This window comes from Brachybacterium sp. AOP24-D1-21 (assembly GCF_052378665.1).
Classification (GTDB): domain Bacteria; phylum Actinomycetota; class Actinomycetes; order Actinomycetales; family Dermabacteraceae; genus Brachybacterium.
On record NZ_JBQSXX010000003.1, the window covers coordinates 1 to 42,081 of the forward strand.

38 protein-coding genes, 5 pseudogenes and 1 other annotated feature are annotated in these 42,081 nt (G+C 66.5%); of the genes and pseudogenes, 13 read left to right on the forward strand and 30 right to left on the reverse strand.

The window, feature by feature from the left end; genetic code table 11:
• Positions 1 to 821: ISL3 family transposase (locus tag ACT3UF_RS19575; RefSeq protein WP_444608472.1), on the forward strand; the 821-nt coding region annotated here is incomplete at its 5' end.
• A gap of 4 nt (positions 822 to 825) precedes the next feature.
• On the opposite strand, the pseudogene ACT3UF_RS19580 reads toward ACT3UF_RS19575, so the two are convergent.
• From ACT3UF_RS19580 to ACT3UF_RS19605, 6 genes and pseudogenes are all read right to left on the reverse strand, one after another.
• Positions 826 to 1,128 (reverse strand): annotated as a pseudogene (locus ACT3UF_RS19580) (transposase family protein); the annotation flags it as partial.
• Positions 1,129 to 1,266: 138 nt separating this feature from the next.
• Positions 1,267 to 1,842, reverse strand: coding sequence for an NADPH-dependent FMN reductase (locus ACT3UF_RS19585; RefSeq protein WP_443386448.1), 576 nt, complete (start codon positions 1,840 to 1,842; stop codon positions 1,267 to 1,269).
• A 47-nt stretch (positions 1,843 to 1,889) separates the two neighbouring features.
• On the reverse strand, positions 1,890 to 2,915 hold the full coding sequence (nrdF, locus tag ACT3UF_RS19590) for a class 1b ribonucleoside-diphosphate reductase subunit beta (RefSeq protein WP_443386450.1): 1,026 nt from the start codon (positions 2,913 to 2,915) through the stop codon (positions 1,890 to 1,892).
• 32 nt (positions 2,916 to 2,947) lie between these two features.
• Entirely contained in the window at positions 2,948 to 5,104 is a 2,157-nt protein-coding gene (gene nrdE / locus ACT3UF_RS19595) for a class 1b ribonucleoside-diphosphate reductase subunit alpha (RefSeq protein ID WP_443386452.1), read from the reverse strand.
• The gene (nrdI, locus tag ACT3UF_RS19600; protein ID WP_443386453.1) at positions 5,101 to 5,604 is read right to left on the reverse strand and encodes a class Ib ribonucleoside-diphosphate reductase assembly flavoprotein NrdI; all 504 of its coding nucleotides are present in this window, start codon (positions 5,602 to 5,604) and stop codon (positions 5,101 to 5,103) included. The genes nrdE and nrdI overlap by 4 nt, the downstream gene beginning before the upstream one ends.
• Before the next feature lie 218 nt (positions 5,605 to 5,822).
• The gene (locus ACT3UF_RS19605; RefSeq protein WP_006822416.1) at positions 5,823 to 7,109 is read right to left on the reverse strand and encodes an ISL3 family transposase; all 1,287 of its coding nucleotides are present in this window, start codon (positions 7,107 to 7,109) and stop codon (positions 5,823 to 5,825) included.
• A 548-nt stretch (positions 7,110 to 7,657) separates the two neighbouring features.
• Here ACT3UF_RS19605 and ACT3UF_RS19610 point away from each other — a divergent pair.
• A complete protein-coding gene (locus tag ACT3UF_RS19610) occupies positions 7,658 to 8,044 on the forward strand; it encodes a hypothetical protein (protein ID WP_444502803.1) in 387 nt (128 codons plus the stop codon).
• Positions 8,045 to 8,101: 57 nt separating this feature from the next.
• On the opposite strand, the gene ACT3UF_RS19615 is transcribed toward ACT3UF_RS19610, so the two are convergent.
• Positions 8,102 to 8,911 carry a relaxase/mobilization nuclease domain-containing protein gene (locus ACT3UF_RS19615; protein ID WP_444502802.1) on the reverse strand — a complete coding sequence of 270 codons (810 nt, stop codon included), beginning with the start codon at positions 8,909 to 8,911 and terminating at the stop codon, positions 8,102 to 8,104.
• On the reverse strand, positions 8,908 to 9,459 hold the full coding sequence (mobC, locus tag ACT3UF_RS19620) for a plasmid mobilization relaxosome protein MobC (protein WP_444502801.1): 552 nt from the start codon (positions 9,457 to 9,459) through the stop codon (positions 8,908 to 8,910). Before mobC ends, ACT3UF_RS19615 begins: the two co-directional genes overlap by 4 nt.
• 376 nt (positions 9,460 to 9,835) lie before the next feature.
• On the opposite strand from mobC, the gene ACT3UF_RS19625 reads away from it, so the two are divergent.
• Positions 9,836 to 10,123, forward strand: coding sequence for a ribbon-helix-helix protein, CopG family (locus ACT3UF_RS19625; protein ID WP_443418573.1), 288 nt, complete (start codon positions 9,836 to 9,838; stop codon positions 10,121 to 10,123).
• A 117-nt stretch (positions 10,124 to 10,240) separates the two neighbouring features.
• On the opposite strand, the gene ACT3UF_RS19630 is transcribed toward ACT3UF_RS19625, so the two are convergent.
• Positions 10,241 to 10,594 carry a hypothetical protein gene (locus ACT3UF_RS19630; protein ID WP_443416251.1) on the reverse strand — a complete coding sequence of 118 codons (354 nt, stop codon included), beginning with the start codon at positions 10,592 to 10,594 and terminating at the stop codon, positions 10,241 to 10,243.
• Between the two features lie 107 nt (positions 10,595 to 10,701).
• On the opposite strand from ACT3UF_RS19630, the gene ACT3UF_RS19635 reads away from it, so the two are divergent.
• Both ACT3UF_RS19635 and ACT3UF_RS19640 read left to right on the forward strand, forming a co-directional pair.
• Positions 10,702 to 11,052: a transcriptional regulator gene (locus ACT3UF_RS19635; protein ID WP_443416252.1), complete on the forward strand. Its 351-nt coding sequence runs from the start codon at positions 10,702 to 10,704 to the stop codon at positions 11,050 to 11,052.
• On the forward strand, positions 11,033 to 11,854 hold the full coding sequence (locus ACT3UF_RS19640; RefSeq protein WP_443416253.1) for a nucleotidyl transferase AbiEii/AbiGii toxin family protein: 822 nt from the start codon (positions 11,033 to 11,035) through the stop codon (positions 11,852 to 11,854). The genes ACT3UF_RS19635 and ACT3UF_RS19640 overlap by 20 nt, the downstream gene beginning before the upstream one ends.
• Positions 11,855 to 12,092: 238 nt before the next feature.
• Here the strand turns inward: ACT3UF_RS19640 and ACT3UF_RS19645 are convergent, their stop codons facing one another.
• From ACT3UF_RS19645 to ACT3UF_RS19670, 6 genes are all read right to left on the reverse strand, one after another.
• Entirely contained in the window at positions 12,093 to 12,482 is a 390-nt protein-coding gene (locus ACT3UF_RS19645; protein WP_443416254.1) for a ParB family protein, read from the reverse strand.
• Entirely contained in the window at positions 12,479 to 13,273 is a 795-nt protein-coding gene (locus tag ACT3UF_RS19650) for a ParA family protein (RefSeq protein ID WP_443365948.1), read from the reverse strand. The genes ACT3UF_RS19645 and ACT3UF_RS19650 overlap by 4 nt, the downstream gene beginning before the upstream one ends.
• A gap of 251 nt (positions 13,274 to 13,524) precedes the next feature.
• On the reverse strand, positions 13,525 to 15,402 hold the full coding sequence (locus ACT3UF_RS19655) for a hypothetical protein (protein WP_444502799.1): 1,878 nt from the start codon (positions 15,400 to 15,402) through the stop codon (positions 13,525 to 13,527).
• A gap of 107 nt (positions 15,403 to 15,509) precedes the next feature.
• The gene (locus tag ACT3UF_RS19660) at positions 15,510 to 15,752 is read right to left on the reverse strand and encodes a hypothetical protein (RefSeq protein ID WP_443365951.1); all 243 of its coding nucleotides are present in this window, start codon (positions 15,750 to 15,752) and stop codon (positions 15,510 to 15,512) included.
• A 956-nt stretch (positions 15,753 to 16,708) separates the two neighbouring features.
• Entirely contained in the window at positions 16,709 to 17,326 is a 618-nt protein-coding gene (locus tag ACT3UF_RS19665; RefSeq protein WP_147271504.1) for a hypothetical protein, read from the reverse strand.
• Between the two features lie 822 nt (positions 17,327 to 18,148).
• Positions 18,149 to 18,838: an Abi family protein gene (locus ACT3UF_RS19670; RefSeq protein WP_114311872.1), complete on the reverse strand. Its 690-nt coding sequence runs from the start codon at positions 18,836 to 18,838 to the stop codon at positions 18,149 to 18,151.
• A gap of 507 nt (positions 18,839 to 19,345) precedes the next feature.
• Here ACT3UF_RS19670 and ACT3UF_RS19675 point away from each other — a divergent pair.
• Positions 19,346 to 19,963 (forward strand): recombinase family protein, encoded by a 618-nt coding sequence (locus ACT3UF_RS19675; protein WP_444502883.1) that lies wholly within the window; start codon positions 19,346 to 19,348, stop codon positions 19,961 to 19,963.
• 126 nt (positions 19,964 to 20,089) lie between these two features.
• Here ACT3UF_RS19675 and ACT3UF_RS19680 read toward each other — a convergent pair whose 3' ends face one another.
• Complete coding sequence (locus tag ACT3UF_RS19680) at positions 20,090 to 21,376, reverse strand: ISL3 family transposase (RefSeq protein WP_444608473.1); 1,287 nt, start codon at positions 21,374 to 21,376, stop codon at positions 20,090 to 20,092.
• A 156-nt stretch (positions 21,377 to 21,532) separates the two neighbouring features.
• Between ACT3UF_RS19680 and ACT3UF_RS19685 the strand changes: the two are divergent.
• Together ACT3UF_RS19685 and ACT3UF_RS19690 are read left to right on the forward strand one after the other, a co-directional pair.
• Positions 21,533 to 22,129: pseudogene (locus ACT3UF_RS19685) on the forward strand (DUF4158 domain-containing protein); the annotation flags it as partial.
• A gap of 59 nt (positions 22,130 to 22,188) precedes the next feature.
• Positions 22,189 to 22,643 (forward strand): annotated as a pseudogene (locus ACT3UF_RS19690) (transposase); the annotation flags it as partial.
• Positions 22,488 to 22,637: a sequence feature (AL1L pseudoknot), on the forward strand. Its footprint overlaps the pseudogene before it by 150 nt.
• Here ACT3UF_RS19690 and ACT3UF_RS19695 read toward each other — a convergent pair.
• The 7 genes from ACT3UF_RS19695 to ACT3UF_RS19725 all read right to left on the reverse strand — a co-directional run bounded on the left by ACT3UF_RS19695 (position 22,613) and on the right by ACT3UF_RS19725 (position 29,003).
• Positions 22,613 to 22,972: a TSUP family transporter gene (locus tag ACT3UF_RS19695; protein ID WP_444608474.1), complete on the reverse strand. Its 360-nt coding sequence runs from the start codon at positions 22,970 to 22,972 to the stop codon at positions 22,613 to 22,615. The pseudogene ACT3UF_RS19690 and the gene ACT3UF_RS19695 sit on opposite strands and share 31 nt — an antisense overlap.
• Positions 22,973 to 23,007: 35 nt before the next feature.
• Positions 23,008 to 24,093 carry a FecCD family ABC transporter permease gene (locus ACT3UF_RS19700; RefSeq protein ID WP_444608475.1) on the reverse strand — a complete coding sequence of 362 codons (1,086 nt, stop codon included), beginning with the start codon at positions 24,091 to 24,093 and terminating at the stop codon, positions 23,008 to 23,010.
• Positions 24,090 to 25,202, reverse strand: coding sequence for a FecCD family ABC transporter permease (locus ACT3UF_RS19705; RefSeq protein WP_444608476.1), 1,113 nt, complete (start codon positions 25,200 to 25,202; stop codon positions 24,090 to 24,092). The genes ACT3UF_RS19700 and ACT3UF_RS19705 overlap by 4 nt, the downstream gene beginning before the upstream one ends.
• Positions 25,174 to 26,088, reverse strand: a complete 915-nt coding sequence (locus ACT3UF_RS19710) for a siderophore-interacting protein (RefSeq protein ID WP_444608477.1) — start codon at positions 26,086 to 26,088, stop codon at positions 25,174 to 25,176. Before ACT3UF_RS19710 ends, ACT3UF_RS19705 begins: the two co-directional genes overlap by 29 nt.
• Positions 26,085 to 27,065 carry an ABC transporter substrate-binding protein gene (locus ACT3UF_RS19715; protein ID WP_444608478.1) on the reverse strand — a complete coding sequence of 327 codons (981 nt, stop codon included), beginning with the start codon at positions 27,063 to 27,065 and terminating at the stop codon, positions 26,085 to 26,087. Before ACT3UF_RS19715 ends, ACT3UF_RS19710 begins: the two co-directional genes overlap by 4 nt.
• Positions 27,066 to 27,294: 229 nt before the next feature.
• Positions 27,295 to 28,155: an AraC family transcriptional regulator gene (locus ACT3UF_RS19720; protein WP_444608479.1), complete on the reverse strand. Its 861-nt coding sequence runs from the start codon at positions 28,153 to 28,155 to the stop codon at positions 27,295 to 27,297.
• A 29-nt stretch (positions 28,156 to 28,184) separates the two neighbouring features.
• Positions 28,185 to 29,003 carry an ABC transporter ATP-binding protein gene (locus ACT3UF_RS19725; RefSeq protein ID WP_444608480.1) on the reverse strand — a complete coding sequence of 273 codons (819 nt, stop codon included), beginning with the start codon at positions 29,001 to 29,003 and terminating at the stop codon, positions 28,185 to 28,187.
• Positions 29,004 to 29,162: 159 nt separating this feature from the next.
• On the opposite strand from ACT3UF_RS19725, the gene ACT3UF_RS19730 reads away from it, so the two are divergent.
• Both ACT3UF_RS19730 and ACT3UF_RS19735 read left to right on the forward strand, forming a co-directional pair.
• Positions 29,163 to 30,830: an ABC transporter transmembrane domain-containing protein gene (locus ACT3UF_RS19730; RefSeq protein WP_444608481.1), complete on the forward strand. Its 1,668-nt coding sequence runs from the start codon at positions 29,163 to 29,165 to the stop codon at positions 30,828 to 30,830.
• On the forward strand, positions 30,817 to 32,613 hold the full coding sequence (locus ACT3UF_RS19735) for an ABC transporter ATP-binding protein (RefSeq protein WP_444608482.1): 1,797 nt from the start codon (positions 30,817 to 30,819) through the stop codon (positions 32,611 to 32,613). Before ACT3UF_RS19730 ends, ACT3UF_RS19735 begins: the two co-directional genes overlap by 14 nt.
• A gap of 286 nt (positions 32,614 to 32,899) precedes the next feature.
• On the opposite strand, the gene ACT3UF_RS19740 is transcribed toward ACT3UF_RS19735, so the two are convergent.
• The 6 genes from ACT3UF_RS19740 to ACT3UF_RS19765 form a co-directional block, all read right to left on the reverse strand.
• Positions 32,900 to 34,186, reverse strand: coding sequence for an ISL3 family transposase (locus ACT3UF_RS19740; RefSeq protein WP_073884858.1), 1,287 nt, complete (start codon positions 34,184 to 34,186; stop codon positions 32,900 to 32,902).
• A 66-nt stretch (positions 34,187 to 34,252) separates the two neighbouring features.
• Positions 34,253 to 34,432 carry a hypothetical protein gene (locus ACT3UF_RS19745; protein WP_444608484.1) on the reverse strand — a complete coding sequence of 60 codons (180 nt, stop codon included), beginning with the start codon at positions 34,430 to 34,432 and terminating at the stop codon, positions 34,253 to 34,255.
• A gap of 218 nt (positions 34,433 to 34,650) precedes the next feature.
• Entirely contained in the window at positions 34,651 to 35,337 is a 687-nt protein-coding gene (locus ACT3UF_RS19750; protein WP_025388378.1) for an energy-coupling factor transporter transmembrane component T, read from the reverse strand.
• Positions 35,334 to 36,794 (reverse strand): ATP-binding cassette domain-containing protein, encoded by a 1,461-nt coding sequence (locus tag ACT3UF_RS19755; RefSeq protein WP_006821247.1) that lies wholly within the window; start codon positions 36,792 to 36,794, stop codon positions 35,334 to 35,336. Before ACT3UF_RS19755 ends, ACT3UF_RS19750 begins: the two co-directional genes overlap by 4 nt.
• A complete protein-coding gene (locus tag ACT3UF_RS19760) occupies positions 36,791 to 37,381 on the reverse strand; it encodes a hypothetical protein (protein WP_006821246.1) in 591 nt (196 codons plus the stop codon). The genes ACT3UF_RS19755 and ACT3UF_RS19760 overlap by 4 nt, the downstream gene beginning before the upstream one ends.
• Positions 37,378 to 38,268 (reverse strand): siderophore-interacting protein, encoded by an 891-nt coding sequence (locus tag ACT3UF_RS19765; RefSeq protein WP_006821245.1) that lies wholly within the window; start codon positions 38,266 to 38,268, stop codon positions 37,378 to 37,380. The genes ACT3UF_RS19760 and ACT3UF_RS19765 overlap by 4 nt, the downstream gene beginning before the upstream one ends.
• 198 nt (positions 38,269 to 38,466) lie before the next feature.
• Here ACT3UF_RS19765 and ACT3UF_RS19770 point away from each other — a divergent pair, with 198 nt between their 5' ends.
• Entirely contained in the window at positions 38,467 to 39,774 is a 1,308-nt protein-coding gene (locus ACT3UF_RS19770; RefSeq protein WP_029154009.1) for an ISL3 family transposase, read from the forward strand.
• A gap of 18 nt (positions 39,775 to 39,792) precedes the next feature.
• Positions 39,793 to 40,530: pseudogene (locus tag ACT3UF_RS19775) on the forward strand (transposase); the annotation flags it as partial.
• Here the strand turns inward: ACT3UF_RS19775 and ACT3UF_RS19780 are convergent.
• A pseudogene (locus ACT3UF_RS19780) lies at positions 40,482 to 41,471 on the reverse strand (ISL3 family transposase); the annotation flags it as partial. The pseudogenes ACT3UF_RS19775 and ACT3UF_RS19780 sit on opposite strands and share 49 nt — an antisense overlap.
• A 120-nt stretch (positions 41,472 to 41,591) precedes the next feature.
• Between ACT3UF_RS19780 and ACT3UF_RS19785 the strand changes: the two are divergent.
• Positions 41,592 to 42,081: transposase family protein (locus tag ACT3UF_RS19785; protein ID WP_444608483.1), on the forward strand; the 490-nt coding region annotated here is incomplete at its 3' end.

The window sequence follows — 42,081 nt, forward strand, 5'->3', positions numbered from 1 at the left end:
TCGGTGTTGACGAGCACGTCTGGCGCCACACCCGGCGCGGCGACAAGTACGTCACCGTGATCATCGACCTCACCCCAGCCAGGGACAAGACCGGCCCGGCGAGGCTGCTGGACATGATCCCCGGCCGCTCCAAAGCAGCGTTCAAGGCCTGGCTCGAGGCCCGCCCCAAGGCATGGAAGGACCGCATCGAGGTAGTGGCGATGGACGGGTTCACCGGATACAAGACCGCCGCCGGCGAGGCCCTCCCAGGCGCGGTCGCGGTCATGGATCCCTTCCACGTCGTCCGCCTCGCCGGAGACGCACTGGACGACTGCCGACGACGCGTCCAGCAGCAGCTCCACAAGCGCAGGGGCCGCAAGGACGACCCCCTCTACAAGACTCGCCGCACCCTCCACACCGGCACCAAGCTGCTGACCGACCGCCAATGCCAGCGCCTCAGCAGCCTGTTCGAGCGAGAGAAGCACGTTGCGGTCGAGGTGACCTGGGAGATCTACCAGGCGATGGTCGCCGCCTACCGAGAACCCGACCGGGCGAAAGCCAAAGCGAAGATGGAGAAGCTCATCACCGCGCTGAGCAAGCGCGTCCCGGACGCCTTGCCCGAGCTGGCCAAGCTCGGCCGAACACTGACGAAACGCGCAACCGACGTGCTGGCCTTCTTCGACCGACCGGGCACCAGCAACGGTCCGACAGAGGCGATCAACGGCCGGCTCGAACACCTCCGCGGCTCCGCCCTCGGATTCCGCAACCTCACCCACTACATCGCCCGCAGCCTCCTCGAAGCAGGAGGCTTCAGACCCCACCTACACCCTCAAATGCGATGAGCCGGATCTGCTCGGTGGCCTCAGCGAACGTGCCCCGAGCACAGGCCGGCTCCAGGCAGAACCAGCGCCGCTTGGCCCACACCACCACCGCCGCGCCGGCGACGGGAACGTCCCTGACTTGCTGTGACCGTCGGGAGTGGACCTTCGTTGCGAGCACCCCGCAGGACGGACAGCCCGGCGGGACGGTCGAGGCGATCACCACCCGCCGGCCACCATCGGGCAGGTCGACGGCATCGATGACGCGGTAATTGGGCAAGTTGAAGATCGTGCTCGCAGCATCACGCTGCGAACCAGTACTCTCGTGCACAGGCTCGTGGTCCTCTGGAATGTGGATGTCTTGACAACACCCATCACAGCAGGACCACGAGCCGTTCTACGCCAACGACGCGACGCTCCCCATCACCACGAACCGGGAAGAGCCGCTTTCGGGGATGCTGGCATCGCATCAACGCGCCGGGTTTTGGCCTTCGATGAGTCGAGCGAAGCGGAGGATGTAGTCCTGAACGAACTGCACGGTCGATTCTTGCGAGATGTTCCCGTCCTCATCGAGAAGCGTGGGTGATTGAGAGAGGAAGACCTCGGGCTGTCCGGGGGTGGGCATGTCGAAGTATGAGAGTGCGAGCCGGAGGTTCTTCTGCGAGCTGTACCCGCCCATGCGGCCAACGGAGTGGCTGATGATCCCGGCAGGCAGGTTCTTCCAGGCGACATCGCTGTTGGGTTTGGAGCCGATGTCGATGGCGTTCTTCAGGCAGGCGGGGATGGTGCGGTTGTTCTCTGGTGTGACGAACAGGACACCGTCGGAGGCTTGGATGATCTCCCGGAACTGCGTGTACTCCGGCGGGGTGGGTTTGTCGGTGATGTCGGGGTCGTCGTAGTCGAAGTCGTAGAGAGGAAGGTCGCGGATCTCAACGATGCGTGCGTCGTAGCCGTCGGGAAAGTATCCGATGGTGTTGTGGGCGATCTTGCGCGCGTAGGAGCCGCGGCGCAGACTGCCGACAAGGACGGAGATGCTCTTACTCAAGGTGTGGTTCTCTTTCTCTGAGGCGTAAGTGTGGGAATGATGGTCGGTTAGAAGTCCCAGTCGTCGTCGCTGGTGTCGACGGCTTTGCCGATGATGTAGGAGGACCCGGATCCGGAGAAGAAGTCATGGTTCTCGTCTGCTCCGGGTGCGAGGGCGGCGAGGATCTCCGGGTTGACTTCCGCTTCTTCCGGGGTGAATCTGGCGGGGTAGCCGAGGTTCATGAGTGCTTTGTTCGCGTTGTAGCGGACGAAGACGGCGACGTCGTCCATGAGGCCGAGCGGTTCGTAGAGCTCACCGGAGTAGGCCAGTTCGAGCTCGTAGAGCTCGTCGAGGAGCGCATAGGTGAACTCGCGCATGTGTTCCTGCTCGGCGAGGGTGTGGGTTTCGAGGCCGCGCTGGTACTTGTAGCCGGAGTAGTAGCCGTGCACGGCCTTGTCGCGCAGGATGAGCCGGATCATGTCCGCGGTGTTCGTGAGGGTCGCGTGGACGGAGAAGTGCAGCGGCAGGTAGAAGCCCGCATACAGCAGCAGGGACGAGAGCAGCGTGGAGGAGACCTTGCGCTTGAGCGGGTCATCTCCGTAGTAGTGCGCGAGCACCTTCTTGCAGCGCTCTTGGAGCAGGTCGTTCGCGATGGCCCACCGGTAGGCGTCGTCGATCTCGGGTGTCGAGGTGAGGGTGGAGAACACGCTGGAGTAGGAGCGTGCGTGTACGGACTGCATGAAGGCGATGTTGGTGTAGACGGCCTCTTCGTGTTCGGTGCGGGCGTCTTGGATCTGGCAGATCTCTCCGACGGTGGCTTGTACGGTGTCGAGCATGGTGAGCCCGGTGAACACGCGCATGGTCAGCGTGCGCTCTTCCTGGGTGAGTTTCTGCCAGGCGGGGAGGTCGTTGGAGAGGGGCACTTTCTCGGGGAGCCAGAAGTTCGCGGTGAGGCGGTTCCATACCTCGAGGTCTTTGTCGTCTCCGACGCGGTTCCAGTTGATGGGACGCAGTCGGGCTGCTGGGTCGTGCCGGTAGCCGGGTGGGGTGACGGAGATCTCGGTGATCGGGCGCGTGGTGTCGGTGAGGGTCATGGGTGTTCCTTCGGGAAGATCGGATGATGTGGTCAGAGGGCGCAGGAGACGCAGCCTTCGATTTCGGTGCCTTCGAGTGCGGGCTGGCGGAGGCGGATGTAGTAGAGGGTCTTGATCCCGGCGCGCCAGGCGTGGATCTGTGCCTTGTTGATGTCGCGGGTGGTCGCGGTGTCGCGGAAGAACAGCGTCAGGGAGAGGCCTTGGTCGACGTGGCGGGTGGCGGCGGCGTAGGTGTCGATGATCTTCTCGTAGCCGATCTCGTACGCGTCCTCGAAGAACTCGAGGTTGTCGTCGGTCATGTGCGGGGCGGGGTAGTAGACGCGGCCGAGCTTGCCTTCTTTGCGGATCTCGATCTTCGCCGCGATCGGGTGGATCGACGCGGTCGCGTTGTTCACGTACGAGATTGATCCGGTCGGCGGGATGGCCTGCAGGTAGGCGTTGTAGATGCCGTGCTGCCGCACCGATTCCCGCAGCTGCGCCCAGTCGCCGCGGGTGGGGATCGCGACGCCTGCCTCGGCGAAGAGGGCGCGGACGCGTTCGGTGGCGGGCTGCCACTCGCGCTCGGTGTACTTATCGAAGTAGGTGCCGTCGGCGTAGGCGGAGGTCTCGAAGCCGGCGAAGGCCGTGCCGCGTTCGATGGCGATCCGGTTGGAAGCGCGCAGGGCATGGTAGGTGACGGTGAGGAAGTAGATGTCGGTGAAGTCGATGCCCTCCTCACTGCCGTAGCGGATGCGCTGTGAGGCGAGGAACCCGTGCAGGTTCATCTGCCCGAGACCGATCGCGTGCGACGCGTCGTTCCCGGCCGCGATCGAGGGGACCGCGTCGATGTCGGTCTGATCGGACACGCTCGTGAGTGCCCGCACCGCGGTCTCCACGGTCGCGCCGAAGTCCGGTGAGGCGAAGGCCTGCGCGATGTTGAGGGAGCCAAGGTTGCAGGAGATGTCCCGGCCGACCTGCTCGTACCCGATCGCGGCGTCGTAACGGGACGGGGTGTTGACCTGGAGGATCTCGCTGCAGAGGTTGGACATGTTGATCCACCCCTGCAGCGGGTTCGCGCGGTTGACGGTGTCCTCGAACAGCACATAGGGGTATCCGGATTCGAACTGCAGCTCGGCGAGGGTCTTGAAGAACTCCCGTGCGCTGATCGTCGTCTTCCGCACCCGCGGGTTCGCGACCAGCTCGTCGTAGTGGTCGTTCACCGACAGATCCGACAGCGGCTTCCCGTACTCGCGCTCGACGTCGTAGGGGCTGAACAGGTGCATGTCCCGGTTCTCCTTCGCGAGCTGGAAGGTGACGTCGGGGATCACGACGCCGAGGGAGAGCGTCTTGATGCGGATCTTCTCGTCCGCGTTCTCCCGCTTCGTGTCGAGGAAGCGCAGGATGTCGGGGTGGTGCGCGTGGAGATACACGGCTCCGGCTCCTTGCCGGGCACCGAGCTGGTTGGCGTAGCTGAAGCTGTCTTCGAGGATCTTCATCACCGGCACCACCCCGGAAGCCTGGTTCTCGATCTGCTTGATCGGCGCCCCGGTCTCACGCAGGTTCGTCAGCAACAACGCCACCCCGCCCCCACGCTTGGACAGCTGCAGCGCGGAGTTGACGCTGCGTCCAATGGATTCGAGGTTGTCCTCCAGGCGGAGCAGGAAGCAGGAGACGAGCTCGCCGCGCTGCGCTTTCCCCGCGTTCAGGAACGTCGGTGTCGCAGGCTGGAAGCGGCCGGAGAGCATCTCGTCGACGAGCCGGGTCGCGAGGGCTTCGTCGCCCTGCCCGAGGAAGAGCGCGGTGGCGACGACGCGCTCTTCGAATCCTTCCAAGTAGGTGGTGCCGTCGAACGTCTTCAGGGCGTAGGAGGTGAAGAACTTGAACGCCCCGAGGAAGGTCTGGAAACGGTGCCCGGCCCGGCGGGCACGGTCGTGCAGGTTGGTGAGGAACTCCGGACGGTACGCGTCGAGGAATGCCCGCTCGTAGTAGTCGTTCGCGACCAGCCACTCCAGGCGCTCGGCCACGCTCGGGAAGGCTCTCGTGTTCGGGGCGACGTGCTGGCGCAGGTATTCGTCTGCGGCTTCCCGATCCTTGTGGAACTGGATCGACCCGTCCGAGGCGAACAGGTTCAGCTGTGCGTTGAGGGCGTGGTAGTCCTTCCGCGCGCCGATCCCGGTGCGGGCGGGGGCTTCTGGGGAGATGACGGTCATGCGGTCTTCCTCTCAATGGATGTCAGATTGTCGGAGGCCTGCTCCCAGAAGCGGGTCAGGCCGTTGTTCACGTGTTCGATATCGCGCTGCGTGCCGAGCAGCTCGAAGCGGTACAGCTCCGGGACCTGGCATTTCGCAGAGATGACGGGACCGGCGAGGCAGTAGTGCTCGCCGAAGTTCGTGTTCCCCGCCGTGATCACACCCCGGATGAGTTCCCGGTTCGCGGGGTCGTTGAGGAACGCGATCACTTGCTTCGGCACAGCCCCGGCGCGTTCCCCTCCGCCGTACGTGGGGACCACGAGCACAAAGGGCCGCGTAACCCGGATCAGCCCCTCCACCCGGGGCCGCAGCTGGATACGGACCGCGGGCCGGTCGAGACGTTCGACGAAGCGGCGGGTGTTCTCCGACACGCTCGAGAAGAACACGAGATCAGGCGACTCGGCGGGCTCGAGCTCGCGCACAGAGGGCGCGGCGCGCCGGGACTCGGGTGGGGCTGGCATAGCGATCCTCCTCGCTCTCTGGCTGTGACGCGCCACGCCACCAACCACTACATGTTGTGCCTCACCGATGTTTGGAGCGGCGTATCTAGTAATAACATCGATGTGGTTCACTTGTCTACGCCATGCCCATGTTTGGAACTACGGCATGCCGAACACTATGCTGTGGGGTATGGGGGCTCTTCGCGGTTCGTGGTGAATGACCCTGCTGGGACGGGTGTTCACGCTACGGTTCTCGCGGCGCTGGTCAGCAGGATACGCATCCGGTAGTTCTCCGGGTTTCGGAATCCGCGGCCGGTGCGTTTGATGTTCTTGATGCCGGTGTTGCCCGCTTCGACCTTCGCGGTGGTCGCGCCGGTGACGATGAGGACCTCGATCGCGTCCCACCAGGTCACGACGGTGTCATAGAGCTTCGTCGTCTCGGGCATGTTCGCGATCTGGGCGAAGTAGCCCATCCGCATTCGCTCCTGCCAGGCCTGGGCGAGGGTGTCGGTGGACAGGAGGCGGCGGAGCTGCTCTTTGATGCCCCAGGCAGCGGAGAGCTCGTCGGTGGGGTCATCGGTGCGGAACACGTCCTCGAGCCGCTCCCAGGCCCTCGGGGTCAGGGTGTCGCCGCCGCGTAGTAGCAGCATTCGGTGCGCCCAGGCCGGATCCTCCTTGCGACCTCGACGGCCGCGATGGGCGCGGGCCAGGCGCTGCCTGACGGTGGTGACCATGTCGTTTCCGAGCTTGACGAGGTGGAACTTGTCGACCGAGACCGCAGCCCGGGGCAGGTAGGTCCGCAGCGCCTTGCGGAACGCGGCCGAGGGATCGATCGCGACGATCTCGATCCGCTCCCGCCAGGCCTCGGAGCGCTGGGCAAGCCAGTCCCCGACGGCCCTGGAGTCGCGGCCGTCGACGATGCCGAGGACCTGCCCGGTGCCCAGGTCCACCAGCGTCGTCATCCACGGCTCGAACCGTCTCCAGGCCCCCTGATCCGTGCGGAACCAGCGCACCGACCGGTACCGGTGCTCATCGACCCCCAGACGCCTCACCCGCACGTCGTCGACGTCAGGCAGGACCACCGCAGCGGCGCTGAGGGCGGCCTGGACCAGCCACCACGAGACCCCGTGGGCCCGGGCCACCTCGGAAGCTGCACGGCCCGAGGTGATCACGGCCGAGACGACCTGGTCCCGCAGCCTGGTCGTCGAGCGGGCGTAACGGGGGATCTGCTCGGTGGCCTCAGCGAACGTGCCCCGAGCACAGGCCGGCTCCAGGCAGAACCAGCGCCGCTTGGCCCACACCACCACCGCCGCGCCGGCGACGGGAACGTCCCTGACTTGCTGTGACCGTCGGGAGTGGACCTTCGTTGCGAGCACCCCGCAGGACGGACAGCCCGGCGGGACGGTCGAGGCGATCACCACCCGCCGGCCACCATCGGGCAGGTCGACGGCATCGATGACGCGGTAATTGGGCAAGTTGAAGATCGTGCTCGCAGCATCCCGCTGCGAACCAGTATTCTCGTGCACAGGCTCGTGGTCCTCTGGAATGTGGATGTCTTGACAACACCCATCACAGCAGGACCACGAGCCGTTCTACGCCAACGACGCGACGCTCCCCATCACCACGAACCGGGAAGAGCCGTGTTGCCGGTGGCAAGCTGGTCAATGCCAGAACGGTCAGCCTGCGCCAGAAACTGGTCAATATTCCCGCCCGGATTGCGCATCGGGCTCGCAAACTGATCCTGCATTTACCTACGCACTGGAAATGGGCCACCGCCTTTGACCGGCTATGGCACAACACGCTGAGCCCACCACAGCTGGCCACACCGTGACCACCCAGCCCGAAAAGGGGCGCCCGGCCGAGCAGCAGAAAGGAATGCTCGGAAACCCATCAGTGGACACAACCGGTGCCAGGCCGGGAGACATCAACGACCCCAAAACGCTCAACCGCGCACCATCGATTCCTCAGCGTCGCAACTGCACATCGCTTATCTAATCGGTGGATCCAGGCTAAGGACGCCCCGACCATCGAACTCGAGGACGTCACGGCGGTGCGGCGCGAGAGCATCGGGCAGATGATCCGCGACGTTCACCAGCCCGCACTGCGAGATCTCAGCCCGGGGAAGCTGGCGTATCTCGAGGCGATGCTCGATGACGACGGCCCCACACGAGTGGCTGATATCGAGCAGCGGCTCGGTAAAAGTCCGGGGTACCAAAGCGTCTACCGTGACCGGTTGATCAACGACGAGATGATCCGCCCCACCCAACGTGGATACGTCGAGCTGGCAATGCCCTACCTACGCGAGGCACTCCTCGAACGTCTCAGCGGCACGCAGTACTACACGAGGACGCCTACGGCCTCGATCTCCGCGGCACGTCGCCCCGGCACTGCCAGCGAACGAAGCCACCTCGACCGCTCCCGCGGGGAGGGGCAGCGCCGCGAACACGGCTACGGGAGGTAGTCCGTCGGCCCCGCCAGTTCCGCCTCGAGGGCAAGGATGCGGAGCATTCGCGGCAGCTCAACGCCCGTGTTCTCGGTCTGAACCTTCACGGGCCGGCTTCACCTGCTGCCGATACGTCCTGGCCGGATCTCGTCGGCCGCGCTGATTCACGGTGTCCGAGGGCTGCACATCTGCTCGAGGCCGTACATATGCGCCAGGGACTCGTTCGGGGCGGGTCGTGCGCATGACGCCCTGTAGCTCCGGTTCCAGAGCATCCCATTGGTTCTGGGTGAACTGACGGACGCTGCGCCGCAGCCGACGCTGCTCAGGTGACACCGCCGCAGCCTCACGATGTTCACCACGCTGCTCAGCGATGGTCTTCTTCGACTGCACACGACGTCGAGGAGCCTGCTCCAACTCGTGCTGCTTCTCGATGCGTGTGCATGCGGCCTGTGCTTGTCGGCGGTCATTGCGTCCGTGCCAGACCTCACCGGTGTCGTTGACACGGGTAACGACCACATGGATGTGGTCCTCACCGTGACGGACCGCAACCCATGGATGCTCCCCCACCCCCATCTCGTCCATGAAACGCGAAGCGATATCGGACCACTCACGATCATCCATGCTCCGATCCCCTGGAGCGGCGCGCAGTGATGCCTGCCAGATTGGCTTGGTGATGTCCGGGCGCTGCTTTTGCGTGTGCCGTAGGTCCGCGGCCCACTCCGCGGGGTCGGTCGCGCCCTCGGCGCCGATGTTCGAGGCGATCACCATTCCTCCGGAGTGCCGGCGCCCGTCGCGCAGGTACTGGTGCTCGTTCGCCTTACCCGGCCCATGCAGGTACGCGGCGATGTCCCCCACGCGCTGCCCCCGGGTGATCTTCGCGATCACGACTGCCCCCTCGTCCACTCACGAATCTCCGCTAACTGTTCCCGAGCGGCAGCAACTACCGCGAACACCTCATCACTTGTCGGCCCGTCAGCCCCGCCGCGTTCAGCAGTGTTCAGTGCGCGCGCAATCTGGTTCAGGTTGTTGCCCACCCGGCCCAGGTCCGTGCGCAACCCGGCGACCTCTCCGCCTACATCGCTGTGCCCGAGCTCATGCAGCGCAATCGAGCTCGTCACGCGCTCTCGTGCCCACCGCGCGACCGAGCCCCTACCGGCGGTCTGGGCCAAGTGCTGCCAGACCTCGAGCTCGTCTGCGCTTAGCGAGATTCCCACTCGATGCGTCCGCTTCGCATCACCTCTCGCGGGGCGACCCGCACTCTTGCGCGGCGAGGGATCCGCCTGCTCGCGCCGCGCCTCGCGGTTCGACTGCGCGATCGCATCTCGCAACCAGTCCGGCAGCTCCTGCTCGCCAGATGCCGGCTGCCCGCCTGCCGTCGTCGACGCGTTGCCGCGCGCCGGTTCGGCGCGCTCGGGATGAGGGCCGGTCGGCACCGTGGATCCCCTTTCGTCCGAGCCCTGGCGAGGACCGCGACCTCCGGTCGCTCGCTCTCCGCGTAGGAGCAAGGTCGATTGTGTGGGACACCACGGGGCAGTGAGGAACGAACGGTACGCCCCGTTGTGTCACGCACAATCATACCTTGCATCGGTTTCTAGCGCACCGACAGAGGAGGACACAGCGCGCTAGAAACCAGGGGCGGGTCTCGTGCCCGACGACTCCCCAAAGCGAACGCCGGGAGTCGGGCACGAGACCCGCCGTGATGCGCGAAGCGCGTCACAGGCGACCCCGTCCAGGGGTCGCACGACCAACAGGCAGCAGCTCAAGAAGCCGACTCTCCGATGGGCGCGGCCATGTGTAAACATTGTCTACATGTCGCCAAACCAGAACAGCTTCGACCCCCATCGCGATCACCGTAACGGGATCCCTCGCGTCGGCTACAAGGTCGTCTCTGCACGCATGGACGATGAACTTGTGCACGAGCTTGATGCGCTCGCGCGCCACACAGGACGCTCACGTGGGTTCTACCTCCGCGCCGCTCTGCAGGAGATGTTGCCCGTACTGAAAGAGCGCTACTGGCATCACGACATCAAGACCAGACAGGCAGAGCTCAACGAGTACAACCACTTCATGGAAGAGCTAGGGAACAGCGACAGCTAGAACTCCTCCACGAGAGTGAAGAACTCTCGGGTGGTCCTGAAGTAGGAATGAACAGGGATCACGACTCAAGCCAGCTGTAGTAGCTACTCGCGACCAGCCCGCCATGCTCTCTCCCATTCAGGCCCTCCGGCTACCGGGGTTGGCCTGTCTCCAAGCTGCCATCCACACCTCGTCGTAGCGGCGCTCTCCCGGGCGCGTCTTGGCGACACGGAGGTCGATGTGGGCCACGAGCCAGCCGAGTACGTGCGCCCGCAGATCGTCGATCCGGTCAACCCATTCGGCGGAGCGAATGAGCAGCTCTTCCTCGCCGGTGACGATGTGGATCGACCAATCGGGCAGCCTCTTGTCGAGGTCGGAGTGGGTGGCCGTCACCGTCGGCCCGTCAAGCGTGAGGCTGTACCTGATGGTGAGTCCATGAACGGCCCACACGGCCGTCTGATGCGCGAAGTACACGGCGTAATCGCTGCTCATGGCAGCCAATATGCGCCGCACCTCTGACGCCCAACACTGGCGCAGCGGGGTGCGCGGGCACCACTGTCGTGCCACACTCGATGTACACCCTCGGGAAGGAGGCCGTGATGACCACCAGTGATACTCGTGTCAGATTCCGAGATCTCAAGCCGTACTTCACGGTCGATTCCCTCGAGGTCCTGCAGGGGCCGGCGCACGGTGTGGTCGAGCTGCCGGTGTCGGTGTTTTGGAGCGGTAGCCCCCGGTTCGACCTCGACGTTGACGGGGCGCGCACTGAGTTCTACCAGTCGGTGCTGTCCAACGGCTCTGCCGAGCACATCGCCCGGTACCTCAACCGTGAACTCCTACTCGAGGTGTGGCCCACGCTCCCCCTGGATCAGCGAGTCGTCGAGACGTGGCACGCCCAGCACCCTCACCTCGCGGCCCTTCGGGGCGCTGATGGTCGACGCCGACGCTAGACGGGCCACGGCCCGTACCGCACTGGAGTCACTGGCCGGGACCGGCTACGTCCTCGCTGGCGCCAGCGCCTTGATCGAGCACGGCCTCATCCCCCGCGAGACGGTCGACGTCGACCTGTTCACGACGTCCGCCGAGACCACGCCACTGCCCGAGGTGCTGGATCGGCTGCACGAGGAGTTCACCGCGCGTGGCGGATCCATGGAGGTCAATCGGACCGCCGACCAGTACGCCAACGTGCTCTTCCACCTCGCCGGTGCCACCATCGAGGGCGACCTCGGGACGGACTGGCGAGGCCATTCACCGGTCCGGGGCGAGCTGGGGCCGATGCTGGATGAACGCGACGCCGTGGGCAACAAGGTCGCAGCCCTCTACAGCCGTCGCGCTGCCCGTGACTACATGGACGTCGCGGCGATCGCCCTCTCGGGGCGCTGGACCCATCGGACACTGATCGACGCTGCACGGAACCAAGACCCTGGCATCGGCCTCGACATGCTCGCCGACGCCCTCGCATCAGATCAGATCCCCGCCTCTGACCGCTTCGCAGCGGCCGGCCTCACCCCCGACGTCGAGCGAGTCATGCGCCACGCACTGACCCATCTTCACCGCGGCGTCGACTACGAGCATCGCGTCGAGCTCGTCGCTCGCGAGGATCCCGAGGCCGCGGAGGCCATGCGGATCAGTGCCGCAGGCAAAATGCAGCCACTCACCGAACAGCTACGCACCTGGCGCGCCTCTCCCCCGGCACGCCACGTTAAGGGGCAGAGTCGGGAGTCGGACCGTGCCCCGGGGTACGGCGACTGACCCGGTCAGCGCTCGTGGGCGGGTTCCCGGCTCGGCTCTTGCCTCCATGCTTGCCGGTGTGCAGGTAGAGCAGCGCCGTGAGTGGGCCCTGACGGGGCCTGAGGCGTTGCGGGACCCTCTCCACCGCCTGTGGGTACGTCGGGACCGGTGTCGTCCAGAGTGGGGCCACTGGGGTCTTCCTTGATCGCCTTCTCTCGCGCCAGCATCCGCTGCTGTTGCGCTGCGAAATTGGAGGGTTTCATCCGTCCTGGAATGCATCCCTGGGTCGGCCGGTGGGGACTTGGCCGGGCTGGACCGGTGCCCACTGCTTGCCGTTGTTGTACTGGCGCTCGAGGCGTTCGACCTCCGCCAGAAGTCCTCGGCGGATCAGATCCGAGAAGGTCCGCGGTCCTTCCTGATTCGGGGCGAAGGTGTTCACCAGAGCTGCACGAGCACGATCGGCTTCCTCAGCCGGCATGAAGAACCCAACCTTCGTTTTGGCTGCGGCTTTCCGCGGGGTCGGTCGCGGCTGCTCGATTGACTTAGGTTCTTCTGTAACCGGGAATGGCGGCGGGGCTGTCTCCGTGCGGGGTGCGACGGGATCGACACTGCCGAACGCCGACCGCTTGCGGGCGGGCTTGTCGCTCACTTGAGGGCTCCTTCGATGCTGTGCAGGTGCGCCGTGTAGATATTGGCAAGGGCGCGAGCTTCGGCGCTGCGGGCCTGGTCGAGTCCGGTCCCGGATTCGATGGCGTCGCGGATCGCTGCTCGTTTGGGTATGTGCGGCTCGAGGAGGCTGAGGCCGTGGGCAGCTGCCCCCTCAGTCAGTTCGTCCATTGCGGCGCGCACGCCCTTCTCTCTGGCGTCGTAGCGATTGACGATGATGCCGGCGATGTTGAGCGTGGCGTTGTAGTGCTGTCGAACGGTGGCGATGGTGCGGATGAGCTGGGCGAGCCCGTCGGTGCTGAACAGGCTGGCTTCGGTCACCACCGCAGCACCATGAGATGCGGTGAGGGCGTTGACGGTGATCTGGTCGAGGGCCGGTGCGCAGTCGATCAGCACGAGGTCGTAGCTGTCGCGGACGGCATCCAGGGCGTTGCGCAGCCGACTTTCGCGTCCTGCCCCGGCGATGACGAGTTCATCGCGGACGGCGGCAAGGCCGCTCCCCGTGGAGGGAGCAACGCTCAGCCCTTCCCATGCGCCGGGGACGGTGATGTCAGCGAGACCGTCGCTTGAGCGGTCAGTGAGGACGTCGGCGAGGCCGGGCTGGTCTCGCTCCAGGTCGGGGACGGTGACGCTGGAGAGGTTGCCCTGCGGGTCCGCGTCGATGAGCAAGGTGCGTCGGCCCTCCGCGACGGCCGCGCGGGCCAGATGAAAGGTGGTCGTCGTCTTGCCGACGCCACCCTTCTGGTTGCATATAGCGACGATCTTCGAGGTCATCAGGCGATTCCCTTCCATAAGTACTGTCGGGTTAAACAGTACCGTATATGCCGTGTGTGCTGTTGGCACCGTTGGTGTCGTATGGAATTAGGTGACGTTTGCCCATCTGGCCTCTTCGCAGCATCGCGGCGCCAAGGGTTCCGTAGAAACATACAGTACCGTTTGCAAGGGTACCGATGCAAGATAAAACAGTAGCGTTTGTGTATTCGGTAGAAATAGCGCCTTGCCCGGGGTTCGCCGTTGGGCCGTGGTCACGCGACCGCCGAGAAGCTTGTTGGTACTGGTGGTGGGTCGTCATCGTTCATACGCATTTCGTCGAGCAGGGCGAGGATTTCAGCATCGGCTACGAGGTCGTCGGCATGGAGGGCGATGTGGTGGCGGTCGAGGTAGGCCCACCAGATGCGTCGCTGTGCGCGGTAAGTCGCGATCTTCGTCGCGCGGGCATGGGTGACGCCAAATCGTTCGGCGAGTCGTTCGAGGTCCGCATCGCTGCTGGTGAGCCAGTAGCCGTCTGCAGGGTCGCCGTCGATGAGGTTCCATCCAGCCAGGGTGGTGAGCGCGTCGGTAACGGCCGTTCGGGAGAGACCAGTTCGTTGCTGGACGGTGGTGGGGGAGGAGCCGTGGCCATGTTCGATCGCCTCGTAGACCAGGGCTGCAGGCGCTCCGAGCTGCTCGAACACCGGACGTAGGGCCTGTGCCTTCCCTCGAGTCCAACGAACCGTCGTGGCCGCTTCGGCGTAGCGGTCGGGAATGCGCAGCTCGTAGGCGGCTGCCTCGCGGCCACGGGCACGAGAGGTCAGCGTGATCCAGGGATCGGATTCGGTAGAGATCTCACGGAGCAGCTCAGCAACCGTCTGCAGGCTGAGTCCAGTGGCGACAGAGAGACCGCGGACACCGGTGGCTGTGAGGGTGGAGCCGATCTCGTGGGACTGCTTGGCCGCAGCGCGAAGGAGGAGACGGCGAGTCCAGCCCCGAGCACCGGGGAACTCCCGGGTCTCCACCTCGTGCAGGAGGCTGCGCCAGGCGCGGATCACCCCGTGTGTATCCCGGATCGACGGCCCCCCCGTGTGAGAGTTGGCGCTTGTGTCAGATGTATGGACGGAGTCGTCCCGCTCGTTGTTTGTCGCGTTGAACAGGGGTTCCATCCGCTCCCAGTCGCCCGCGAAGGTGGCCCAGGGGGCGTGCCGGTGGCCGTGCAGTGCCCACAGGCCGGCCCACCGGCCATCGCTCATACGCGCGGCAACGTCTTCGCGGCCAAGGCCGGTAGCCCTCGCGGACCACAAGACGGCCCAGCGGGCCTCGGAGGGACTGTCATAGCCGTAGGCGGCCCAGTCGCCCTCCAGAGCCAGGGCGAGGTACTTCTGGCCCATGATGCGGCCCGCACCCGCCTCGTACACGGCCGGGGTGCTGTGGGGCTCGGCCGCTGCTGTCGCGGCGCGCTTGGCCTTCACGACGAGGATCTCGTCGCGGAAGTTCAAACGAAGCTGCCGGAGCGCCCGGGCAGGGGTCCGCAGGCCGTCGACCCGCTCGCGCAGAGAGCGCTCACTGATCGTGAGGTTCCGGTGTCCGCCGTGCTTGTGGACGGTGCCGGGGACGGTGATGCAGCCACGGGCGATCGACTGGTGAGGGGAGGGGTCCAGCGTGACCCACCGTCGTGCCATCGCCTCGACCAACTCGCGTGCCTCCAGGAACGCGAGCGGCTGCTCAAGGAGGACGTAGATGTGCGTGCCACCGTGAGCGTGATCGGTGAGGAACCAGGCGCCAGCCTGATCGAGCAGGGCTTCGGCCTGGAAGACATCATAGGCAACGTCAGCGACCTGCTCGAGGGTGCGGTCCTTGGCATCGAAATCGAGCCCGAGGACGCTGCAGTGCCCCGCGTTGCTGTAAAGACGCACCGCGGCGGGCTTTGTGGGCAGCTCGGCCGTGAGGTCCCGCTCCGTGCTGGCGGGGTAGCTGAGGCGACCCTCGCGCTGCTTCCTACCCAAGCGCATGCGAGCCTGGCCCGCGATCACGGGTGCGGTAAGGGTCCAGGAAAGCTCTGGGGAGAGGGTCATCGGGGTGTGCGGAGACACGCCGGGCTCGCCGTAGTTGCCTACGGTGCCTCGACCCCCGTACTCTGGGGGCAACAAGTGAATGAACCTCCTTTCAAGGTTCGCCCCCGGGACCTAGCTTGCAACTAGACCCGAAGACTTCTGAATCGCCCTCGACCTGCTTCAACAGGTTGGGGGCGAAGTCTTTATGCGCGCTTCTTCTCGCTGAGGTTCATCTCCATCTGGCTCTCGCCGGTCTCCATGTCCCAGTTGGACGGGAGCCCGTTGGGGCCAGGCTTGCCGGCCCGGATGGCTGCCTCGACGACAGCCCACTGAGGGGCGTTCGCGATTTCGGCGTACTCGTCGATCTTTTTCTTGATGTCGGTCGCCAAAAGCATGTGCGCCTGCACAGTCGGGGTGCCTCGCGGGCGGCGGTAGGAGCTAGCCATGTGGAACACACTACACGTGGACGGTACATGTACGACACTGTTTGATGGCGTGTCGCTGTACTAGGACGTCTTCTCAGCCGGGGAGGCGGGGATGCGCCGGATGCCGACGAAGGGGCTGACGTCGAAGCGTGTGGGGGAGATGCGGACTTCCATGGCAGAGGGGCCTGATGCTCCTGTCTTGTGTCAAGCGGGGGTGAGCCAGGTTCGGTAGCGGTCGGTGAGGTCCGGGAGCGGCCGGGTTCGTCGTTCGATGTCGGAGATGCGTGCCGACCGGGGCTGGAGCGCCTCGGCGGCTTGGGTCAGCGTGATGCCTTTCTGGGTGCGCAGGGCCCGGAAGTCGACCGGCTCGACGGTGGAGGGGTCGAGCAGGACGTGGTGGATCTCCCGGGAGATGGCCCGTTTGAGGCGCCGTCGAGGACTGCACCTGTCCCGGGCTTAGCAACTGGGCCATCTGTCCCAGCTGCTTGCACGGAAATTGACGCAATCCACCCACTTCAACGAGCGCGACACAGCAGCGCGACCTACAAGCATCAGCGACGCAGCATCAGCGAACGCATCAGACCCATCCAGAGCACACAAGAAGCACCAACATGAACACGAAAGCAAGGACGACCACGAGCATCAATCAAGACGACGAAACAGCCCCACGAGGACCCGAAATCCTAGAAGTCTAGAAGAAACAGCCCGACGGACCTCTGGCACCAATGCGTCCCCGGGGGGACATGAGGTAGCCAGCCCACCCAGTAACGAGCGTTTGAACGATGGAGGTCGGCAGGCCGGTGACATCTCCGAGTGGGTTCGCCAGCGCCGATGCCGCCCGTCCTTGCCGGGTCTTCCGGAACAAGGTTCCTGACCCGCGCCGGAGACAGCGCCACTCTCAGGCGAGAGCAGATTCCTTGGGGGAGGGGAAGCGCACCTGGCCCCAGAATCAGACGGGCCTCGCTAGGAGATGCCACTCAGGTGTTGAAGTCCACCGCGTCATTGATGGCTACGTAGGTGTTGCGCATGCGTTCCTCCGCGAACGCCGACCTGCCGGCGGACACCGGCCTGCGACTCAGCACCACGAGGCGCCTCTGGAAGAGCTCACGCGCGCCCTCCGATCGAGTTGCCCTGCTCAGTCCAAACAGATCCCGGAATCGCTGCTCTGACCACCAGACCTCCCTCTCGTGGTCGCCAAACTGCTCTTCAGTGATCACGAGCAGCATCGCTAGAGCTTTAGCGCTCATCGACTGGATGTGGCCGTTGAGCCAAAGGGTTCTAGGGACCTGGAAGTAGTCGTGGTCATGCCGGTCGGCAGGCGCGGCTCGGAAGCGAGCGGTCGAGGGAACATCGACGTACGGCAGACCCACCCCGGACTCCACGAGTAGCCGCACCGTTGATGCTCCGCCCCGGCTCCTCTCTACGTGGATCAGCCGTTCCTGCTCAAGCTTCACTAGCGCCTGGTTGATACGTCGCTTCCCGTTGACGGATGGATCATCCAGATCCAACAACTCCGCCCACACTCGGGACGAGACCCCCTTGACCTCAAAAGGAGGTCTGGCAGCAAGCCACACCAGTCCAAGATGGAGCTTCACCGCAGTCGCGCCCCCTCGTCCCCCTGAGCGAATCAGGCGTGCTAACGGCGGATCCTCACTCATGTCCGAGCTGCGGATGTAAGCCGTCCGCAACGGGATCCCCTTCCGCCGCTGGACACGCTCTGCAAGATCGCGTGCGCGACTGCGTGACAGCTCCGAAGCGTCTGACACCAGCTCGGGCAAGCCGCTGCGACCGATAGTCTCTGCGCCCTCAATTCCGCCCACCACACCTACTCCTCTTGAACTTCCACGCAACAAGGTTGCCTACTTAAACGGCGGCTCGGCACTGCCTACTAATAGGGACTGAACGATATGTACCGTCCTAGCTTACTCGCAGCAACTACGTCTCGCCTAGAGCCGTAGCAGCACCCCTCAAGCTCATGACAGCGTCTCGCCCCCGCATCAACAGGAAACTTTACGTTTCAACTTCAGGCTTGCGTGTGCCGAAAACTCGTGGGAAGCTCAATATGCGCGTAGGCGAACTGGCGTTCCTCTCATTAGGGTCCTGCCATCTCGACGCACTGGCCTCTTCTCATTAGAGAGTGTCCGGATGCCACACCTCAAGGCGCGAACGATAGAGCTGGCCCCGCCCCGTGGGAACGAGGCGGGGCCAGTTTCGTGCAAGTCGCACCGAAGCGCGAGGTTCCCACCGAGGAGCTTCTGCATAGGTCGCCGCGCAGATCGAGCACTCGGGCAACCTGTTGCACTCCTGCCGGGGCGCAAGATAGAGCGCCGCAGTTGTTAGCCGATAGCTGGCCTTTCCGGCTGGTTGGGCGCCCGGGGGTGAAGTGTCCGTGCAGCTCAATAGATACTGCTATACCCCTACGGCTTGGCCGCCAGTAAAACCGGGACGTCGCTGTTGGCCGCAATGTGCTGACTGAGTGGTGCCGAGAGTGTGCGTGCTACGAAGATGATGCGTCTACGTAGGTTCTCCGGCCGCTGGTCGAAGATCGACTCGTTGTGGGCCAAGCGGTTACGGGCGTCGCGCAACAAAGACAGCGCGTCGTGTAGCTGGGCGCGGTCTGCGCCAGGCGCATAGGCAAAGCGGAGTGAAGGCACCCAGAGGGTCTTTTCGTGAAGACTGTCGGTCAGATAGGTCCAGAATCCGAACATGATTTCAGCGATGACTTTTCCGCGATTTACCGAGCCGCCGTCCGTGTACCCAGCGTATTTCCTTGCAGTCTTAATGGCACCTCGAGGAGTGGAGTTCTTGTCTTGCGTGTTGCCGTCGGCACCGACCACAAGATGGGGAGCCCAGAGCTGGTCGTAGATTGCGCGGCTAATCCAGTCTTGGCCCGCGGCAAGGGGATGGGCCAGCAGTTGACGGTCGTAGGCGTTGCGCAGGCCGACTTCAAGGTGCCCTAAATCATGTAGCAGAGCTGACGAAACACGAGCGTTCCACTCGTAGAGCTCGAGGGCGCGGACGGGGTCGTGACCAGCGGCCTTCAGATACTTGTTGTAGCGCCCCGGCGTCAACCACTCCGTGACCCAGGTGTCAGATACCGTCGACATACACGCTCCCGTCAGGTATGCTCAGAGCAGCGAGAGCCCTTGATGACCGATGCCTCACGGCATGTTACTTGGGCCACGATCTTGGGAAGCCCCGGTATCAGGAAACTGACCCGGGGTTTCTCGCTGTTTGCCCGCGCCGGCCGTGCGTTGCCTCGTCGCGACCGACGTTGCGCAACGCTAACCGTAGTCGGTGAACGCTTCGCTCCACGACCTCACTCGACTCTCTGGCGTCAGGCTCGTCCGGTACGGCTGCCGATGAGCGCCCCCTATGACTCTTAACCGCTAGCTACACGGCGCCGAGGGCGTGGAGAGTTGACCAAGCGGCCGAAGATGGTGCCCTAAAAGCGCACTGGAGCCGGTCGCCCCTCACGGGTTCAAATCCCGTACTCTCGCCATCGACGTCCCATTGAGGCATACCCAAACGCGACACCCGTCACCGAGACGTCGCCACTGTTCCACTAGGTCCCTTCCCGTGTTTTGGCACATGTAGCGGCTAGGGTCTAAGACGTGAATGGAACACTTCGGGCCCCGGGGCAGCGCGTTGCGTACCTTCGGGTGTCATCGGCCAGCCAGAACCTCGCCCGGCAGCTCGAGGCGGTAGGGGAGTGCGACCAGGTCTTCACCGAGAAGCAGTCGGGCAAGAGCATGACCGACCGCCCGCAGCTACAGGCCCTCATCCGGCACGTCCGCCGCGGCGACCATGTCGTCGTCGCCTCCATGGACCGCCTGGCTCGTTCGGTCATCGACCTGAACGACATCGTCCAGCAGATCACCGGTGACCCCGCCGATCACACCGAGCAGCGGCCCCGGAAGGGTGCGAGCGTCGAGTTCCTCAAGGAGCGGCTCACCTTCGAGCCCGGGCACGCGGATGCGATGGCGGCGTTCCAGCTAAACATGATGGGCGCCTTCGCGCAGTTCGAGCGCGAGCTCATCCGTCAGCGCCAGGCCGAGGGCATCGCCGCCGCCAAGAAGCGCGGCGCCTACAAGGGCCGGCCCCGCAGCCTCGAAAGCGACCAGATCCGCTCTGTCCGCAACGCCGCCCTCGCCGGCACACCCAAAGCCCAAATCGCACGTGAGCACGGTGTCAGCCGATCCACGCTGTACCGCTACCTCCAGCACCCGTGATCCCCGTGGTTCGCCTCAAAGCGCACCCGGCTCGTTACAGTTCAACCATGATCGAACCCCATGACGAGGAAGCAGCCAACGGGGCTCTTCGCGGTTCGTGGTGAATGACCCTGCTGTGGCGGGTATTCACGCTACGGTTCTCGCGGCGCTGGTGAGCAGGATACGCGTCCGGTAGTTCTCCGCGTTGCGGAATCCGCGGCCGGTGCGTTTGATGTTCTTGATGCCGGTGTTGCCCGCTTCGACCTTCGCGGTGGTTGCGCCGGTGACGATGAGGACCTCGATGGCGTCCCACCAGGTCACGACGGTGTCGTAGAGCTTCGTGGCCTCGGGCATGTTCGCGATCTGGACGAAGTAGCCCATCCGCATCCGCTCCTGCCAGGCCTGGGCGAGAGTGTCGGTGGCCAGCAGGCGTCGGAGCTGCTCCTTGATGCCCCAGGAGGCCGAGAGCTCGTCAGTGGGGTCGTCGGTGCGGAACACCCTCTCCAACCGCTCCCACGCCCTCGGGGTCAGGGTGTCGCCGCCGCGCAGCAGCAGCATCCGGTGGGCCCAGGCCGGGTCGTCCTTGCGACCCCGCCGCCCGCGATGGGTGCGGGCCAGGCGCTGCCGGACGGTGGTGACCATGTCGTTCCCGAGCTTGACCAGGTGGAACTTGTCGACCGAGACCGCGGCCCGAGGCAGCCAGGTCCGCAGCGCCTTGCGGAACGCGGCCGACGGATCGATCGCGACGATCTCGATCCGCTCCCGCCACTGCTCAGAGCGCTGCGCGAGCCAATCCCCGACGGCCCTGGAGTCCCTGCCGTCGACGATGCCGAGGACCTGCCCGGTGGCCAGGTCGACCAGCGTCGTCATCCACGGCTCGAACCGTCTCCAAGCGCCCTCGTCGGTGCGGAACCAGCGCACTGACCGGTAGCGGTGCTCATCGACCCCCAGACGCCTTACCCGCACGTCGTCGACGTCAGGCAGGACCACAGCGGCGGCGCTGAGGGCGGACTGGACCAGCCACCACGAGACGCCGTGGGCCCGGGCCACCTCGGAGGCTGCACGGCCGGAAGGGATCACGGCCGAGACGACCTGGTCCCGCAGTCGGGTCGTCGAGCGGGCGTATCGCGGGATCTGCTCGGTGGCCTCAGCGAACGTGCCCCGGGCACAGGCCGGCTCCAGACAGAACCAGCGCCGCTTGGCCCACACCACCACCGCCGCGCCAGCGACGGGAACGTCCCGGACCTGCTGTGACCGGCGGGAATGGACCTTCGTCGCCAGCACGCCGCAGGACGGACAGCCCGGCGGGACGGTCGAGGCGATCACCACCCGCCGGCCACCATCGGGCAGGTCGACGGCATCGATGACGCGGTAATTGGGCAAGTTGAAGATCGTGCTCGCAGCATCCCGCTGCGAACCAGTACTCTCGTGCACAGGCTCGTGGTCCTCTGAGATTCGGATGTCTTGACAACACCCATCACAGCAGGACCACGAGCCGTTCTACGTCAACGACGCGACGCTCCCCATCACCACGAACCGGGAAGAGCCCGTTTAGCCCTCGGCTACGTGACTGTCGGTAGTCTGTAGGTTGTGCCAGTTGAATTCTTGAGTGATGCGCAGGCTGCCGCGTTCGGGCGGTTCGTGGGAGAACCTTCGCAGAACGATCTGGAGCGGTTCTTCCATCTCGACGACACCGATCAGGAGTTGATCCGCAGGCGCAGGGGTGAGCACAGTCGGCTTGGGTTTGCCGTACAGGTCGGGACGGCACGATTTTTGGGGGCGCTTCTTGCTGACCCGCTCGATGTGCCATGGTCCGTGGTCGATTACGTTGCGGCGCAGCTCGGAGTCGCGGATCCCTCGGTGGTCAAGCGATACACCGAGCGCGTTGAGACAGCCAACGCGCATGCGCGCGAGATCCGTGCCGTTTACGGGTACCGGGATCTTGATGCTCCGCTAACTGAAGCATTGACGGCGTTCGTCTTTTCGCGGTCCTGGACGCATGGCGAGGGGATCACCACGTTGTTCGGACACGCGGTTGCCTGGTTGCGCCGGGAGAAGGTCCTTTTGCCGGGCGTGAGCGTCCTGGCACGGCTCGTGGCTGCGACCCGTGAACAGGCGACAGTACGTTTGCACGCACAGATTGCTGTTGCGGCGGAGAGTGCCGATCCGCGGTTGCCGGCGGTGTTGTGGAGTGAATCGCCCTGGGTTTCTTGGAGACTCCTGACCTTGGAAACGAGGATGGGGTTATGCCGAAGGACATCTCGCAGGATCAGCCGACTACGCGTCGGTACAGCGCGGAGGAAAAAGCAGCAGCGGTGCGGATGGTGCGCACCCTGCGTGCTGAGCTGGGGACCACTCAGGGCACCGTGAAGCGGGTGGCCGAGCAACTGGGTTACGGCACCGAGTCGGTGCGGACCTGGGTCAAGCAGGCCGACGTCGATGACGGCCAGATCCCGGGCGTCACCACCGATGAGGCCGCGAGAATGCTGGCTTTAGAGCAGGAGAATCGCGAGTTGCGCCGGGCCAACGAAATTCTTAAGAGGGCTGCTTCTTTCTTCGGGGCGGAGCTCGACCGCCAACACAAGAGGTAGTCGCCTTCATCGACACTCACCGTGATGACCTCTTCGAGGGTCGCAAGATCGGGGTCGAGCCCATTTGCACCGTCCTGCGTCAGGCAGGAGTGCAGGTGGCCCCGAGCACCACCGCGCCGATCACGATGTTCAGCCACGCCGCATCCAGCTCGCGCACCAGGAACGCCGCCGGGACGGACCCCACGAGCGCCATCGGCAGGAAGATCAGGTACCGCCGCCAGTCCACGTCCTTGAGCACGGCGAGCATGATGAGGAAGCCGGAGACCACCGTGGTCGCATTGGTCACGAACACTCCCAGCGCCGGGCCCATCAGCAGCGCCAGCACGGGGGCCACCACCAGCCCGACGCCCGTCCCGGACAGCCGCTGCAGGATGGATCCGACCAGGATGGCGGCGATGGCCGCGAACACGATCCCCAGAGTCACTCCCCCATTCTCCACCCGGCCTCCACCCGGTCAGCCCAGCGGCGCGGGAATCAGGACTTCTTGGCCTCGCGGAACAGCAGCCAGACGAGGTATCCGCCGCCGACCGTCACAGTGACGATTCCCACCGGCATCTGGATCCCCGGCAGCGCGTGCTGGGCCACGAGGTCGCTCAGCAGCAACAGGGCCGCCCCGACCAGCCCGGAGGACACCAGGGACACCCGCCCCGAGCCGGTCAGCCGCCGGGCGATCTGGGGCGCCGCCAGGGCGATGAAGCTGATGGGCCCGGCCGCGGCCGTGCACACCGCGGTCAGGGCCACGCCCACCACCATGAGCATCAGCGTGGCGCGCTCGGTGGCCACGCCCTGCGCCGCGGCCGCGTCGTCGCCTAGCTCCAAGGCCTGCAGCGGCCGGGACAGGGCCATCAGCAGCGGCAGCAGGACCACCGCGAAGACCGTCAGCAGGGCCGTCCGCTCCCAATCCGCGTTGTTCAGCGAGCCGGCACCCCAGACAGAGGCCACCATGGCCAGCTGCAGCTCGGCCTTGAGGATCAGCCACGTGTTGAACGCGGAGAGCATGGAGGCGATGCCGATGCCCACGATGATCAGCCGGAAGCCCTGGATCCCATTGCGGAAGGCCAGCAGGTACACGACGGCGGCCGTGGCCAGTCCCCCGGCGAAGGAACCCACCGCGGTGGAGGCGAAGCCGCCGCCCAGGAACAGGATGGCCCCCAGGGCACCGGTGTAGGCGCCGGCGTTGAAGCCGATGATGTCCGGGCTGCCCAGCGGGTTGCGCGTGAGCGACTGGAACACCGCGCCCGCCATGGCCAGGAAGGCCCCGACGACCACCGCCATGATGACCCGCGGCAGCCGCCACTCCACCACCACGAGCTGGTCCTTGGTGGTGCCCTGCCCGAACAGCGCGGCGACCACGTCCCCGGGCAGCACCCGGTAGCTGCCCAGGGCCATGGCGGCCACGGCGGCGGCCAGGATGACCACCACAAGCACCAGGCCGATCGCCGCCGGGCGCAGGCCCACGAGCCCGGACACCAGGTGGCCGCCGTCCCGGGCGAAGCGGCCGGCGCGGACCGTCAGGACCCGCCGGCCGGCGTCGTAGGCGGGGGTGTCCGTGGTGATCACAGCGTGCTCGCCGTCTTGCGCCGGACCAGCCAGATCAGCACCGGGGCGCCCACGAACGCGGTGATGATCCCGACCTCGAGCTCCTCCGGCCGCGCCACCACGCGGCCGATGATGTCCGCGGCCAGCAGCAGCACCGGGGACAGCAGCACCGTGTAGAGCAGGATCCACCGCTGATCCGGGCCCACGATCCACCGGCACACGTGCGGGACCATCAGGCCCACGAAGCCGATCGGTCCGGCGGCGGCGGTCGAGGCACCGGCGAACACGGTCACGGCGGCGACCACGAGCACGCGCGTGAAGCCCAGGTTCACGCCCACGGATCGGGCGTTGTCATCGCCCAAGGCGGTCGCGTTGAGCGGCCGGGCGACCACCACGCAGATCAGCACGCCCAGTCCCATGCACACCGCCAGCAGCGGCAACGGCCCGTAGCCCACGGCGGCCAGGTTGCCGGCGGCCCAGCGCCGCATGGCGTCCAGGGTGCCGCCATCCAGCAGCACGAGTCCCTGGGTGATGCCGGCCAGCACCGCGCCGAAGGCCACGCCGGCCAGGGTCAGCTTCACCGGGGTGCCGCCCGAGCGCCCGCGCGAGCCGAGGTAGTAGACCACCACGGTGGCCGCGAAGGCCCCGCCGAAGGCATACCAGATGAACTGGCCCATCCCGGCGGCGCCGAAGAACGCGACGCCCAGCACCACGGCGAAGGAGGCACCCGCGTTGACGCCGAGCACCCCGGGATCTGCCAGCGGGTTGCGGGTCAGCGCCTGGATGAGCGCCCCGGACAGGCCCAGCCCGATCCCGATCAGCACGCCGGCGATGGTCCTCGGGACGCGGAACTCGATGATCGCGGCCTGGTCGGCGCTGCCGTCGAAGGCGGTCAGCGCGGCCCAGACCGTGCCGGGGTCCACCAGGCGCGCACCGATCAGCAGGCTGGCGAACACCAGCACGACGGCGGCCACCAGGCACGCGAAGGCACCCCACCCGCGCTGGGCGTTGGCCCGGGCCAGGCCGGCACCGGCGGGGGCCGCGTCCCGCAGGGCCGCTCCCGCCGGTGCCGGGGCCTTCGTGGCCACCTCAACGGCCACCTCAGAGGCCACGGGCGGCGTAGGCCTCATCGACCTCATCGATGATGTCCTCGACGTCGCGGTGCTGCTCCTGGTCCCAGAGCTGCTCCAGCCAGTTCCGGAATTCCGGCCCCTGGGCGTCGAAGCGGGCGCGCCACTCCTCAGCCTGGTCCGTCCAGTAGCCGATGACCTTGAAGGCGGTGGCGGGCAGCCCGAGCTCGCGGCGCAGGTACTTCCGGGCGTCCCGGGTCACCCGGGTCTCCCCGGCCACCCACACATAGCCGGGGCCTTCGGGCAGCGTGGTCCCGCGCAGCACCTCGGCCAGCTGGCTGGGGCCCAGCCCGTTGCCGCCGTGCAGCCAGGCCACCTCGGCGCCCACCGGTGCGGCGATCCGCTGTTCGTCGCCGGCCCCGGAGACCTCGAGCACGGCCCGGGTGGCGATGCCGGCCGGAGCGTCCTCGATCAGCCGCGCGGCGGCGGGCAGCCCGGTGGCATCGGCGAGCAGCAGCTGCCAGGTGGCCCCCGCCGGGAGTTCGTAGAGACCGGTGGGGGTGTTGAAGCCCACCGGGTCCCCGGGCCGTGCCGCCAGCGCCCATTCCGCGGCCACCCCGCCGGGGTGGCACACGAAGTCGACCGTGACCCGGCCGGCGTCGGGATCCACGGAGCGGATGGTGTAGGTGCGCATGGGGCTGGGCTCCACACCGTCCGGGTAGGTCCAGGAGTCTTCGGTGGCCTCCGGGTACACGGGCTCGCGCCGGCCGGGCTCGGGCAGGAACAGGCGGATGTACTCGTCCCCCACCCCGGTGGTGGCGAACCCGGCCAGGTCCTCGCCGCCGAGCACGATCCGCATCATGCCCGGGGTCAGGCGCCGGGTCTCGAGGACTTCTGCGTGATAGATCCGCTGGGGCAGGGCGTCGCTGCGTCCTCGGGTGCTCACGGCAGCAGCGCCTCCGCAACGGTCTCGAGCAGGGCCGTCTGCCCGCTGGGCGAGCCGAAGTTCATCTCCATCTCAAAGGTGTGGATCTCCTCGTTCGCCACGAAGTCCAGGGACTGCCACACGGTGGAGTCCCGCAACGGCTGGGCGGTGTTCAACTCGGTGTCCTCGCCGTCCGCGCCCACGGAGGTGAACACCACGTCGATGCCCTCGAGCCGGTCGATCTCCTCCATGCTCAGGTCTACACCGTCCACGCCGGCGTCCTTGGCAAGAGGGGCGACCTGCATCCCCAGGTCCTCCAGCGTCTGGCAGATGGGGCCGTAGCAGCCGGTGGACACCTTCCCGTCCCAGTAGTACACCGCGGCGACCACCGGGTCCACGCCGGCCTGCTCCAGCTCGACCTTGAGCTCCTCGGCCCGCTCGTTATAGGAGTCCGTCCAGGCCTGGTACTCCTCCACCCGGTCCAGGGCCTCGGCGGTCTGCTTGAAGTGCACCTGCCAGTCCTGGCCGTCGAAGCCGTTGTAGTTGTAGGTCGGGGCGATCGGGTTGAGCTTCTGCGGGACCGTCTCGTCGTAGGCCAGTCCGCTGAGGATGAAGTCGGGATCGGCGTCCACGACCTTCTCGTAGTCGTACTCCGGATAGTTCGCGAACGGGGTGATGTCCGCCAGCGGTTCCTGGGGGAAGAACTCCGGGAAGGTGGTGTAGCCCGCGTCCCCGCGGATCGGCTGCTGGTCCGCCAACTGGATGCCCAGGGTGATGAGGATGTCCACGTCCGTGGTGTAGAAGCCGAGGGCGCGCTGCGGTTCGGCGGGGACCTCGGCGGTGCCGAACTCGTTGTCCACGGTGATGGTCTCGGTGGATGCCGGGTCCCCGCCCTCTGCGTCATCGGTGGTGGCGTTTCCGGCCGAACAGGCGGTGAGCAGGACGGCGGCAGCCGCGAGGGCGGCGGCGCCGCGGAGCGTGGTGGAGCGAGCGAGCATGGTGATCCAGTTCTGTGGGTGGTGCCCGGCCGGTGGGAGTCCCGGCCGGGGTGAAGGCCTGCCGGGAGCGATACCGGAAATTAAGCAAGCCTTACCTATTGCCGTACTCACTGTAGGGCCGGGACATAGCGCAATCCGGACGACCGGTGGTGCCGGGCGGACAATTCAGTCCACGGAGACGCCGGTCGAGGTGGCGCTGGGGCAGGGTGGCGCGGCTACTCAGCGGTAGTCATCGGTAACGGCGCGCGTACTCCTCCTGCAGCGCCCCGGGGGTGAGCCCCGTCTCGCGGCGGAAGACGGCCACAAAGGCACTGGCCGACTGGTACCCCGCGTGGCGGGCCACCGAGCCGACGCCCATGCCTCCCGCGAGCAGGGACACGGCCACCCGCAGCCGGGCCTGCAGCCGCCACTGCGCGAAGGTCATGCCGGTCTCCCGCACGAACAACCGGGACAGGTTGCGGCCGCTGGCCCCGACGCGCAAGCCCCACGCCTCCAGGGTCGAATCGTCCGCCGGATCGTCCAGGATGCCGCGGGCGATGGTGCGCAGCCGGTCATCGGCGGGCAGGTCCGTGCCGATCGCGAGCAGATCCACGGGGGACAGCAGCCGGCAGGCCAGGCTCTCGGTGTCCCGGCGCAGCGGCAGCTCGCAGTCGGCGGAGCCCAGGTACCCGAGCAGTTCCTGGACCACGGGAGGCACGGTCACGGCCCCCACGGTGCGGCGCAGGGCCGGAGCCAGGTCGACATGGAAGAAGCTGCACTTGAACTCGGAGCGGGGCCCGGCCAGCACCGCGTGCTCGATCCCCGCGGGCAGATACAGGCCCACGCCGGGCGGGACCATGTACACCCCGCCCGGGGTCTCCACGGCGAGGGTCCCGCGGCTGCCCCAGAGCACCTCGTGGAAGTGCTGGTGCCAGTGCGCCTCCCACTGCTTCCCCTCGGGGTTGCCGTGGGTGTAGGTGAACGCGCGGTGGAAGCGGGGGCAGTCCACCTCCGTGCAGTGCAGGGTGGCGTCGGTGGGCGGCATGTGGTGCTCCACCTCGGCGCCGTCGGCGGGCTGGGCTGCTGGGGAGCGGGTCAGAGTCAGGGGCACGGGGTCAATTAGAGCACAGCGCCCTGACGTTATGAGCTTCGGTTGAGCCGCGGCCTGCCCATCGGCACCACCATGGGGGTCAGGGTGATGGGATCATCGATCACCACGCAGGCCATCCCGAAGACCTCCTGGACGAGTTCGGCCGTGACGATCCCGGCGGGGTCCCCCTCGGCCACGATCATCCCGTCCTTCATCACGATCAGGTGGGTGGCGTAACGGCAGGCGTGGTTGAGATCGTGCAGCACCGCCACGAGGGTCTGCCCGCGGTCCTCGTTCAGCTCCCGCAGCAGCTCGAGCAGCTCGATCTGGTGGGCGATGTCCAGGAAGGTGGTCGGCTCGTCCAGCAGCAGCATGGGCGTCTGCTGGGCCAGCACCATGGACACCCACACGCGCTGGCGCTGGCCGCCGGAGAGTTCGTCGACCTGGCGGCCGGAGAGGTCCACCACGTTGGTGGCGCGCATGGCGTCCACCACGGCGGCCTCGTCCGCTTCCGTCCACTGCCGCAGCAGCGACTGGTGCGGGTACCGGCCCCGGGCCACGAGGTCCGCCACCGAGATCCCGTCCGGGGCGATCGAGGTCTGGGGCAGCAGGCCGAGCTTCTTCGCGACGTCCTTGGCGCGGTAGGAGGCGATCGACTCACCGTCCAGCACCACGGCCCCCTCGGCCGGCTTCAGCAGCCGGGACAGGGCCCGCAGCAGGGTCGACTTGCCGCACGCGTTCGGGCCGATGACGACCGTGAGTGAACCCGGCGGGATCTGGACGGACAGGTCCCGGGAGATCACGCGCTCGTCATAGCCCAGCGTGACGGAATCGGCGTAGAGGTCCATCAGGTCCGTCATCTCGGTCATACTGCATCTCTCGTTCGGCGGTCGTGCGGCGGTCGTGCGGCGGGCACCCTCAGTACACCACCGCCGGCGGCCGGCGCCGGAGGGTCTGTCCGGTTTGCGCTACACCTCGTCCGGTGGCGGTCTTGCCGCGCCACCGTGGCCGCTGGGTACCGTCAACAGGTGCCCCCTTCAGAATCCTCCCCCGGCGCCGGACCACCGGTCACGACGCCGGCCGGTGCCTTCGCGCTGGCCATGGTCCGGGAGGGACGCGGCACCCGGTTGGGCGTGTCCTCCCTGCTCCTGATGGCCCACCAGGTGTGCGAGGCGCTGGTCCCGGTGCTGATCGGCGTCGCGGTGGACCGGGCCATCCGCCCTTCGGACCCGGTGGCCCTGCTGTGGACCCTGCTGGCGCTGGCCGCACTGTTCACGGCCCTGACCGCCAGCTGGCGGATGGGCTTCCGCCTGACCACCACCGTCTTCACCCACGGCCAGCACGCCCTGCGCCAGCGGATCCTCGGGCGCGTGCTGCACGCCCGGAAGGACGGTCACCGGCAGGGGTCGGGCACGGTGCTGAGCATCGCGACCTCGGACACCGCCATGACCTCGGCCCTGAGCTGGACGGTGGCCGAGCAGCTGGCGGCCCTGGCCGCCCTGGTCACGGCGGCGGTGTCCCTGCTGCTGATCTCCTGGCCCCTGGGCCTGGGGGTGCTCGTGGCCACGGCCGTATTCCTGGTGGTGATGCACCTGGTCACCAAACCCCTCGAGGAGCGGACCTCCCGGCAGCAGGCGGCTGCCGCCGAGGCCACCCACGTGGCCACCGACCTGGTCACGGGCCTGCGGGTCCTGCAGGGCATCGGCGCGGTGGGACCGGCCGCCGAGCGCTACCGCGCGGTCAGCCGCAGGTCCCTGGACGCCGCCCTGTCCCGGGCGCGCAGCCACGCGGTGTTCAACGCCGTCACCGTGCTGCTCTCCGGGCTGTTCCTGGCCGGCATCGCCTGGGCTGCCGCCTCCCAGGCCGTGGCCGGGACCATCACCGTGGGCCAGCTGGTCGCGGTGGTCGGGCTGGCCCAGGTGATCCGGGACCCGATGTCCATGCTGTCCTTCTTCGCCGCCGAACTGGCCGGAAAGCGCGCCGCCGCGGTCCGGGTGGCCGACGTGCTGACCGGCCCCGGCGGTTCCGCCGCGACCACCGGCCACACCGGCGCCGGCAGCGGGCCCGGCCCGGCCGGCGTCGTCCTCCAGGCCGGCACGGGTGACTCTGCCTGGACCGTGGAGCTGGCCGAGGACCGGATCGTGGGGGTGGCCACTGACGGCGCCGCCGCCCAGCGGATCGCGGACGCGCTCTCCGGGCGTGCCACCCCGGGACCCGGCATGCCGCGCGTCCTCACGGCCGATCCAGCCGCCGGCACGGTTGACCCGGATGCGGAGGGCCTGCGCCGGCGGGTCTTCGTGGCCGGGCACGATGCCGCGGTGTTCACCGGCACCGCCCGGCACAACCTCTTCACCGCCCGCATCCGGCCGGAACTGCTCTCCGCGGCCGCGGCCGACGAGGTGCTGGAGCACCTGCCCCGTGGACTGGACTCGCAGGTCGGCGAGCAGGGCCGGTTCCTCTCGGGCGGCCAGCGGCAGCGGCTGCTACTGGCGCGGGCCCTGCACCAGCCCCAACCGTTCCTGGCCCTGGTGGATCCCACCAGCGCGGTGGACTCCGTGACGGAGGCCCGGATCGCCGAGGGGCTGCGCCGGGTCTGCTCGGGAGGGCTGCTCCTGGTCACCACGAGTCCCTTGCTGCTGGGCATCTGCGACGTCGTGGTCCACACCACCCAGGAGGCCGATCGTGTCCAGCACTGACGCGGCCGCCCACGCAACCACTGAGCCCGGGGCCACCCATCTGCCGATCGCCGGCGGCAAGGGCACCTGGCGGTACTCGCTGCGGGTCTTCGGGCGCCGGCCCTGGCTGCTGGCCGCCACGGCCGTGGTCATGGCCGGGGCGTCCCTGGCCGGCCTGGCCACCCCGGCGGTGCTGGGCTGGATGGTGGATGCCGTCGTCACCGGCCGCGCCGCCGCGCTGCCGTGGGCCGCCGCGGTGCTGGCCGGGGCCGCGCTGCTCTCGGCCGGGCTGGCCGCCGCGGGTGCCGTGATGATGGCCACGGTGGGCCAGCGCGGGCTGGCGGAGATGCGCGAGGAGGTGTTCGGCGCCGCCGTCGCCCAGCCGCCGGAGGCCGTGGAGCGGGCCGGTACCGGGGACCTGGTCTCCCGCGTGTCCGATGACGTCGAGGCGGTCAACACGGCCATCGGCGGGATCCTGCCGACCTTCGTCTCCGCCCTGTTCACGGTGGCGCTCACCCTGGGAGGCCTGGGACTGATCGACCTGCGGTTCGCCCTGGCCGCCGTGCTGTGCGTGCCGATCCAGTGGTTCGCCCTGCGCCGGTTCATGCGGGCCTCGGCCCCGCTGTACCGGACCATGCGGATGGCCGAGTCCGAGCGGGGACAGCACGTGCTGGAGGCGGCCGGCGGCGCCGACACGGTCCGCTCCCTCGGCCAGGAGACCCCCGCCCTGGCGCGGGTGGCCGAGGCCTCCCTGCGGGCGATCTCGCTGAGCCTGTCCTCCGTGGTGGTGCGCAGCCGGTTCTTCGGCCGGCTCAACGTGGCCGAACTGGTGGGACTGGCCGCGGTACTCACCACCGGCTATCTCCTCGTGGCCGCCGATGCCGTCACGGTGGGGGCCGCCACGGCTGCTGCCCTGTTCTTCCACCAGCTCTTCAACCCGATCGGGGTGCTGCTCGCCAACGTGGACGAGCTGCAGAAGGCCGGCGCCGGGCTCGCCCGGCTGGTGGGGGTCGCGGAGTCCTCCACAGTGGACGACGCCGGCCCGCCCGGTTCTCCCGGTCCTCCGGCCCCGGCACCTCCGGCCGGTGGGGACGGCGGGCTCGTGGTGGACCGGGTGGCCGCCGGGTACGAGCCGGGCCGGCCCGTGCTGCGGGACTTCTCCCTCACGATCCCCCGAGGCCAGACAGTGGCCCTGGTCGGCTCGAGCGGTGCCGGGAAATCGACCCTGGCGCGGATCCTGGCCGGGAGCCTGCCCTCCGAATCCGGCACCGTGGCCTGGCGCGGCGCCGCCCGCACGCTGGGGAACACCACCGTACTGGTCAGCCAGGAGGTGCACGTGTTCTCGGGGACCGTCGCGGAGAACCTGCGGCTGGCCCGTCCCAGCGCCACGGCGGCCGATCTCCAGACGGCGGTGGCCGACGCCGGTGCCCAGTGGATCGCGGACCTGCCCGAAGGGCTGGACACCGTGGTGGGGCAGGACGGGCACCGCCTCCACGGCGATCAGGCCCAGCATCTGGCCCTGGCCCGGGCCCTGCTGACCGATGCCCCGGTGGTGATCCTGGACGAGGCCACCGCCGAGGCCGGTTCGGCCTCCGCCGGTGCCCTAGAGCGGGCCGCCCTGCGGGTGGCGCGGGGCCGGACCGCCGTGGTGGTGGCCCACCGGCTCAGCCAGGCCGAGCGCGCCGACCGGGTCCTCGTGATGGCCGAGGGGGCGATCGTCGAGGACGGCACCCACGAAGAACTGTTGCGCCGCGGGGAGACCTACGCGCGGTTGTGGGCGGCGTGGACGGCCCGCGCGGACTGAGCTGCGCAGGAGCATCCCGCAGGCCGGATGAATCCGCCCGGCGGCGCCCCGCTCACGACCACCCCATCGTGTACAGCCGTGCCAGCGCGTGTTTCAACGGCGTCGCCAGGACCCCGCGCGCGGTGGCGTCCCGGATCCCGCGGGGGACAGCCGTCAACGGCCGGCCCAGCACCATGTTGGTCTCCGCCTGGCGCGCGGCCGCGAGCGCGGCGCGCCTGCGATGCCGCTCGAATACCCGGAACGGCTCTTCGCGGTTCGTGGTGAATGACCCTGCTGTGGCGGGTATTCACGCTACGGTTCTCGCGGCGCTGGTGAGCAGGATACGCGTCCGGTAGTTCTCCGCGTTGCGGAATCCGCGGCCGGTGCGTTTGATGTTCTTGATGCCGGTGTTGCCCGCTTCGACCTTCGCGGTGGTTGCGCCGGTGACGATGAGGACCTCGATGGCGTCCCACCAGGTCACGACGGTGTCGTAGAGCTTCGTGGCCTCGGGCATGTTCGCGATCTGGACGAAGTAGCCCATCCGCATCCGCTCCTGCCAGGCCTGGGCGAGAGTGTCGGTGGCCAGCAGGCGTCGGAGCTGCTCCTTGATGCCCCAGGAGGCCGAGAGCTCGTCGGTGGGGTCGTCGGTGCGGAACACCCTCTCCAACCGCTCCCACGCCCTCGGGGTCAGGGTGTCGCCGCCGCGCAGCAGCAGCATCCGGTGGGCCCAGGCCGGGTCGTCCTTGCGGCCCCGACGACCGCGATGGGTGCGGGCCAGGCGCTGCCTGACGGTGGTGACCATGTCGTTCCCGAGCTTGACCAGGTGGAACTTGTCGACCGAGACCGCGGCGCGAGGCAGCCAGGTCCGCAGCGCCTTGCGGAACGCGGCCGAGGGATCGATCGCGACGATCTCGATCCGCTCCCGCCACTGCTCAGAGCGCTGCGCGAGCCAATCCCCGACGGCCCTGGAGTCCCGGCCGTCGACGATGCCGAGGACCTGCCCGGTGGCCAGGTCGACCAGCGTCGTCATCCACGGCTCGAACCGTCTCCAAGCGCCCTCGTCGGTGCGGAACCAGCGCACTGACCGGTAGCGGTGCTCATCGACCCCCAGACGCCTGACCCGCACGTCGTCGACGTCAGGCAGGACCACTGCGGCGGCGCTGAGGGCGGCCTGGACCAGCCACCACGAGACGCCGTGGGCCCGGGCCACCTCGGAGGCTGCACGGCCGGAACGGATCACGGCAGAGACGACCTGGTCCCGCAGTCGGGTCGTCGAGCGTGCGTATCGCGGGATCTGCTCGGTGGCCTCGGCGAACGTGCCCCGGGCACAGGCCGGCTCCAGACAGAACCAGCGCCGCTTGGCCCACACCACCACCGCTGCGCCAGCGACGGGAACGTCCCGGACCTGCTGTGACCGGCGGGAATGGACCTTCGTCGCCAGCACGCCGCAGGACGGACAGCCCGGCGGGACGGTCGAGGCGATCACCACCCGCCGGCCCCCGTCGGGCAGGTCGACGGCATCGATGACGCGGTAATTGGGCAAGTTGAAGATCGTGCTCGCAGCATCACGCTGCGAACCAGTACTCTCGTGCACAGGCTCGTGGTCCTCTGAGATTCGGATGTCTTGACAACACCCATCACAGCAGGACCACGAGCCGTTCTACGTCAACGACGCGACGCTCCCCATCACCACGAACCGGGAAGAGCCCGCATCCCGGGCAGCGACGTAACGCCGCACCGTCTTCGCATCCACCCCCGCCAGCCCCGCCGCCGAATGCGCGGACCCCGTGGCGTCGAACGCCTCCAGAATTTCCATGATCTCCCTGTCAGACTTCTTCATGCGTCCCTCCGGTGGGTACCTGCTCGTGGTGGTAGAAGACCTCGAGCAAACCCCGGAGGGACGCGCATTTCGGGACCGACACGGCCCGATCCCAGGACCACAGACAGGGAGATCAACTGTCCGTCAGCAGGGAAATCCGTGTCCGCCTACAGGGAGATTGGCATGTCCGCTAGCACTGCCTGGAATTGATCAGGGGGCAAGCTGCCTGTCAGGCACCTCTACATTCTTTCGAGGAATACGGCAATGAAAATGCTGCATACCCATACTGCGATGAGAATAGCCAGCTCGAACGCTCGGAGCGGTCGACTCTGGTGGACCGTGCGTTTCGGATGGGCACCGAAACCACGAGTGTCCAGGGCGAGAGCGAGCTCATCGCTATGCCGGAAACTTGCCACGAGAACTGGCAGCGTCGTCCGCAGTAATAATCGCGTCTGTCCACGAATGCTCCCGCGGGCACGTAGTCGAGCCATCCTGCGGGCGGTGCGCAGGTCAGCTCGCATGAGCATAGTGAAACGTTCCCCGAGTAGCACGGTGTCCATGACCCGATAGGAAACACGGAACCGATCAATCAACGAGTCTGCCAGCACCGGCCAGTTCACATAGAAAAACGGCACCACGAGTAGGGCGCTGAGTGCAACGATACGCAACGCCCCGTTCGTCGCGGCCTCTAGAGGCAGCCACAGGCCCATCCCGACCCAAAGAACCAGGGATAGCGCGCCAGCCGCCGCGATAAAGACAGCGGCAAAGCGGGGTTTCGTCACCACTGTCACCAAGAGACAGCACGCCAGCACTGTAATACTGAACCAGGGCCGTTGGGCGAGCAATACCGCGAGCTGTGCGGGAACGGTGAGCAATACGATAATCAGCGGATGCGGAACCCACCTGCGGGAGTTGAAGCGGGTCATATCTGCCAGACCCCTTTGACGATTCCGGTTTGTAGCTCGATGTGATGAGTGGCGATGCCGCGGAAGGAGCCCGCATCATGCGTCGCGATGACGGCGACGCGATCCTGAGCATTTCCTGCTAACAGCGCACGAATCTGTGCTGTGCCAGTCACATCCTGTGCATTCGTAGGTTCGTCCAGCAGGAGAAATGCCGGTCTTCCGGCGACGGCGAGGAGCACCGAGAGCCGCTGTCGTTGCCCGCCCGATAAGTGCTGCGGATGCACTTCGGCCAGACACAAGAGCCCCGCCCGGTTCAACATATCGTCGATCTCCGCGGCACTAGAACGCGCCCCCGGTGGTAATGCCAGGTGTAGCTCCGTCCGAACGGTGTGGGCGAACATGAGCTCGCTCCCGCGTTGTGGCAGGTACCCAATGCCTCTGGTGAGCCTTACCCGCCGTGACGGATCGATGTGCCCGCGCACCCCGCGTTTCTCGCCGGCAAGCGCATCCAGCAGGCTGGTCTTACCCGCGCCGTTTGGGCCCAGCAGCAGCGCGATTGCTCCTCGGGGAAGTGTGAGGGTGGCGTCTCGCAACAACAGTGCGCTGCGTCTGGCGACCGTAAGAGCCTGGGTTGTCAGACCGGGTGCTGTCTGGTGGACGGTCAACGCGCCGAAGTCTGTGTCACTGCTCGAGGTCTCTTTTGCGGGTAGATGCACGCCGATTCTGCGGCAGAAGTCTACGTTCTCACCGTATACACTGGCGGGCTTGTCGTCGAGCGCGATTCTGCCGTTCTCATCGAGTACGATGACCCGATCGGTATGTTCCAGATGTGGGTCCGGACGGTGGTCGAACGCCACGACGGTGAGCTGGCGAGCGGACCGAATCTCCCTGATGATTTTTCCGAGCCGGTGGCTTGCGGTGCGATCCAACTGTGACGCGACCTCGTCGAGCACCAGGATAGGCGCTCGCAGCACGAGTGCTGACGCGAGGGCAAGTCGCTGTTGTTCGCCGCCCGAGAGGGTCAGTGGGTTACGGGATTCGTCAATGTGGCTCAGACCGACGAGGTGCAGGGCTCTGCGCGCCCTGAACGTGGCCTCGTTGGGTGCTATGAGTTGGAAGTCGAGGCCGGCACGGACTTCTGCCAAGACGGTGCTGGCGAAAAGCTGGGTTTCTGGGCGCTGCCAGACCGCAGCGATCGTACCGGAGCGTTGGGCTGAGTCTAGGGTTGCAAGCTGGGTTCCGTTCATGCTGATGCTGCCTGCAACCCGAGCTGTCGTCATATCTTCAAGCACCCCGACCAGTGCGTGTGCCAGACTTGACTTACCGCAACCGGTGGGTCCGGTGATGAGCGTGTAGCTCCCGCTGACCAGCTCCAGGTAAGGTATATTGAGCACCGGATTTGCGCCATCGTAGGCGATTGTGAACTGCTGTATCCGTACGTTGTAGCGGCCAGGGTCGGCCGAGTTCGGGAGGCTCATGCGACGACGATGCGCTGTGGGTTCACATTTGCACGTAGCAATCCGATGGTCATGACCCAGGCGCCCCACCCGTAGAGCACGCCAAGTCCAACCCGAATGATGAGGGCGAGTAGCTTGATGCTGGGGTCTAGCAGCAGAAACTCTTGGTAGAAGAACATGAAACCGAAGCTCATCAGACTCACGATTGCGCAGGCCAGGATGGCCCACCACAGCCAGAACTGGGACCGGGCAGGGGGCCAGGTGGGCTGGGTTTGTGAGCGCAACCGTCTGGTAATGAAGAAGGTGAGTTCGATGACGATGCCCGCGCACAGGGCGAGTGCGCCGAAGCCTGCGACGGTTGTGACAATCGAGGTGAGCAGCGCCGCGCCGCTGCGTTGAATCAGCAGGGCGGCGATGAGGATCCCCAGAAACCAGGGGACTGGTGCCGGGAATGCTAGCCACGGGACCGTGGCTTGTAATGCGACCCCGAGAATTCGTGATACGTGGACGATGATCGCGCCCAGCGCGCCGAGTACAACGAAAGTCAGCAGAGCACGAGTGGAGAATCTGTCGGATTTCAGGCTCGTAATTCTTGTCTCGCCGTTCACAGTTCGATCTCGAAGTCGTCGGTATCGGTGAATGCGCGCCCCGCTGCGAGCCCCTTTTGCGTTGCCCGGAGTCTGGCGAAGTCCAGCCGGGTGTTCGTCATCCCATATTTCCAGTAGCCGAATACCTGTGTTTGCTCGGACAGTAGTCCGAGATGGTGTTTGCAGCGGTGGCGAATTTCGCGCATATCTTCCCGTTCGCCGGCCGCCCACACGCTGGCGTCAGTGGTGAGATCGAATTCGGCGAAAGCAGTGGCCAGTGGGTATTGGCCGTGCGGCTCTACTCGAAACGCGGTGATGGGTTCTGCTAATGCGGAGATCTCCTGTTGCAGGATAGCAAACTCATCCTCCGGGACGGCAGCAAAGACGAAAGTCTCGTCCACGTGGGGCATGGTGCGCAGGAGCCGCGTCGCCGCGGGGAGCGCAGAGGAGTCGGCAAGCAGCACCCGCGGGGTGCCCTCACCGGGGGTGCGGTGCGGGCGTGGTCCGACAATGTCAATGCGGTCGCCAATCCTGAGCTGCGCTAGCCAGCGCATCGCAGGAGAAGCTTCGGCGTGCACTACGAGGTCTATTTGCGCGGTGCGGGTTGCTGGATCGATTTCCACGAGTGTGTATACCCGCGTCGTGGTCTTTGGTACCCCGGGGATTGCGGCGAATTCCTCGGGTGGTTCCGGCAATGCGACGCGGACCGTGGGATTTGCCAGAGTCCATTCGTTGAGTGGGTCGTCGCCAGAAATCGTCGCTGAGATACGAGTGAGTTTTCGTGCGCGGTGCTCAATTGCGGTGACGGTCAGATAGCGGTCCTCGAGCCCCTGCTGATGATCGGGGTGTTTGAGTACCTCGAGTAGTCCTGCGAGCTCGTCTTGGGTGAGGTTGATCGAATCTGTCATGTTGGCCCCGTCAGTATGATGTTAGTAAGGCTAACCTTACTTCTAGTTTGGCGTGGACGCAATCGGACATGGCAGGATGGCGTTATGAGGCTCTTCTCGAACGAGGGTGTAGTCCGTTGAGCGCGTCGCTGTCCGTGTAGGAGTCGAGGTCTCCCTGAAGATGGAAGTTCCTACACTGCCCACCCGGAAGACCTCGACATGTCCCACCCTACTTTTGATGCGCCCTGCCTGACCACGTTCTGCCGCCTCGACGAGCTCGGTCTCCAAGCCGTCGGACAACACCTGGAACCCGACCGAGCGATGCTCCAATGCCGAGTCGTTGAACCAGACCAGTGGTGCCAGCACTGCGGATGTGAGGGGACGCCACGGGACACGGTGGTGCGCAGGCTCGCGCACGAACCCTTCGGACACCGACCCACGACGCTGCTGATCCGCGTGCGTCGTTACAAGTGCTCAGGATGCGGCCGGGTGTGGCGCCAGGACACGACCGCAGCGGCGCCGCCGCGGGCAAAGATCTCCCGCGGCGGTCTGCGATGGGGACTGGAAGGACTCGTGGTGGACCATCTGTCCATCTCCCGCGTCGCGGCAGGACTGGCCGTGTCATGGTCGGCCGCGAACGACGCGATCCTCGCTGAAGGCACACGACAACTGATCGATGACCCCCACCGCTTCGACGGTGTCACCACGATCGGTGTCGACGAGCACGTGTGGCGCCACACGAAGCGTGGCGACAAGTACGTGACCGTGATCATCGATCTGACCCCGGTGCGTGAGAAGACCGGACCTGCCCGGCTGCTGGACATGGTCGAAGGCCGCTCCAAAGCAGTCTTCAAGCGGTGGCTGGCTGCACGCCCGCAGCAGTGGCAGAACGGGATCGAGGTCGTTGCGATGGACGGATTCACTGGGTTCAAGACCGCCGCCGCCGAAGAGCTTCCCGACGCTGCTCCGATCATGGATCCATTCCATGTGATCCGGCTTACCGGGGACGCGCTGGAGAACTGTCGGCGCCGTGTTCAGCGCGATGTGTTCGGTCGTCGGGGTAGGACTGGTGATCCGCTCTACCGGGTCCGCCGGACTCTGCTGACAGGAGCGGGTCTTCTCACCGAGAAGCAGCATGCGCGACTCGAGGAGGTGTTCGCCGACCAGCGCCATGTCGAGGTTGAAGCGACCTGGGGTGTGTATCAGGACATGATCACCGCGTATCGGGAGACGGACCGCGGGCTGGGGAGGTTCTTCCTGCAGCACACGATCGACCGGATCTCCACGGGGGTGCCCGTGCAGCTGGTCGAGGTCCGCAAGCTCGCTCGTACGCTCAAGCAACGAGCCGCTGACGTCCTCGGCTATTTCGATCGGCCCGGGACCAGCAACGGCCCGACGGAGGCGATCAATGGCCGACTCGAGCATCTGCGCGGGATCGCGCTTGGGTTCCGGAACCTGAGGCACTACATCGACAGGAGTCTGCTCGAAGCCGGCGGTTTCAGACCTCGACTACACCCTCGTTCGTGAAGAGCCCGCAAAGGGGCAGCTCATTCGGTGCGAGGCGCTGACAAATTAGTCAGTGACAGCCTGGCCACTGCCAAACGCATCATCGATCCCGATACCCCTGTGTTGGCGCGGTTTGATTCGGCCTTTTATAGTGCCAACGTCGCCAAAGCAGTCCGCGCGGCTGGAGTCCACTACTCAGTGACCCTGCCCCAAAACGCTGCCGTGAAGAAAGCTATTGCTCACATCCCGGCCGAGGCCTGGAGAGGGATCAATTACCCACAGGCGATCTATGACGACGAAACGGGTCGATGGATCTCTGATGCGCAGGTGGCTGAAATTGATTTCACCGCCTTCTCGTCCAAAGCCCAAGAGGAGCAACTGGCTGGCCGGTTGGTGGTCCGCCGCATCCCGGAACTCAATACCACCAAACTGGCAGCCGCTCAAGGCCAGCTGTTTGACACGTTCCGTTATCACGCCTTCTTTACTACCGTCGAACAATCTGTCTTGGATACGGTGGCTGCAGACAAAGTCCACCGTCAACATGCCGTCGTCGAGCAGGTTTTTGCTGATCTCAAAGCCGGGCCATTAGCCCACATGCCCTCCGGGCGGTTTTATGCCAACGCGGCCTGGCTAGTCATCGCGGCCATCAGCCACAATCTGCTGCGAGCAGCAGGCAGTGTTGCCGGCTCTTCGCGGTTCGTGGTGAATGACCCTGCTGGGACGGGTGTTCACGCTACGGTTCTCGCGGCGCTGGTCAGCAGGATACGCATCCGGTAGTTCTCCGGGTTTCGGAATCCGCGGCCGGTGCGTTTGATGTTCTTGATGCCGGTGTTGCCCGCTTCGACCTTCGCGGTGGTCGCGCCGGTGACGATGAGGACCTCGATCGCGTCCCACCAGGTCACGACGGTGTCATAGAGCTTCGTCGTCTCGGGCATGTTCGCGATCTGGGCGAAGTAGCCCATCCGCATTCGCTCCTGCCAGGCCTGGGCGAGGGTGTCGGTGGACAGGAGGCGGCGGAGCTGCTCTTTGATGCCCCAGGCAGCGGAGAGCTCGTCGGTGGGGTCATCGGTGCGGAACACGTCCTCGAGCCGCTCCCAGGCCCTCGGGGTCAGGGTGTCGCCGCCGCGTAGTAGCAGCATTCGGTGCGCCCAGGCCGGATCCTCCTTGCGACCTCGACGGCCGCGATGGGCGCGGGCCAGGCGCTGCCTGACGGTGGTGACCATGTCGTTTCCGAGCTTGACGAGGTGGAACTTGTCGACCGAGACCGCAGCCCGGGGCAGGTAGGTCCGCAGCGCCTTGCGGAACGCGGCCGAGGGATCGATCGCGACGATCTCGATCCGCTCCCGCCAGGCCTCGGAGCGCTGGGCAAGCCAGTCCCCGACGGCCCTGGAGTCGCGGCCGTCGACGATGCCGAGGACCTGCCCGGTGCCCAGGTCCACCAGCGTCGTCATCCACGGCTCGAACCGTCTCCAGGCCCCCTGATCCGTGCGGAACCAGCGCACCGACCGGTACCGGTGCTCATCGACCCCCAGACGCCTCACCCGCACGTCGTCGACGTCAGGCAGGACCACCGCAGCGGCGCTGAGGGCGGCCTGGACCAGCCACCACGAGACCCCGTGGGCCCGGGCCACCTCGGAAGCTGCACGGCCCGAGGTGATCACGGCCGAGACGACCTGGTCCCGCAGCCTGGTCGTCGAGCGGGCGTAACGGGGGATCTGCGGCTCTTCGCAGATGAGGGTGTAGCTGCGGAGTGTGGGGTGGGCGCGTCGGTGCCGGGATAGACGTCGAGGTCTCCCGATGATGGAAGTTCTCACGCTCGCCATCAGGAAGACCTCGACGTGCCCAACGCTACCTTCGACAGCCCCGATTTGACGACCTTCGCGCGCCTGGACGAACTCGGTCTGGTCGCCGTCGGTCAACGCCTCTCGGCCGAGCGGGCGGTGCTCGAGTGTCGACTCGCGGAGGAAGATCCGTGGTGCCGCGCCTGCGGGGCGAGGTCGACCTCGCGCGGCACGATCACTCGTCGCCTCGCTCACCAGCCGTTCGGCCACCGCCCCACGACCCTGCTGGTGCGGATCCGGCGCTACCGGTGTGATCACTGCGGCAACCGCTGGCGAGAGGACACCACCGCCGCCGCGCCCGAGCGGGCGAAACTCTCCCGCGGCGGGATGCGGTGGGCACTGGAAGCCCTGGTCATCGATCACCTCACGATCGCAAGGATCGCCGCCGGGCTCGGGGTTGCCTGGCACACCGCCAACGACGCCGTCCTGGCCGAGGGCCAGCAGCTGCTGATCGATGACCCAGCCCGCTTCGACGCCGTCCGCGTGA

Excerpts from the sequence above, each read along its gene's own strand:
- ACT3UF_RS19715 (WP_444608478.1), bottom strand. The coding sequence starts at position 27,065 with ATGCTCGCTCGCTCCACCACGCTCCGCGGCGCCGCCGCCCTCGCGGCT.
- ACT3UF_RS19755 (WP_006821247.1), bottom strand. The coding sequence starts at position 36,794 with ATGAGCCTCCCGAACTCGGCCGACCCTGGCCGCTACAACGTACGGATA.
- ACT3UF_RS19750 (WP_025388378.1), bottom strand. The coding sequence starts at position 35,337 with ATGACCCGCTTCAACTCCCGCAGGTGGGTTCCGCATCCGCTGATTATC.
- ACT3UF_RS19640 (WP_443416253.1), top strand. The coding sequence starts at position 11,033 with ATGGTCGACGCCGACGCTAGACGGGCCACGGCCCGTACCGCACTGGAG.
- ACT3UF_RS19770 (WP_029154009.1), top strand. The coding sequence starts at position 38,467 with ATGTCCCACCCTACTTTTGATGCGCCCTGCCTGACCACGTTCTGCCGC.
- ACT3UF_RS19765 (WP_006821245.1), bottom strand. The coding sequence starts at position 38,268 with ATGACAGATTCGATCAACCTCACCCAAGACGAGCTCGCAGGACTACTC.
- ACT3UF_RS19670 (WP_114311872.1), bottom strand. The coding sequence starts at position 18,838 with ATGTCGACGGTATCTGACACCTGGGTCACGGAGTGGTTGACGCCGGGG.
- ACT3UF_RS19745 (WP_444608484.1), bottom strand. The coding sequence starts at position 34,432 with ATGAAGAAGTCTGACAGGGAGATCATGGAAATTCTGGAGGCGTTCGAC.
- nrdE (WP_443386452.1), bottom strand. The coding sequence starts at position 5,104 with ATGACCGTCATCTCCCCAGAAGCCCCCGCCCGCACCGGGATCGGCGCG.
- ACT3UF_RS19705 (WP_444608476.1), bottom strand. The coding sequence starts at position 25,202 with ATGAGGCCTACGCCGCCCGTGGCCTCTGAGGTGGCCGTTGAGGTGGCC.
- ACT3UF_RS19650 (WP_443365948.1), bottom strand. The coding sequence starts at position 13,273 with ATGACCTCGAAGATCGTCGCTATATGCAACCAGAAGGGTGGCGTCGGC.
- ACT3UF_RS19635 (WP_443416252.1), top strand. The coding sequence starts at position 10,702 with ATGACCACCAGTGATACTCGTGTCAGATTCCGAGATCTCAAGCCGTAC.
- ACT3UF_RS19625 (WP_443418573.1), top strand. The coding sequence starts at position 9,836 with ATGTCGCCAAACCAGAACAGCTTCGACCCCCATCGCGATCACCGTAAC.
- ACT3UF_RS19660 (WP_443365951.1), bottom strand. The coding sequence starts at position 15,752 with ATGGCTAGCTCCTACCGCCGCCCGCGAGGCACCCCGACTGTGCAGGCG.
- nrdI (WP_443386453.1), bottom strand. The coding sequence starts at position 5,604 with ATGCCAGCCCCACCCGAGTCCCGGCGCGCCGCGCCCTCTGTGCGCGAG.
- ACT3UF_RS19630 (WP_443416251.1), bottom strand. The coding sequence starts at position 10,594 with ATGAGCAGCGATTACGCCGTGTACTTCGCGCATCAGACGGCCGTGTGG.
- ACT3UF_RS19725 (WP_444608480.1), bottom strand. The coding sequence starts at position 29,003 with ATGACCGAGATGACGGACCTGATGGACCTCTACGCCGATTCCGTCACG.
- nrdF (WP_443386450.1), bottom strand. The coding sequence starts at position 2,915 with ATGACCCTCACCGACACCACGCGCCCGATCACCGAGATCTCCGTCACC.
- ACT3UF_RS19610 (WP_444502803.1), top strand. The coding sequence starts at position 7,658 with ATGATCCGCGACGTTCACCAGCCCGCACTGCGAGATCTCAGCCCGGGG.